At 71.8% G+C, this 56,484-nt stretch carries 57 protein-coding genes and 1 pseudogene (2 of these 58 only partly in view); 37 read left to right on the forward strand and 21 right to left on the reverse strand.

The genetic code is table 11. The features are described from left to right. From ACGFH8_RS07335 to ACGFH8_RS07375, 9 genes are all read left to right on the forward strand, one after another. On the forward strand, positions 1-180 hold the final stretch of the coding sequence (locus ACGFH8_RS07335) for an NAD-dependent epimerase/dehydratase family protein (protein WP_393364851.1). The gene continues 798 nt to the left of window position 1, outside the view; only the last 180 of its 978 coding nucleotides appear in the window; the start codon falls outside the window, past its left edge; it ends in the stop codon at positions 178-180. Positions 181-256: 76 nt separating this feature from the next. Further along, on the forward strand, positions 257-1,483 hold the full coding sequence (locus ACGFH8_RS07340; RefSeq protein WP_393364854.1) for an LCP family protein: 1,227 nt from the start codon (positions 257-259) through the stop codon (positions 1,481-1,483). A 185-nt stretch (positions 1,484-1,668) separates the two neighbouring features. Further along, positions 1,669-2,934, forward strand: coding sequence for an LCP family protein (locus ACGFH8_RS07345; RefSeq protein ID WP_393364857.1), 1,266 nt, complete (start codon positions 1,669-1,671; stop codon positions 2,932-2,934). Positions 2,935-3,117: 183 nt separating this feature from the next. Then, positions 3,118-4,080 (forward strand): LCP family protein, encoded by a 963-nt coding sequence (locus ACGFH8_RS07350; RefSeq protein ID WP_393367000.1) that lies wholly within the window; start codon positions 3,118-3,120, stop codon positions 4,078-4,080. 58 nt (positions 4,081-4,138) lie between these two features. Then, positions 4,139-4,474: a rhodanese-like domain-containing protein gene (locus tag ACGFH8_RS07355; RefSeq protein WP_393364860.1), complete on the forward strand. Its 336-nt coding sequence runs from the start codon at positions 4,139-4,141 to the stop codon at positions 4,472-4,474. Between the two features lie 10 nt (positions 4,475-4,484). Further along, positions 4,485-5,273, forward strand: coding sequence for a glycerophosphodiester phosphodiesterase (locus ACGFH8_RS07360; protein ID WP_393364863.1), 789 nt, complete (start codon positions 4,485-4,487; stop codon positions 5,271-5,273). 45 nt (positions 5,274-5,318) lie between these two features. After that, a complete protein-coding gene (locus ACGFH8_RS07365) occupies positions 5,319-6,773 on the forward strand; it encodes an ATP-binding protein (RefSeq protein ID WP_393364866.1) in 1,455 nt (484 codons plus the stop codon). Between the two features lie 66 nt (positions 6,774-6,839). After that, the gene (locus ACGFH8_RS07370; protein ID WP_393367001.1) at positions 6,840-7,268 is read left to right on the forward strand and encodes an ATP-binding protein; all 429 of its coding nucleotides are present in this window, start codon (positions 6,840-6,842) and stop codon (positions 7,266-7,268) included. 132 nt (positions 7,269-7,400) lie between these two features. Then, positions 7,401-8,288, forward strand: coding sequence for a DUF5926 family protein (locus tag ACGFH8_RS07375; protein ID WP_393364869.1), 888 nt, complete (start codon positions 7,401-7,403; stop codon positions 8,286-8,288). Positions 8,289-8,328: 40 nt separating this feature from the next. On the opposite strand, the gene ACGFH8_RS07380 is transcribed toward ACGFH8_RS07375, so the two are convergent. Beyond that, a complete protein-coding gene (locus tag ACGFH8_RS07380; protein ID WP_393364872.1) occupies positions 8,329-9,534 on the reverse strand; it encodes an arginine deiminase in 1,206 nt (401 codons plus the stop codon). A gap of 163 nt (positions 9,535-9,697) precedes the next feature. Between ACGFH8_RS07380 and ACGFH8_RS07385 the strand changes: the two genes are divergently transcribed. From ACGFH8_RS07385 to pheA, 5 genes are all read left to right on the forward strand, one after another. Further along, positions 9,698-10,435, forward strand: coding sequence for a hypothetical protein (locus ACGFH8_RS07385; RefSeq protein ID WP_393364875.1), 738 nt, complete (start codon positions 9,698-9,700; stop codon positions 10,433-10,435). Between the two features lie 168 nt (positions 10,436-10,603). Beyond that, the gene (locus tag ACGFH8_RS07390) at positions 10,604-11,062 is read left to right on the forward strand and encodes a hypothetical protein (RefSeq protein WP_393364878.1); all 459 of its coding nucleotides are present in this window, start codon (positions 10,604-10,606) and stop codon (positions 11,060-11,062) included. 66 nt (positions 11,063-11,128) lie between these two features. Continuing rightward, entirely contained in the window at positions 11,129-11,518 is a 390-nt protein-coding gene (locus tag ACGFH8_RS07395; RefSeq protein WP_393364881.1) for an ACT domain-containing protein, read from the forward strand. Positions 11,519-11,603: 85 nt separating this feature from the next. Beyond that, complete coding sequence (locus ACGFH8_RS07400; protein WP_393364883.1) at positions 11,604-12,230, forward strand: hypothetical protein; 627 nt, start codon at positions 11,604-11,606, stop codon at positions 12,228-12,230. Between the two features lie 10 nt (positions 12,231-12,240). Next, positions 12,241-13,197, forward strand: coding sequence for a prephenate dehydratase (gene pheA / locus ACGFH8_RS07405; RefSeq protein WP_393364886.1), 957 nt, complete (start codon positions 12,241-12,243; stop codon positions 13,195-13,197). Between the two features lie 45 nt (positions 13,198-13,242). Here pheA and ACGFH8_RS07410 read toward each other — a convergent pair whose 3' ends face one another. The 3 genes from ACGFH8_RS07410 to ACGFH8_RS07420 form a co-directional block, all read right to left on the reverse strand. Next, positions 13,243-13,965, reverse strand: coding sequence for an AIM24 family protein (locus tag ACGFH8_RS07410; RefSeq protein WP_357065944.1), 723 nt, complete (start codon positions 13,963-13,965; stop codon positions 13,243-13,245). A 104-nt stretch (positions 13,966-14,069) separates the two neighbouring features. After that, on the reverse strand, positions 14,070-14,417 hold the full coding sequence (locus tag ACGFH8_RS07415) for a metallopeptidase family protein (RefSeq protein WP_393367003.1): 348 nt from the start codon (positions 14,415-14,417) through the stop codon (positions 14,070-14,072). Between the two features lie 146 nt (positions 14,418-14,563). Then, complete coding sequence (locus tag ACGFH8_RS07420) at positions 14,564-14,995, reverse strand: OsmC family protein (RefSeq protein ID WP_110564777.1); 432 nt, start codon at positions 14,993-14,995, stop codon at positions 14,564-14,566. A gap of 130 nt (positions 14,996-15,125) precedes the next feature. Here ACGFH8_RS07420 and ACGFH8_RS07425 point away from each other — a divergent pair, with 130 nt between their 5' ends. The 3 genes from ACGFH8_RS07425 to ACGFH8_RS07435 all read left to right on the forward strand — a co-directional run bounded on the left by ACGFH8_RS07425 (position 15,126) and on the right by ACGFH8_RS07435 (position 17,749). After that, positions 15,126-15,869, forward strand: a complete 744-nt coding sequence (locus tag ACGFH8_RS07425) for a hypothetical protein (protein WP_393364889.1) — start codon at positions 15,126-15,128, stop codon at positions 15,867-15,869. A gap of 246 nt (positions 15,870-16,115) precedes the next feature. Then, on the forward strand, positions 16,116-16,937 hold the full coding sequence (locus ACGFH8_RS07430) for an HAD family hydrolase (protein ID WP_393364891.1): 822 nt from the start codon (positions 16,116-16,118) through the stop codon (positions 16,935-16,937). After that, complete coding sequence (locus tag ACGFH8_RS07435) at positions 16,937-17,749, forward strand: HAD family hydrolase (protein WP_393364894.1); 813 nt, start codon at positions 16,937-16,939, stop codon at positions 17,747-17,749. The genes ACGFH8_RS07430 and ACGFH8_RS07435 overlap by 1 nt, the downstream gene beginning before the upstream one ends. A 5-nt stretch (positions 17,750-17,754) precedes the next feature. On the opposite strand, the gene ACGFH8_RS07440 is transcribed toward ACGFH8_RS07435, so the two are convergent. Continuing rightward, positions 17,755-18,357 carry a bacterial proteasome activator family protein gene (locus ACGFH8_RS07440; RefSeq protein ID WP_393364897.1) on the reverse strand — a complete coding sequence of 201 codons (603 nt, stop codon included), beginning with the start codon at positions 18,355-18,357 and terminating at the stop codon, positions 17,755-17,757. Positions 18,358-18,440: 83 nt separating this feature from the next. Here ACGFH8_RS07440 and ACGFH8_RS07445 point away from each other — a divergent pair, with 83 nt between their 5' ends. Both ACGFH8_RS07445 and ACGFH8_RS07450 read left to right on the forward strand, forming a co-directional pair. Beyond that, positions 18,441-19,238, forward strand: coding sequence for an alpha/beta hydrolase family protein (locus ACGFH8_RS07445; RefSeq protein WP_393364900.1), 798 nt, complete (start codon positions 18,441-18,443; stop codon positions 19,236-19,238). A gap of 80 nt (positions 19,239-19,318) precedes the next feature. Next, positions 19,319-20,506 carry an ABC transporter substrate-binding protein gene (locus ACGFH8_RS07450; protein ID WP_393364903.1) on the forward strand — a complete coding sequence of 396 codons (1,188 nt, stop codon included), beginning with the start codon at positions 19,319-19,321 and terminating at the stop codon, positions 20,504-20,506. Between the two features lie 66 nt (positions 20,507-20,572). On the opposite strand, the gene ddaH is transcribed toward ACGFH8_RS07450, so the two are convergent. Next, entirely contained in the window at positions 20,573-21,406 is an 834-nt protein-coding gene (ddaH, locus tag ACGFH8_RS07455) for a dimethylargininase (protein ID WP_393364906.1), read from the reverse strand. 59 nt (positions 21,407-21,465) lie between these two features. Between ddaH and ACGFH8_RS07460 the strand changes: the two genes are divergently transcribed. Beyond that, positions 21,466-21,930, forward strand: coding sequence for an Lrp/AsnC family transcriptional regulator (locus ACGFH8_RS07460; protein WP_393364909.1), 465 nt, complete (start codon positions 21,466-21,468; stop codon positions 21,928-21,930). A gap of 72 nt (positions 21,931-22,002) precedes the next feature. Further along, entirely contained in the window at positions 22,003-22,959 is a 957-nt protein-coding gene (locus ACGFH8_RS07465; RefSeq protein WP_393364912.1) for a zinc-binding dehydrogenase, read from the forward strand. On the opposite strand, the gene ACGFH8_RS07470 is transcribed toward ACGFH8_RS07465, so the two are convergent. The 3 genes from ACGFH8_RS07470 to ACGFH8_RS07480 form a co-directional block, all read right to left on the reverse strand. After that, positions 22,956-24,062, reverse strand: a complete 1,107-nt coding sequence (locus tag ACGFH8_RS07470; RefSeq protein ID WP_393364915.1) for a hypothetical protein — start codon at positions 24,060-24,062, stop codon at positions 22,956-22,958. The two genes, ACGFH8_RS07465 and ACGFH8_RS07470, sit on opposite strands and share 4 nt — an antisense overlap. An 81-nt stretch (positions 24,063-24,143) precedes the next feature. Continuing rightward, a complete protein-coding gene (locus tag ACGFH8_RS07475) occupies positions 24,144-24,410 on the reverse strand; it encodes a DUF6457 domain-containing protein (protein ID WP_393364918.1) in 267 nt (88 codons plus the stop codon). Further along, the gene (locus ACGFH8_RS07480) at positions 24,407-25,006 is read right to left on the reverse strand and encodes a molybdenum cofactor guanylyltransferase (RefSeq protein WP_393364921.1); all 600 of its coding nucleotides are present in this window, start codon (positions 25,004-25,006) and stop codon (positions 24,407-24,409) included. The genes ACGFH8_RS07475 and ACGFH8_RS07480 overlap by 4 nt, the downstream gene beginning before the upstream one ends. 216 nt (positions 25,007-25,222) lie before the next feature. Between ACGFH8_RS07480 and fdhD the strand changes: the two genes are divergently transcribed. Further along, the gene (gene fdhD / locus ACGFH8_RS07485) at positions 25,223-26,089 is read left to right on the forward strand and encodes a formate dehydrogenase accessory sulfurtransferase FdhD (RefSeq protein WP_393364924.1); all 867 of its coding nucleotides are present in this window, start codon (positions 25,223-25,225) and stop codon (positions 26,087-26,089) included. A 3-nt stretch (positions 26,090-26,092) separates the two neighbouring features. On the opposite strand, the gene ACGFH8_RS07490 is transcribed toward fdhD, so the two are convergent. Both ACGFH8_RS07490 and ACGFH8_RS07495 read right to left on the reverse strand, forming a co-directional pair. Beyond that, positions 26,093-26,800: a GAP family protein gene (locus ACGFH8_RS07490; RefSeq protein WP_393364927.1), complete on the reverse strand. Its 708-nt coding sequence runs from the start codon at positions 26,798-26,800 to the stop codon at positions 26,093-26,095. A 171-nt stretch (positions 26,801-26,971) separates the two neighbouring features. Continuing rightward, complete coding sequence (locus ACGFH8_RS07495) at positions 26,972-28,018, reverse strand: DUF4192 domain-containing protein (RefSeq protein WP_393364930.1); 1,047 nt, start codon at positions 28,016-28,018, stop codon at positions 26,972-26,974. A 172-nt stretch (positions 28,019-28,190) separates the two neighbouring features. Here ACGFH8_RS07495 and ACGFH8_RS07500 point away from each other — a divergent pair, with 172 nt between their 5' ends. The 5 genes from ACGFH8_RS07500 to ACGFH8_RS07520 all read left to right on the forward strand — a co-directional run bounded on the left by ACGFH8_RS07500 (position 28,191) and on the right by ACGFH8_RS07520 (position 34,923). After that, entirely contained in the window at positions 28,191-29,105 is a 915-nt protein-coding gene (locus ACGFH8_RS07500) for a fructosamine kinase family protein (protein ID WP_393364933.1), read from the forward strand. After that, entirely contained in the window at positions 29,102-30,115 is a 1,014-nt protein-coding gene (gene moaA / locus ACGFH8_RS07505) for a GTP 3',8-cyclase MoaA (protein WP_393364936.1), read from the forward strand. Before ACGFH8_RS07500 ends, moaA begins: the two co-directional genes overlap by 4 nt. Before the next feature lie 3 nt (positions 30,116-30,118). Continuing rightward, positions 30,119-30,373: a MoaD/ThiS family protein gene (locus ACGFH8_RS07510; RefSeq protein WP_393364939.1), complete on the forward strand. Its 255-nt coding sequence runs from the start codon at positions 30,119-30,121 to the stop codon at positions 30,371-30,373. A gap of 10 nt (positions 30,374-30,383) precedes the next feature. After that, on the forward strand, positions 30,384-31,676 hold the full coding sequence (locus tag ACGFH8_RS07515) for a metallophosphoesterase (protein ID WP_393364942.1): 1,293 nt from the start codon (positions 30,384-30,386) through the stop codon (positions 31,674-31,676). Positions 31,677-31,737: 61 nt separating this feature from the next. Next, positions 31,738-34,923 (forward strand): UvrD-helicase domain-containing protein, encoded by a 3,186-nt coding sequence (locus ACGFH8_RS07520; protein ID WP_393364945.1) that lies wholly within the window; start codon positions 31,738-31,740, stop codon positions 34,921-34,923. A gap of 109 nt (positions 34,924-35,032) precedes the next feature. On the opposite strand, the gene ACGFH8_RS07525 is transcribed toward ACGFH8_RS07520, so the two are convergent. Beyond that, positions 35,033-35,665, reverse strand: a complete 633-nt coding sequence (locus tag ACGFH8_RS07525; protein ID WP_393364948.1) for a prepilin peptidase — start codon at positions 35,663-35,665, stop codon at positions 35,033-35,035. A 10-nt stretch (positions 35,666-35,675) separates the two neighbouring features. After that, positions 35,676-36,680, reverse strand: coding sequence for an EamA family transporter (locus ACGFH8_RS07530; protein ID WP_393364951.1), 1,005 nt, complete (start codon positions 36,678-36,680; stop codon positions 35,676-35,678). A gap of 464 nt (positions 36,681-37,144) precedes the next feature. Here ACGFH8_RS07530 and ACGFH8_RS07535 point away from each other — a divergent pair. The 3 genes and pseudogenes from ACGFH8_RS07535 to ACGFH8_RS07545 form a co-directional block, all read left to right on the forward strand. Beyond that, positions 37,145-37,639, forward strand: a pseudogene (locus ACGFH8_RS07535) (flagellar basal body protein FliL); the annotation flags it as partial. A gap of 475 nt (positions 37,640-38,114) precedes the next feature. After that, complete coding sequence (locus ACGFH8_RS07540) at positions 38,115-38,513, forward strand: hypothetical protein (RefSeq protein ID WP_393367005.1); 399 nt, start codon at positions 38,115-38,117, stop codon at positions 38,511-38,513. A gap of 155 nt (positions 38,514-38,668) precedes the next feature. Beyond that, the gene (locus ACGFH8_RS07545) at positions 38,669-39,910 is read left to right on the forward strand and encodes an AAA family ATPase (protein ID WP_393364954.1); all 1,242 of its coding nucleotides are present in this window, start codon (positions 38,669-38,671) and stop codon (positions 39,908-39,910) included. 21 nt (positions 39,911-39,931) lie between these two features. Here the strand turns inward: ACGFH8_RS07545 and ACGFH8_RS07550 are convergent, their stop codons facing one another. Further along, the gene (locus ACGFH8_RS07550; protein ID WP_393364956.1) at positions 39,932-40,480 is read right to left on the reverse strand and encodes a GNAT family N-acetyltransferase; all 549 of its coding nucleotides are present in this window, start codon (positions 40,478-40,480) and stop codon (positions 39,932-39,934) included. A gap of 135 nt (positions 40,481-40,615) precedes the next feature. Here ACGFH8_RS07550 and ACGFH8_RS07555 point away from each other — a divergent pair, with 135 nt between their 5' ends. Together ACGFH8_RS07555 and ACGFH8_RS07560 are read left to right on the forward strand one after the other, a co-directional pair. After that, positions 40,616-41,161: a DoxX family protein gene (locus ACGFH8_RS07555; RefSeq protein WP_393364959.1), complete on the forward strand. Its 546-nt coding sequence runs from the start codon at positions 40,616-40,618 to the stop codon at positions 41,159-41,161. Positions 41,162-41,376: 215 nt separating this feature from the next. Further along, complete coding sequence (locus ACGFH8_RS07560) at positions 41,377-42,843, forward strand: glycosyltransferase 87 family protein (RefSeq protein ID WP_393364962.1); 1,467 nt, start codon at positions 41,377-41,379, stop codon at positions 42,841-42,843. 4 nt (positions 42,844-42,847) lie between these two features. On the opposite strand, the gene ACGFH8_RS07565 is transcribed toward ACGFH8_RS07560, so the two are convergent. The 5 genes from ACGFH8_RS07565 to ACGFH8_RS07585 form a co-directional block, all read right to left on the reverse strand. After that, a complete protein-coding gene (locus ACGFH8_RS07565) occupies positions 42,848-43,276 on the reverse strand; it encodes a molybdenum cofactor biosynthesis protein MoaE (RefSeq protein ID WP_357411229.1) in 429 nt (142 codons plus the stop codon). After that, positions 43,273-44,529, reverse strand: a complete 1,257-nt coding sequence (locus tag ACGFH8_RS07570) for a molybdopterin molybdotransferase MoeA (RefSeq protein WP_393364965.1) — start codon at positions 44,527-44,529, stop codon at positions 43,273-43,275. Before ACGFH8_RS07570 ends, ACGFH8_RS07565 begins: the two co-directional genes overlap by 4 nt. Positions 44,530-44,604: 75 nt before the next feature. Then, positions 44,605-45,075, reverse strand: coding sequence for a molybdenum cofactor biosynthesis protein B (locus ACGFH8_RS07575; RefSeq protein ID WP_393364968.1), 471 nt, complete (start codon positions 45,073-45,075; stop codon positions 44,605-44,607). Further along, positions 45,072-45,563 (reverse strand): cyclic pyranopterin monophosphate synthase MoaC, encoded by a 492-nt coding sequence (moaC, locus tag ACGFH8_RS07580; RefSeq protein ID WP_393364971.1) that lies wholly within the window; start codon positions 45,561-45,563, stop codon positions 45,072-45,074. The genes ACGFH8_RS07575 and moaC overlap by 4 nt, the downstream gene beginning before the upstream one ends. A gap of 261 nt (positions 45,564-45,824) precedes the next feature. Continuing rightward, positions 45,825-48,734 (reverse strand): BTAD domain-containing putative transcriptional regulator, encoded by a 2,910-nt coding sequence (locus tag ACGFH8_RS07585; protein ID WP_393364973.1) that lies wholly within the window; start codon positions 48,732-48,734, stop codon positions 45,825-45,827. An 887-nt stretch (positions 48,735-49,621) separates the two neighbouring features. Here ACGFH8_RS07585 and ACGFH8_RS07590 point away from each other — a divergent pair. The 5 genes from ACGFH8_RS07590 (at position 49,622) to ACGFH8_RS07610 (ending at position 55,398) form a co-directional block, all read left to right on the forward strand. Beyond that, the gene (locus tag ACGFH8_RS07590) at positions 49,622-52,138 is read left to right on the forward strand and encodes a putative bifunctional diguanylate cyclase/phosphodiesterase (RefSeq protein WP_393364976.1); all 2,517 of its coding nucleotides are present in this window, start codon (positions 49,622-49,624) and stop codon (positions 52,136-52,138) included. A 67-nt stretch (positions 52,139-52,205) separates the two neighbouring features. Then, a complete protein-coding gene (locus tag ACGFH8_RS07595; protein WP_393364979.1) occupies positions 52,206-53,546 on the forward strand; it encodes a glycosyltransferase 87 family protein in 1,341 nt (446 codons plus the stop codon). Positions 53,547-53,587: 41 nt separating this feature from the next. Next, complete coding sequence (locus ACGFH8_RS07600; protein ID WP_393364982.1) at positions 53,588-54,220, forward strand: phosphoribosyltransferase; 633 nt, start codon at positions 53,588-53,590, stop codon at positions 54,218-54,220. 22 nt (positions 54,221-54,242) lie between these two features. Then, positions 54,243-54,617, forward strand: coding sequence for a zf-TFIIB domain-containing protein (locus ACGFH8_RS07605; protein ID WP_393364985.1), 375 nt, complete (start codon positions 54,243-54,245; stop codon positions 54,615-54,617). Between the two features lie 103 nt (positions 54,618-54,720). After that, positions 54,721-55,398 (forward strand): maleylpyruvate isomerase N-terminal domain-containing protein, encoded by a 678-nt coding sequence (locus ACGFH8_RS07610; protein ID WP_393364988.1) that lies wholly within the window; start codon positions 54,721-54,723, stop codon positions 55,396-55,398. A gap of 83 nt (positions 55,399-55,481) precedes the next feature. On the opposite strand, the gene ACGFH8_RS07615 is transcribed toward ACGFH8_RS07610, so the two are convergent. Together ACGFH8_RS07615 and dnaB are read right to left on the reverse strand one after the other, a co-directional pair. After that, positions 55,482-56,153, reverse strand: coding sequence for a hypothetical protein (locus tag ACGFH8_RS07615; RefSeq protein WP_393364991.1), 672 nt, complete (start codon positions 56,151-56,153; stop codon positions 55,482-55,484). 260 nt (positions 56,154-56,413) lie between these two features. Further along, a protein-coding gene (dnaB, locus tag ACGFH8_RS07620) for a replicative DNA helicase (protein ID WP_393364994.1) crosses the window boundary here: on the reverse strand, positions 56,414-56,484 show its end. The gene runs 2,686 nt beyond the window's last position; the window shows 71 of its 2,757 coding nt (coding positions 2,687-2,757); its start codon lies beyond the right edge, outside the window; it ends in the stop codon at positions 56,414-56,416.

Consider the following 56,484-nt stretch of genomic DNA (forward strand, 5'->3'; position numbering starts at 1 on the left):
ATCGTGTCACTCTCCGACAGCGCCTCGACGGTGACCTATGTCACCCGCAGCTCGGACGACCCGGAGATGCGCCGGCCCGATCTCACGCTCGCCCGCGAACTGCTCGGCTACGAGCCGACGGTGGCGCCCGAAGACGGCCTGCGACGCACGATCGCGTACTTCCGGGCGCGGCTAGGGTAACCAGTTCGTCGACGCCCGGTGGTCTCTGAGTGTCGGCTGAAGGCGGCGGTGGCTTGCGCTACGTACCCTGAGTGACATGTCTGCGACCTCGTCTGCCGGCGTCCCGCATCCGCACCTGCACCGCAGCGCCGGGCGCGCGTCGGTCCCCGGCCCCGACCGGGCCGCCTCCGGGCGCGCCCGTCCGACCGAGGCGCGCTTCTACCCGCCGTACGACGAGGAGCAGCCCAAGCCCGGCGGTCCGGCGGGGCCCCGGGGGCCCGGCGGGCCGGGTGGCCTCGGCGGGTCGGGGCGGCGTGGGCCGCGACCCCGGTGGGGTCGGATCGCCCTCGTGTCGGGGGTCGCGGTGCTGGTGCTGGCGCTGCTCGGCGGCGTGGGCGCCTGGTTGTACGCCCGCAACCTCAACGGCGACCTGGCCCGCACCGACCCGTTCGCGGAGATCACCGGTGGCCGGCCGGCCAAGACGGTGGACGGCGCGCTCAACATCCTGCTTGTCGGCAGCGACTCCCGGGACCCGGACGCGCCCGTCGACAGCAAGAGCCAGTGGCGCGCGGACACGGTCATCGTGATGCACATCCCGGCCGACCACCAGGAGGCGTACCTGGTCTCCATCCCGCGTGACCTCTACGTGCCGATCCCGGAGAGCGCCGGCGCGGCCTGCGACTCCGGGCAGCGCGCGAAGATCAACGCCGCGTTCGCGTTCGGCGGGCTGCCGCTGGCGGTCCGCACCGTGGAGTGCTTCACCGACGTACGGATCGACCACGTGATGGCGATCGACTTCGGCGGTTTCAAGGAGGTCACCGACGCCCTCGGCGGGGTGGACCTGAAGGTGGAGCGGACCATCACCTCGATCCACAAGCCGTACCGGACGTTCACCAAGGGCACCAACCACATGGACGGCGCGGAGGCGCTGGACTGGATCCGGCAGCGCAAGCAGTTCCCGGAGGGGGACTTCGCCCGGATGCGGCACCAGCAGGAGTTCCTCCGGGCGCTGATGGACAAGGCGGCGAGCAGCGGCACGCTGGCGAACCCGGGCAAACTCAACAACTTCCTCCAGTCGGTGACCGCGGCCGTAACCGTCGACCAGGATTTCTCGGTTACTGATATGGCGCTGCAGTTCCGCAACCTGCGCGGCCAGAACCTCACGTTTGTGACCAGCCCGAACTCGGGCAGCGACACCATCAACGGCGAGTCGGTGGTGGTGTCGGACCGGGAGAAGGCGCTCGCGATGTACCGGGCCATGACGGCGGACACCATGGCGGAGTGGGTCAAGGCCAACCCACCGAAGAACAGGGACGGCGGCTGACTCACCGGTCGGCCCGGTAGTCCGCCGGGCCGACCGTCAGCAGGCCGTTCGGGTCATCGAGACGCACCGATCGACCCGATTCGTGTCAGTCGGCGCCGGGATTGACCCGGGATGAACTCGCCAAGTCGATTTGATGTACGTACAGTGGTGCCGCCGCCCCCTCCTGATCACGAGCTGGAGCACGCATGCCGGTTCAGGCCAGTCGCCGCCCTCCTTCCCCCGGGTCCGCCGCCCCCAGCGGCCGCGTCTCCGCGGCCATACCGGCGCAGGCGCACCCCTCGCGTGGCGGGCCGGGCGGGCGCCCGCCCGGCGGCGACGGCGGCGGCGGCCGGGTGGGTGGCGGTGGGTCGGCGAAGAAGCGGACCAAGCGCAAGGACCCGCTGTGGGCCCGGTTGACTGTGGTGTTCGGGGCGGTGCTGATGCTCAGCAGCGGCGTGGGCATCGTCGGCGGCAAGGTGCTGATCGGCCAGGCGACAGGTGACATCGCGCAACGAAACCTGCTCGGTGACGCGAGCAAGTCCGACGCCGAGGGCGGGGCCAGTCTGGACGGCCCGATCGACATGCTGCTGCTCGGTGTGGACGCCCGGGAGCGCTGGGCCGCCGACAACGTCCGCTCGGACAGCATCATCATCCTGCACATCCCGGCCACGCACGACCAGGCGTACCTGATCTCCATTCCCCGGGACACCGAGGCGCGGATTCCGGCGTTCCCGAAGAGCCGTTACGCCGGTGGGACCGAGAAGATCAACGCCGCGTTCGAGGCCGGCGCCCGCAACGGCGGCGGCTGGGAGGGCGGCGCCCAGTTGATGGCCCAGACGATCAAGGGGCTCACCGGCATCAGCTTCGACGGTGCGGCGATCATCAACTTCGGCGGCTTCAAGAACGTCATCGACACCCTCGGCACGGTGCGGATCTGCGTGAGTCACGAGGTCAAGTCGCACCACATGTCGATGGTCGACGGCAAGCCGATGTGGAACGCCGACGCCAAGAAGACCGGCAAGTCGCGCACCGCTGTGGTGCACAAGAAGGGCTGCCAGCAGATGGAGGGCTGGGCGGCGCTCGACTACTCCCGGCAGCGCTACGGGTTGCCCGGTGGCGACTACGACCGGCAGCAGAACCAGCAGCAGCTCATCAAGGCGATGGCCAAGAAGGCGACCGACGGCGGGATGCTCACCAACCCGGCGAAGCTCCAGCAGCTGATCAAGGCGGCCGGCAAGGCGTTCGTGCTGGACACCGGCGGCGCGTCGATCGAGAACTTCATCTTCACCATGCGCGGGGTGACCGCGAACGAGCTGACCATGCTCAAGACCAACAACGGCACCTACAACGCCGCCGGCAACGGCACCGAGGCACTGAACGACGTGACGAAGGACATGTTCCAGGCGGTCAAGCAGGACAAGCTCGCCGAGTTCGTCTTCACCCACCCCGAGGTGATCTCCACCCGCAAGTGAGCGACGGTGGCCGGAAGTCCCGGAAAGCCGGCGAGCACCCCGTCACCGCCCGTAGCCTGACGTGAGCAGGTTTCGCGTATCGGCTGCGGGGAGGCGGTCACGTCCAGGTGGGGACGGAACGTGGCGGGCCGGGACAACGCGGCCCCGCCCACCCGAGCACGCCGCGCCCGAGGGTCGCGGATCATGCTCGGCATCGGCCTGGCCCTCGTCCTGTTGGCCGGGCTCGCCGTGGTCGGGCTCAAGACGCTGAGCAACAGGTACGACCGCACGGTGACCAAGGAACAGTTGCTCGACCCCGACGCCCGCACGGGCCGCACCGACCTGGACGGGCCGCTCAACTATCTCCTGGTCGGCTCCGACCGCCGCCCCGGCGGCAGCGGACCGGACCAACGCTCCGACACCATCCTCATCGTGCACGTGCCCGCCGGCCAGCGGGAGGCCTACCTGGTCTCCGTCCCGCGTGACCTGCTGGTCGCCATCCCGCCCGCGAACGGCTTCGGAGGCGGTCCAGACAAGATCAATGCGGCGTACGAGCACGGCGGCGGTGGACCGGCCGGGGCCCAACTGCTCTCCGCCACCCTCAACCGGCTCACCGGAATCCGGTTCGACGGTGCCGCGCTCATCGACTTCTCCGGCTTCCGGAAGGTCATCGACCTCCTCGGCGGCGTGCGGATGTGCGTGGACACCGAGGTCCGCTCCATCCACACCAACCGGGTCTTCCCCGTCGGCTGCCAACAGATGGACGGCGCGCAGGCCCTGGACTACGTCCGGCAGCGCTACGACCTGCCCGGGGGCGACTACGACAGGCAGCACCACCAGCAGCAACTGCTCCGGGCGATGCTGGACAGCGCCGGCAGGGCCGATCTGCGGAGCAACCCGGTCAAGTTGGATCAGGTGCTCCGGGCGGTGGGCGGCTCGTTGACCGTCGACACCAACGGCGTACCCCTGTCCGACCTTCTCCTCGCGCTCCGCGCGCTGCCGCCCGACGGGATGCGCGGCGTCCAGGTGCCGTCGTCCCCGCAGACCATCGACGAGGTCTCGTACGTGGTGCTGGACAACGGGGGCAATGGGCTGTTCGAGGCGGTTCGCGGCCGACAGATGCCGTCCTGGGCGCAGGCCAACCCGCGCTGGGTGACACGGTTGTGATGGTGCCGACGGCCAGGTCGGTGCCGAACCGGTCGACGAGGATCTAGTGTTGCTTCCTGTGTTCGGACCCCAGGTTCCCACCGTGCCCGTGACCGAGATCGCCGACGAGACCTACCTGCTGGATGTGCGGGAGGACGACGAATGGGCGGCCGGCCACGCGCCGAATGCCCACCACCTGCCGATGATGGAGCTGCCGGCTCGAATCGCGGAGGTGCCCACCGACCGGGAGGTGGCGGTCGTCTGCCGCTCCGGGGGGCGTTCCGCCCAGGTCGTCGCCTACCTGGTCAACAACGGCTGGGAGCAGGTGCGTAACGCCGACGGCGGCATGCGCCAGTGGGCTGCGGTCGGCCGCCCGGTGGTCGACGCGAACGGGCAGCCCGGCCAGGTCATCTGAGGCGGCCGGGATGGGTGGTCCACTTGTCTTCGCGCACCGCGGCGCCTCGTACGACCTTCCCGAGCACACCCTCGCCGCGTACCTGCGGGCTCTCGACGAGGGCGCCGACGGCCTGGAGTGCGACGTCCGGCTGACCCGCGACGGGCACCTGGTCTGCGTGCACGACCGACGGCTCGACCGCACCAGCAACGGTCGCGGTCTGGTCAGCGCGCGTACGCTCGCCGAACTGGACGCCCTGGACTTCGGCTCGTGGCATCCGGGCAGCGCGCCGAACGGCGACCTGCCGCCGGACGACTCACACACCCGGCTGCTGACCCTGGCCCGACTGCTGGACGCGGTGCTCGCCGCCGGGCGGCCGGTCCGGTTGCTCGTGGAGACGAAACACCCGTCCCGCTACGGCTCGACCGTCGAACGGCGACTTGTCAGCCTGCTGCGTCGGTACGGGCTGGCCGACCCGACACCTGACGATCCGGTGCAGGTCACCGTCATGTCGTTCTCCCCGCTGGCGGTCCGCCGGGTACACGAACTGGCCCCGAAGCTGCCCACGGTGCTGCTGCTGGAGGTGTTGCCGCGCTGGCCGAGGTTGGGTCGGCTGCCGTTCGGCACCCGTATCGCGGGGCCGGGCATCGGCCTGGTCCGGGCCCGCCCGCAACTGCTGCCCGCGCTTCGCACGGCCGGCAACCAGGTGTACGTCTGGACGGTGAACGAGCCGACCGACCTGGAGCTGGTGCTGGCGGCCGGGGCGGACGGGATCATCACCGACCGACCGGGGTACGCCCTCGCCCGGCTGGCCCGCTGACCAGGTAAGGGTGCCAAAACCCGGCCGGCGGGGCAGACTCGGCACATGCCGGAGCGTATCGATTTCCCCGCTCTCCTCACCGGTCAGACCGTCGTCATCGAGATGATCAACTCGGGGGAGGCGGGTCTTCCGGTCCTCACCCAACTGCTCCGGGTGGCCCAGCCGGCCCTCGGCACGACCGGGATGGCGTTCGTCGAGTTCGGTCCCACAGGTGGTCGGGTGATCGTCGCGACCGGCGCGGCGGAATGGGCCCTCGGCCGTCCCCTGGCGGTCGACGACCCGGACACGGTGTGCCTGCTCAACGGGCCACGGGTGCGCAACGTGCTGGTGGGCAGCCTGAACGGCAAGTTGGCTGGCGAGCTGGCCGGCAGTGACCTGCGCTGGATGGCGGTCTCGCGGGCCGAGATCGGCGGCCACACCGTCGGCAGCCTGCACGCGCTCTATCCCGGCGACGACGAGCCGGACGCCGAACGGCAGGGGGTGGTCGCCTACCTCGCGTCCTGCATCGCCCACATGTACGGCGACCAGAGCGGCCTGCCGGTGCACGGCGACGGCCCGGTGGTGGCGGCCCTCGCCGACGGGCTGGCCGTCGTCGACCGGGACGGGAACGTCCGACTCTGGAACCCGGCCGCCGCCGAGGTCACCGGCCGCCCGGTCGAGCAGGCGCTGAGCAGACCACTGCCGTTCCCGCTGCCGCCCTCCGGTCAGGTGCGGGACCACCGGATGCCGGACGGCCGCTGGCTGCGGATCACCTCCGGCGAGTTGCCCGGTCCGGGCACGCTGCGGGTGGTCACCTTCCGCGACATCACCGACCAGCAGCGCCGCGACCACGACCGGGAGCTGTTCGTCGCGGTGACCAGCCACGAACTCCGTACCCCGGTCACCGTGATCAAGGGATACGCGGACACCCTCACCGACCACTGGGACTCGCTGACCGACGTCGACCGGCGGCAGGCTGCCCGGGTGATCGGGCAACGCGCCAACGAGCTGGCCCGACTTGTCGACCGTCTCCTCAGCTCGGCGGCCGAGGCCGGGCCGGGCGACGATCCGCCCACCCCGTTCGACCTGGGCGAAGCGCTGCGCTCCGCGGTCCTGGACCTGCCGACGGAGCTGCGTCGCCGGTTGGTGCTCCGCCTCCCGGCCGACCTGCCCAAGGCGCTCGGCCACCGGCCCAGCCTGGCCACCGTGCTGACCGAGCTGACGACGAACGCCGGCAAGTACTCACCACCGGAGTCGCCGATCGAGATCGCCGCCTCGGTGGACGGTCAACTGGTGGCGTTCCGGGTCAGCGACCGGGGCATCGGCATCCGACCGGAGCATGTGGAGCGGGCATTCGACAGGTTCTGGCAGGGCGAGTCCGGCGACCGGCGCGGCTACCCGGGTGCGGGGCTCGGCCTCTATCTCGTCCGCCGGATCGTTGAACAACAGAATGGATGGGTATCCCTACGTCCAAGGACCGACGGCGGTACGGTCGCAGAGGTGCGGCTACCGCGCGGTTGACCGAGGTGGCGCGACGTGGAGGCGACGGTGGCAGCGGCAGCGGCAGCGAGGGATCAGGCGTGGTGCGTGGTGGTGCCCCATCACCCCGCCGGGGCACGGCTGGCCCGGCACCGGCTCGCCGGTGAACTGGCGGGCGTCGTACCCCCGATGGTCCTCGCGGACCTGATCGCGGTGCTCGCGGAGCTGGTGGGCAACGCGGTGCGGCACGCCGGGCCGCTGCCCGGCGGGGTGGTCCGGGTGGCCTGGCGGTTGCGGCCCTCGGCGCTGGGCCCCTCGATCCAGCTCGGCGTCACCGACGGCGGCGCGAGCACCACGCCGCAGCTCCGGACGGCCAGCGCGGACGCGGCGGACGGGCGAGGGCTGCACATCGTGGCCGGTCTGGCGACCCGCTGGGGTGTCGAGCGGGACGGCATGGGCCAGCGCGTCTGGGCGGAGTTCGACCCAACCCCGGCCCCAACCCCAACCCCCCGCCCCAACCTGGTGCCGGCCGGCTGACCCCGTTGATCATGAGGTTATTGCCACGACACGCCGTGGGCGGTGACAACAACTCCATGATCAAGAAGCGATGTCACGGGGTGGGTGGGTCCGGGCCACGGCGGGCTCGCTGGGGCTCTAGGCTTTGACGCCGTGAGTAAGCGTCGAAAGAGCCAGCGCACCGCCACCGACACCGCCCCCCGCCGCGACAAGGTTCGCGACGTCTTCGTGCCGCGTCCGTTCGACGGGCTGGTCGACGAGGCCGAATGGATCGCGCTGCGCGAGTTGGTGCCCGCCGCCTCCGCGCCGCTGCGGCTGGCACCCGCCCTGGTCGAGGAGTTCGGTGACCGGCCGGCGACGCTCGCCACGGTGCTGCCGATGGCCGCCCCGGCGATCACCAAGCCGGACGGTCGGGTGCTCATCGGTCTCCAACGCCACCAGCAGTCCGGCGACGTCTCGCGGGATCTGGCCGAGGCGCTGCTCAGCGCGCTGCGCACCGAGCCGGGTGGCGAGGTGACCGTGCCGCCGCTGCCCGGCCCGGGGCCCCGCCTGCAGGACGTTCTCGTGGACGGCCCGCTGGAGATCACCATGCACGAGGGGTTCGAGTTCTGGCTCGACCCCGGGGCCGCCGACGATCCGACCGTCCAGGCGTCGCTGGAGCGGGCGAACGCGGCCATCTACCCGACGGTGCGGCTGACCGCGGCGAAGGCCGCGTACTGGTGTCGGGTGCCGGAGAAGGCACACGTGCGGTGGGTGCTGCCGGACGACGAGGACGCCGCCCTGGACGCGCTGGCCCGCCTCGGCGCGGCCGGCGCGTTGACGCTCGGCGAGCAGACCAAGTTCGCCGGCATGTTCCGCGCGCACGGTCGCCTGGCGCCGGTCTGGGACCTGCCGGAGGCGACTCCGGCCGCCGACTGGGAGGAGCCGGTGGCGCAGTTCGCCAAGCGGTACGCCGAGGCGCTGGCCGCCACCGACCCGCTCGACGCCGCCGGCCGGCGCTCCCGCCAGGGGCTGGTCGGCCGGCAACTCACCCTGCGCTGAGCTGCGAGTGGGCGCCCTCTTGAGGAGAGGGCGCCCACTCTCACAACGGGTCGCGGGTGATCGGGCACGACATGCAGCGCGGCCCGCCACGACCGGAGCCCAACTCGGAGCCGGCGATCGGGATCACCTCGATGCCGGCGCGCTCCAGTTGGGCGTTGGTCTCGGTGTTGCGCTCGTAGCCGACGCACAGCCGGGGCGCCAGGGCGAGGGTGTTGTTGCCGTCGTCCCACTGCTCGCGTTCCGCGGTCACCGGGTCCAGCCCGGTGTCGATGACCCGCAGCAGGTCGAGGTCCATCGCGTCGGCGGCGGCCCGCAGGAACGGCGCGGGCCCGTCCACCCGCGGGTCCGCACCGTCCGCGCCGGCGATCACCGTGTACGCGGACAGCGTGCTCGCGATGTTGGGATACATCAGCACGGCGTCCACGTCGACCATCGTGCAGACCGTGTCGAGGTGCATGGTGGCGCGCTTCTGGGCGATCGGCACCACCAGGATGGTGTGCGCCAGGCCGGCGGCGAAGACCTGCCGGCCGAGTCGTTCCGCGCCGGCGGGTGTGGTCCGTTCACCCACCCCGACCGCCAGCACTCCGGGGGCGAGCAGCAGCACGTCCCCGCCCTCCAGGTGCTCCAGGTCGGGGCGGTAGACGAACTCGGTGCCGGCGAAGCGTGGGTGGTGGCGGTAGATGGCGTCGGTCAGGGTGGTCTCGCGGCTTCGGGCCGGCATGGCCAGGCTCGTGACACCGACCCGGTCGCCGATCCACAGCGACGAGTCGCGGGTGAACAGCAGGTTGGGCAACGGGTCGATGACGAAGTCGTGTCGGTCCATCAGCGTGTAGACGAGTCCGCCCGGCCGCTCCGAGCTGATCCGCAGCTCCTCGTGGGCCAGCCCGGCGGTGAGCACGTCGGCCAGGGCGGCCGGGTCGAGGTAGGAGAGGTGGTCGGCGACGCGGGCCCGCAGGGTGTCGCCGAGCCGCCGGGAGCGCAGCACCTCTTCGGTGAGCTCGGCACGGGCGTCCGCCACGGCAAGCGTCTCGGTCAGCAGAGTGGCCAGGTACAGCACCTCGACTCCACGGTCGCGCAGGGCGGCGGCGAACGCGTCGTGCTCCTCCTGGGCTCGTCCGACCCAGGGGATCGCGTCGAACAGGAGCGAGTCGTTGTTGCGAGGGGTGAGCCGGGCCAGTTCGGGGCCGGGCCGGTGCAGCAGTACGGTGCCGAGCCGGCCGACTTCACTGTCGACGTAGTGGGTCACTCCCGCAGCGTAGGGCAGGGTTTGGCGGCATCCGAGAAAAGAACTGTGGATGAATATGGCATTCATCCGTAGTCACTCCGGCGTTCCGGCTTGCCGAACACCGGTAGTGGCAACGTAGGGTAGTGAGGACATAACTTCGAGGGACCTTTTGCCGGAGGTCGCGATGACTGTCTTTCCCGCACGACGAGCCGTACCGTCCGCTCGGGCACTGCCGCCCGTGTCGGTGCCACACCCCCGCGTCGAGTCGCCGGGGGTTCTCGAACCGGCCCGTCCGACACCGCTCGAATGGGCTCGCCGCCGTCGTGCCGAGCGGGGTGCGCGCCGCCTGGAGGCGGCCGGGGCGCGGGCGCTGGGTCAACTCGACCACCTGGGCCCCGCCTGGCACGTCATCGAGTGGCCGCGCACGGACGTCACGGACGTCCTCGACCGCGGTCAGGACGAGCGCGCCGGGTTCCTCGCCATCGGGCCGAGCGGTCTCTTCGCCGTGACCATCGCCGACCACGGCCGGGCGAGGGTGCTCGTCGCCGGGGACGTCGTGCAGATCAACGGCAAGCGTCCGCCGTACGTGGCCGAGTCCCGCCGGGACGCCAAGCGGGCCAGCAAGGCCCTCTCCGACGCGGTGGGGCTGCCCGTCCCGGTGACGCCGGTGCTGACCTTCGTCGGCTCCGGCGTGATCAGCGTCTACGGCCTCCCGAAGGACTGTCTGATGGCCACCCACCGAGAGCTGGACCGGCTCCTCGTGGCCGGTGGCAGCCGGATCAGCCCGGCCACTGCCGAAAAGCTTTCCCGGGTCGCACAGCATCCCGGCACCTGGCTGAACGGCACGTACCGTCCACCAGCCGACTACCGGTGGTATGACGAGGGCCGAACGGCCGCTGACAAGCCGGCTCGGCGCCGGTAACGTCACCGGCGACGCCACGCGGCTCCGGCCCCCCTTCGACCTCACCGGTTTCCGCGCCGTCACCGACCGCCCCGGTTCACGCTGCGCGGTTCGGTGACCCGGTGCGCTCGGTGATTCCGTCGGCGACCCGCTAGCGTGGACAGTCGATCGGTGCACATAGGAGGCGCGGTGGCCCACGTCGAACTTTCGCTCTCAGAAGCGTTCGTGCCGGCGGCGCGGGCCTTGACAGAGCCGGAGTCCGGCAACGTCGGCCAATGGTCCTCGACGGTCTCCCGGGCCGACGAGCCGTGCCTGCTGATCGACGCCGACACCCTGGTGTTGGCGATCTCCACCGCCGGCTGCGAGCTGCTCTGCCTGGGCGAGCCGGACGGCCTGATCGGGCGACCGCTGCTCAACGGCGGGCTGCGTCTTCTCGACTTCACCGCCAACCGGGGCGAGCTGACCGAGGCCGAGATCGACAAGATCCCGCCCCTGCTGGCGCTCACCTCCGGTCGCCTCGCCCGCGGATTACTCCGGGTGCAGGGCGCCTCCGCGGACAGCTCCGACGCGACAGTCGACGCGATCTCCACCCCGGTGCTCACCGACGGTGCCGTGGCCGGCTCGCTCACCTTCTTCTCCGAGGTCTGACCAGCCGCGTAGCCGCGCACGGCGTTGCTGGCTCAGCCTTGCGCGAGGAGGCCGTAAGGTGCCCTCATGCTCGATATCGCCGTGCTGCCAGGGGAATACGCTGTGTGTCGGCTGGCTGCCGGCACCGCCCTGCCGTACGCGTTGTCGAGCGGGCTGGGCGGCACCGACGTGGTGACGGTGAGCTGGACCTCCGACGGGATCTCGGTGATCTGCCCGGCAGACCGGGTGCCGGCGCAGGCCGTGGTGGAGACCGTCTGGCGCTGTCTACGGGTCACCGCGCCGGTGGAGCTGGCAAGCACCGGCAGCCTGGCCGCGCTCGTCGACCCGCTCGCCGAGGCACGGGTCAGCGTGCTCACCTTCTCCACCTTCGACACCGACTATCTGCTGGTGCCGGCCGTCCGGCTGACCGAGGGCACGGCCGCGCTACAGCGCGCCGGGCACCGCGTCACCGGCTGACCTTCACCCGGTCGGCCGCTGACCCTACGATGGGCTCGGCCAACCCCGGCCGCGACGAATTCTCCGATGTCCCGAGGATCGGCCCGTGCCGTTCACCCCACCCCACCCCTCGTCTCCCCCACCACGGGCGGCGTCCCACATCCGACCGGCGCCTCGCGGCCGGGCGTCCGATCACGCCCCGGCGCGGCCCACGGTCCGGATCCGACCGGTAGCCCTCGCGGTGCTCGCCGTCGCGGTGCTCGCCGGCTGTGGCGCCCCGCCCGAGTTGTCGGAGCCCACCGCCGCACCGACCCGCACCGCAGCCCCGACGGCATCCGCCCCGAGCACCCCACCCACCCGCCCGCCGGCCAGCGCACCACCACTCGGCACGGTCACGCCCACTCCGGACGCCGGGCTGGTCGCGACGGCCTGCCGGAACGGCCCGACCGGTCAACGGGTGGTGCAACTGCTGCGGGGCCGGGCCGGGGTGCTGCCGGCAAACGTCCGGGTCCAGGTCCGCACCGGGCCGCTCTGCGCCGCCGAGTGGCAGTACACCGTCCTGACGGTGACCGGCCACGAGGAGCTCCAGGTGGTCACCCGGGGTCGGGCCGACGCACCGACCCTGGTCACCGCCGGCACCGACGTGTGCACCATCGAGGTACGCGCCACCGGCCCGGCCGGGATCCGGGCCCTCGCCTGCGACGCCGTTCCGACCGTCCGGCCGGGTGCGTAGGCTGATCGCCATGCCGGGAACACCGCCGACACACTTCGTCTACCTCGGGCCGGAGGGCACCTTCGCCGAGCAGGCCCTGCGCTCCCTCCCCGCCGCCGAACGCGGCACCCGTACGCCTGCCCGCAGCGTCGGGGAGGCGCTGGACAACGTCCGGACCGGCGACGCCGACGCGGCGCTGGTGCCCCTGGAAAACTCGATCGGCGGCGCGGTGGGCGTCACCCTTGACGAGATGGCCGAGGGCGAGCCGTTGGTGATCACCCGAGAGGTGATCCTGCCTGTTGATTTCGTGCTCGGTGCTCGGCCCGGCACTCCACTGACCTCGATCCGCACCGTGGCGGCCCATCCGCAGGCCTCCACCCAGTGCCGGGGCTGGCTGCGCGACAACCTGCCGGACGCCGTGGTGGTCGACGTGCTCTCCAACGGCGCGGCCGCCGCGGGCGCGGGTGCCGGCGCGTACGACGCGGCGATCTGCGCGCCGATCGGGGCGGGCCGGCACCGACTCGCCACACTCGCCGACAAGATCGCCGATCACCCCGACGCGGTGACCCGGTTCGTGTTGGTGTCCCGTCCCGGGCCACCCCCGCCGTCGACCGGCGACGACCTCACCTCGCTCGCGGTCTACATCGCGCACGACCGGGTCGGCGCGCTGCTGTCGGTGCTGATGGAGTTGGCCGTCCGGGGCGTCAACCTGACCCGGATCGAGTCCCGCCCCACCGGGGAGGCGCTGGGCCGGTACGTCTTCTTCCTGGACTGCACCGGGCACGTGGCCGACGTACGACTGGGCGAGGCGTTGCAGGGGCTGCGCCGGGTCTGCGCGGAGGTTCGCTTCCTGGGCTCGTACCCCCGGCACCGGTGGGCCGAGGCGGCGGCCGATCGGCCGGTGCCCGCGCCGGCGGGCCTCTCCGACGCCGACTACGTCGACGCGGCGGCCTGGCTGGCCCGACTGCGCACGGGCGAGCTGACCTGACCGGTGCGGGCGCCCCTCCACACGGGGGCGCCCACACCGAGGTCGTCAGCTCAGCAGACCGCCGAGCAGGCCGCCCTCCTGCTGCTGCTGGCCGCTGCCCAGGACCGGCGGCTCCTCGGACGGCTGCACCACCACGAAGCCCTGGCCGGCGAAGCTCATCGTGAACGACTCGCCGGTGCGTCGGCCCAGCAGCGTGCCGAGGCCCAACTGCTCGGCCCGGTGGTAGCCGGTCTGCAGGTTGGCCGACCAGCAGACCGCGGCCTGCGGGTCGACGTAGGTCGGGGCATCCACGTTGAGCACGACGGGGGTGCCCTTGGTGGTGATGGCGATCCGTCCGTAGCCGCTGAACACACAGTTGAACAGGCCGGACGACGAGGCCATCCCGGCGCCGCCGACCATCCTGATGTCGTACTGGAGGGTCGAGTCGAAGGCGAGCACGCTGGAGCCGTTGATGGAGAGGGCGTCGCCCGGCTCCAGGTCGATGATGTGCACGTCCTTGGCGAGTTCGGCGAGGAAGACGTCACCGTGACCGGAGACCTTCATCAGGGGGACACCCTCGCCGGTGAGCTTCTGCTTGAGAAACTTGCCGAGCCCGCCCGAGCCCAACGCCTGAAACTGCACATTTCCCTGGTAGGCGACCATCGACCCGACCCGGGCCATCGCCTCACCGTTGAGTTCGATCTTCAGCATCTTGGAGTTCTGCAGCCGCATGCCGGGCTGCGCGGACTCCTTCTCCAGATTTTCGGCGGAGAACAGCTCACTGCGCATGAAAGGGTGCCTCCTGACAGGGTTGCGGTCGCTGCACCGAAGGTAGGCGACCGGAGCAACCACGGGCCATCGGCCGAGCGGCGACCACGCGGCCGCCGGTGGGCTCAGCCCCAGCCCAACGCGTGCAGCCGTTCGTCGTCGATGCCGAAGTGGTGGGCGATCTCGTGCACGACCGTCACCGCGACCTCGTCGACGACATCGTCGTCGTTGTCGCAGATCCGCAGGATCGGGCGCCGGTAGATGAAGATGCGGTCCGGCAACACGCCGGAGTAGTCCCAGCCGCGACTGGTGAGGGCGTGGCCTTCGTAGAGGCCGAGCAGGTCGGCCTCGCCCTGCGGCGGATCGTCCTCGACGAGGATGACCACGTTGCTCATCAGGCCGAGCAGTTCCTCGGGCACCTCGTCGAGGGCGTCGGCAACCAGCTCCTCGAAGCGCTCACGGGTCATCTCCACCGGCACGCCACCCATTCTGCCCGATGCCGGACCCGGCGGGCCCCTCGTGACGTGCCGCTGGCCCGCCCCGCAGGCTCACGGAGAGAGCGACCGCCCAGGGGTGGGCGGCTGCTCTGTCCGTGAACGAGCGGTTGTGGGTCGACCGCTCAGGACGCCAGGCGCGCGCTGAGGGTGATCTCGGCGCCCGGCGAGAGCAGGCGGGAGATCGGGCAGTTGGCCTTGGCGGCCTCGGCGAGCTTCTGGAACTCCGCGTCGTCGATCCCCGGGACCTGGCCGACGGTCTCCAGGTCGATGCGGGTCACGGTCATGCCGGCGTCGGTCTTGTCCAGGTGAACCTTGGCGGTGGTCTCGACCGAGGTGGCCGTCGAGCCGGCGTCGGCGAGCGCCTTCGAGAACGCCATCGAGAAGCAGCCCGCGTGCGCGGCGGCGATCAGCTCCTCGGGGTTGGTGCCCTCGCCCTCCTCGAAGCGCGACTTGAAGGAGTAGTTGCCCGACAGGCCACCCTTACCGGTGCGGACCGTGCCGGCACCCTCGGTGAGATTGCCCTGCCATTGTGCTGAAGCGGTACGGATAGGCATGAGGAGAACGCTAGCGGAAAGGTGACCGTCGAGCGACCGACCGGCACGGACGCCTGCCGTGCGATCCCTGTCACCACGGCCTGGCTGTGCCATGATGCGACCAGGTCCGTGACCGGCGGAAGGATGGCCGATGTCCGACGAGCTTCCGATCCCGCGACAGGGCGACCGGTCCGAAGGGCCGGCCGTGATCGAGTGGGGTGCTGTCGACCCGGCTCCACGCCGCCGTTTCGGCTGGTCCCTGGCCGGTCTCGCCGGGGACCCTCGGCTGCCTCTGCTGCTCGCCGGACTGGGCGCGGTGGCAGGTGTCGCCTCGCTCGTCGGCGAGTGGCTGGTGATGAGCCTGCCGAACGGCGGGCCCGAGGGTGAGGCCACGATCGAGGTGCCGGCCGGGGTGTCCGAGGTCGGTGGCTTCGGGGTCGGCTACCTGGTCGGGCTCCTCGGTCTCGTCTGCACCGTGGCGCTGGCCCTGCGGGGCACGGCAGCCGTTCGACCGAACGCCCGGCTCGCCGGTCTCACCCTCGCCGGCGCCCTGCTGGCGCTGCTGGTCGCCGCCACGGCCACCCTCGACGACCCCGGTCAGCGCAACTTCTTCTACTCGCCCCAGGACGGCTTCCGGGCCGAGTACGGCCGCGGCGTGGTGATGGCGTTCGCCGCCTGTGTGCTGTTCGCGGCTGCCCTGCGGCTGGCGCCCACCGCACCACCGGGCGCGTTCGCCGGGCCACCGGACGGTGACCCGTCCGACGACGCGCCAACATCGCGACCCTGGCGCCGCCGCCTCCGCAACCCCGACCCACTCGACGACGGCCCACCCGCCCCAGCCGACCTGACGGTCACCCCCGCCGCCCCCTTCGCCCGCCCCGACACCCAGCCCTGACCCGCGCACCCGCGCACCCGCTCGCTGCGCCGATCTTGCACTTTCTGTCCCGACATCAGGTGCATCCCACGCATAACGGCGACGGAAAGTGCAAGATCGCGGGAGGGGGGTTTGTTCGCGTCCGATTCGTCTGGAAGCCATGGATGCGACCCGTTCCGCGAGGTACGGTTGCTGCCCGCCGTGACGCCAGGGTCCCCTCACCAGAAGGGGACAGCAGGCGCGACGGCGGTGGGCGAAGGAGGAACCATGACCCGCCCGGGACTGCCCAAGCTGATCGCCACCGACCTCGACGGGACGCTGGTCCGCAGCGATGACACCGTCTCCGCGTACACCCATGGGGTGCTCGACCGGGTGCGGGCCGCCGGAATTCCGGTGGTCGGCGCGACCGGTCGCGGCCCTCGGCTGACCGAGTTGACCCGCAACGACATCCGGGCCGCCGACTTCCTGGTGCTGGCCGGTGGTGGCCGGGTGGTCGACCAGAGCGACCCGGCCGGCCCCGTGGTGCTCCGCGACGAGCGGCTGCCCGCCGAGGTGCTGGCCCGGCTGCTCGCCGACCTGGAGGCCGAGGTCGGCCCACTGACCGTGATGGTCGAGGCGTCCGACGAGCACGACGCCCCGCTCTGGGGTGACTACCACGAGAGCTGGCCCTACCAGGACCGGTTCGAGGCACGCAGCCGCGCGGAGTGCCTCTCCTGCGACGTGATCAAGGCGTTCGCCCGGACCGCCGACCACCACGTGGACGAACTGCTCGCGGTGGCCCGCCGGATCATCTCGCCGCAGGTCGCCACGCTCACCCAGGCCGGGCTCGGCTTCATCGAGATCTGCCCGCCGGGCGTGGACAAGGCCACCGGGCTGATGGTGGTGGCGCAGAGCCTCGGGGTGGACCCGGCCGATGTCCTGGTCTTCGGTGACATGCCCAACGACCTGCCGATGTTCGAGTGGGCCGGCTGGTCCCGGGTGGCGGTGGCCAACGCGCACCCCGCCCTGCGTGCCGCCGCCGACGAGGTGACCCTGCGCAACGACGACGACGGTGTGGCGGTGTATCTGGACCGGCTACTGTCCCGGTGATGGGAGAGACGCCTCGCCTGATCGCCACCGACATCGACGGCACGCTGATCCGCGACGACCACACAGTCAGCGCACGTACCGCCGACGTGCTCGCGCGGATCTCCGCGCGAGGCACGCCGGTCGTCCTGGTCACCGGCCGTCCGGTCCGCTGGCTCAAGATGGTGTACGACCAACTGGCCGAGCCGTTGCCGGCCGTCTGCGCCAACGGCGCGGTGGTCTACGACCCGTTCTCCGACGAGGTGCTGCGGGCCGATCCGCTCGCGCCGCACCACCTGGCCGAGGTGGCCCGGAGGCTACGGGCCGAGGTGCCCGACATCAGCTTCGCGGTGGAGATCCTGGACAGCCGGGAGATGCGGCACGAGGCGCACTACCCGCTGCGGTGGGACGTCGACCCCGTGGGCATCCGACCGATCGAGACGCCCGAGGAGTTGCTCTCGGTGCCGGCGGTGAAGCTGCTCGCTCGGGCCGGCGAGCAGGACCCGGACACCTTCGTCGAGTTGATCGCCGCGGCGGTGGCGGGGCTGGCGGAGGCCACGCACTCGTCGTCCTCCGGTCTGGTGGAGATCTCCGCGGCCGGGGTGACCAAGGCGGCCGGGCTGGCCTGGTACTGCGACCGGCTCGGGGTACGCGCCGCGGACGTGCTGGCCTTCGGTGACATGCCGAACGACGTGCCGATGTTGAGTTGGGCCGGCCGGGGCGTGGCGGTGGCCAACGCGCACCGCGCCGTCCTCGCGGTCGCCGACGAGGTGACGACGGCGAACACCGAGGACGGCGTGGCGGCGTACCTGGAGAAGGTTTTCGGGGTGGACTGAGCCGGTTACAGGTACTGGCCGGTGTTGTGGCCCTCGCCGCCGCCCGGCTGGCCGATGCCCGACACCCCGGGGACGATTCCGCCGGGGCCGCTGGGCAGCGCCTGCCGGCCGCCGCGCATCTGCTCCAGTTGGACCCGGGCGGCCATCTGCTGGGCCACCAGGGCCGCCTGGATGCCGTGGAACAGGCCCTCCAGCCAACCGACGAGCTGGGCGTGCGCGATCCGCAACTCGCCCTCGCTGGGGGCCTTGTCCTCGGCGAAGGGCAGCGAGATGCGCTCCAACTCGTCGCGCAGCTCGGGGGCGAGGCCCTCCTTGAGCTCGACGATCGACCGCTCGTGGATCTCCCGCATCCGGTTGCGGCTCGCGTCGTCGAGAGGTGCGGCTTTCACCTCCTCCAGCAACTGCTTGATCATGCTGCCGATCCGCATCACCTTGGCCGGCTGTTCGACCAGGCGGGTCGGGTCCTCACCCTGGCCCTCGTCGGTCTGCATCGTCCCGATCGGCCGGCCGTCCGGACCGACCACCACAACAGTGCCGGGGTGGCCGGAGTCGTCGGTGCCCGGCTCGTCGTCGTGTCCAGCTGAGCGCGCTTCGGTCATGGGGTCCATCTTTACCCAGCGGACGGCACCCGTGGCACCCGGGACCGGCTACCGGGCCCGATACACCCGCGCGGGCGCGCTACCGTCGCCCCATGCCTGCCGACCCGCGTGCCGTGTTGACCCGGCCCGCAGCGGAGCCCGACCTCACCCTGGCGTACGGCGACCACCCGGACCAGGTGGCCGACCTGCGGTGCCCGGCGGGAGCTGGCCCGGCGCGGCCGCTCGTCGTCGTCCTGCACGGCGGTTTCTGGCGGGTCGAGTACGACCGGCGGCACACCGACCCGATGGCTGCCGCACTCGCCGCCGGTGGCTACCCGGTGGCCCAGCTCGAATACCGGCGGACCGGGCAGCCGGGAGGTGGTTGGCCGGGCACGTTCACCGACGTGCTGAACGGGGTGACCGAGCTGCCCGCGCTGGCCGCCGAGGCCCTGCCCGGCCGGGTGACCGGGGCCGCGCCGATCCTGGTCGGGCACTCCGCAGGCGGCCACCTGGCGCTCTACGTGGCGGCGACCGCCGCGGCGACGGTGGGTGGGGTGCTGGCCCTGGCCCCGGTGGCCGACCTGGGTGAGGCGTACCGGCGGGACCTGGACTCGGGTGCGGTCGCCGCGTTGCTCGGTGGCGGCCCGGCCGAGGTGCCCGACCGGTACGCGGTGGCGGATCCACGATTGTTGGTACCCACGCGGACACGGACGGTAGTTTTGCACGGCTCGGAGGATCAGCAGGTTCCGGTGGAGATGAGCCGGGAGTTCGTCGCGGAAGCGACCGCCGCAGGATCCGATATCTCCCTTCTTGAACTGCCCGAATGCGAGCATTTCGGGCTCATCGATCCGGAGTCCACGGCGTGGCCTCAGGTCCTTGCCTCGTTGCGGTCCCTGCACGTTGATCACTAGCCATTGACGCAGCGTCGCGGACCAGGTAGAACGCCGGAGGGGCGGTGTTCAGCCCTGCAACGCTCCTTGGAAGGAACTCGGTGTCACAGATGAATCGCAGGCGCGCGCTCCAACTGTTGGCCGCGCTCGGTACCACCGGGTTCGTCGCGGGGTGCGCCTCCGACACCGACGCCCAGCCGACCGTCAACCGCGGCCCGGTCAAGATCGGGCTGATCACGCCGAAGGCCGGCGGTCTCAAGAGCATCGGTGACGACATCACCAACGGCTTCCAGCTCTTCCTCGACCTGCACGACAAGCGGCTGGGCGGCCACCCGGTGGAGCTGCTGACCGCCGACGAGGGCGACACCCCGAAGACCGGCAAGGCCGCCGTCGACGGGCTGCTCAAGCAGGGCGTGCTGGCGCTCACCGGGGTGGTCAACTCGGCGGTGATGGTCGGCATCCGGGACACCGTCGAGCAGGCCAAGGTCCCGCTGATCGGCTCCAACGCCTCGCCGAGCAGCCTGCAGAGCGTCTTCTACATCTGGCGGACGTCGTACGTGCTGGACGAGGCCGGTCGGGCGCTGGGCCGCTACCTGCGCGACCAACTGCCGTCCAACGGTCGCGTCGCGATCATCATGCCGGAGAACGTCGGCAGCCCGGACGTGGTGCGTGGCTTCCGGCAGGAGTTCGGCGCGACCGACCCGCGGATCAGCGACCCGGTCACCTACACCAGCGCCAACCCCAACCCCGGCAAGACCACCTTCGCCTCCGACATCAGCAGGGCGTTGGCCAAGGAGCCCACCGCGGTCTTCTGCTTCTTCGCCGGCGCGGCCGCTGTCGAGTTCATCAAGCAGTTGCGGGAGAAGTTCAGCGGGCCGGTCTACGCGCCCGGTTTCCTCACCGAGGGCAACGTGCTGGAGAACCTCAAGGAGAACGCGCTGGGCATCCAGACCGCGCTCAACTACTCGGCCGACCTGAACAACACGTCGAACCGGGTCTTCGCCTCGGCCTACCGCAAGAAGTACCAGGTCACGCCCACCACGTACGCGATGGCGTCGTACGACGCGGCGCAGGTGCTCGACCAGGCGATCCAGCTGACCGGCGGCTCGCCCAGCCCACAGCAGGTCAACCTGGCGCTCGGCAAGATCGGCCAGATCGACAGCCCGCGCGGCATCTGGCAGTTCAACCAGCCACGCACGCCCCAGCAGAAGTGGTATCTGCGCGAGGTGCAGCGTGACGGTCAGGTCATGTCGAACGTGCTGATCAACGAGCTGGCCACGCTCGGCTGACGCCCACCCGCGGCACGATTCGGGGCCGGTCTCCCACTGGGAGGCCGGCCCCGACGCACGTGCGGATCAGTGCCGCAGCTCGGCGATGCAGCACTTCACACTGCCGCCGCCCTTCTTCAGCTCGGCCAGCTCGACCGGGACCGGGGTGTAACCGGCGGCCTTGAGCTTGCCGGCCAGCCGGGTGGCCTCGCTGTTGAGCACCACGTTCGCGCCGTCGCTGACCAGGTTCAGCCCGAAGGCCAACGCGTCGGCGTCGTCGGCGATCACCGCGTCCGGGAAGAGGTGGGTGAGCACCCGCTGGCTCGCCGCGGAGAACGCGCCCGGGAAGTAGATGACGTTCGAGTCGTCGAGGGCCGCCAGCGCCACGTCCAGGTGGTAGAAGCGGGGGTCGACCAGCCGCAGCGACACCACCGGGCGGCCCAGCGCCTCCTGCGCCTCGGCGTGCGCCGGAAGCTCGGTGCGGAAGCCGTGCCCGGCGAGGATGAGGCCGCCGTGCGCCTCCGGCACGTACGCGAAGTCACCCTCGCCCTCGTTGGTCTCGCTCGGCGACACGAACCGCCAACCCTGTGACTCGTAGAAGGCGTGGTGGACCGCGGCCTCGGCGGCCCGCTGCTCGTGCTTGAACCGGGCGCCGTACACGCTGCCGTCCACGACGAAGGCGCCGTTGGCGGCGTAGACCATGTCCGGCAGGCCCTGCTCGGGCGTGAGCACGTGCACCTCGTGGCCGAGGCCGACAAGCGTCTCGCGCAGCCGGTCCCACTGTTTGACGGCCAGGTCCCGGTCCACCGGGGTGGCCACGTCCATCCACGGGTTGATCGCGTACTCGACCGCGAAGTGCTCGGGCGAGCACATGAGATATGTCCGCTTTCGCGAGACTCGCTGCTGGTTCACGGTCACCAACAGTAGGTACCGTGGAACTTTGGTAACAGCCACAACCGTTGCTTCCCAGAGGCGGAACGTTGCAGATAGACGCGGTAGACCAGCGGATCATTGCGTTGCTCGTCGCCGACGCCCGTGCGTCGTACGCCGACATCGGCACCCGGGTGTCACTCTCCGCCCCGGCCGTCAAGCGTCGCGTCGACCGGCTGCGCGCCACGGGCGTGATCAGGGGATTCACGGCCGTCGTTGATCCCGCCGCTGTCGGCTGGACCACCGAGGCGTTCGTCGAGCTGTTCTGCGCCGGCCGGACCACCCCCGCCCAGATCGGCGTGGCCGCCCGGCGGCACCCGGAGGTGGTCGGGGCGTACACCGTCTCCGGGGAGGCGGACGCGCTCGTGCACCTGCGGGCCGCCGACATCGCCCACCTGGAGGCAGCGCTGGAACGGTTGCGGGCGGAGTCCTTCGTGACCTCCACCCGCAGCACCATCGTGCTGTCCCGCCTGGTCGAGTCCCCCGGCGTCGGCCCGTCCTCCCGCACCGCTTGACCTCAACCCTGGTTGAGGAGATGAAGTGGTCGGAGCGTGGGCACGCCGCCCACCGCAGCCGAGGGAGACGTGATGCGTGCGGTCTGGTTACGTGAGTTCGGCGGGCCCGAGGTGCTGGTGCCCGGCACCGCGACCGACCCGACACCCGGCCCCGGTCAGGTGCTGATCGACGTCGCGCACGCGAACATCACATTCGTCGAGACGCAGCAGCGCGCCGGCCGCCCCGGGCCGTTCCAGGTCACTCCGCCCCTGATCCCCGGCAACGGCGTGGGCGGGGTGATCGCCGCCCTCGGCCCGGACGTCGACCCGGCACTGCTCGGGCGGCGGGTGGTCAGCGCGACCGGCGGCTCCGGCGGATACGCCGAACGCGCGGCGGTCGACGCCACCGCGCCGATCGAGGTGCCCGCCGAGCTGGCCCTGGACGAGGCGGTGGCACTGCTGGCCGACGGGCGTACCGCCACCATGCTTGTCGAGGCGGTCGGCATCCGCCCCGGTGACCGGGTGCTGGTGGAAGCGGCCGCGGGCGGCGTGGGCAGCCTGTTGGTGCGGCTCGCGGCCCAGGCCGGTGCACGGGTGATCGGCGTCGCCGGTGGGCCGCGCAAGGTGGACCTGCTACCCGGCCTGGGTGCCGACCTGGCCGTCGACTACCTCCAGCCAGACTGGGCCGACCGCGTTCGGGCCCCACTGGGCGGCGTCGACGTGGTGTTCGACGGGGTCGGCGGCGCGGTGGCCCGAGCGGCCTTCGACCTGCTGGACCCGGGCGGTCGCATGGTCAGCTTCGGCCTGGCGAGCGGGGAGTGGTCCCCGGTGTCGGCGGAGGCCGCCACGGCACGGCAGGTCACCCTGGTACGGCCGGACACGTCACCCGCACAACTACTGGCGTACACCCGGCAGGCCCTGGCCGGCGGCGCGGCCGGCCGCCTACGCCCGCTCATCGGCCAGCGATTCCCGCTGGAACGCGCCGCCGACGCGCACGCCGCCATCGAGGCGCGCGCAACGGTCGGCAAGACTCTGCTGGACGTCGCCTAGAGATACATGCCGGTGCGGTGCTCCGAGTCGTCGCGCCGAACCGGCTTGTCGCCCTCGCCGAAGAACCGCTTGCCGCCGAACTCGCCGTGCAGCCGGTCGTCCAACTCGTCGGCGAGACCGGTCATCACCTGCACCGCAAGCATCAGGTGGGTGGCCTGGAAGTTGCGACCGAAGACCGGGATGGACGCCCAGACCGTGTCGTCGGCGCAGTAGAGGCGGCCGATCGGCATCCGGTTGGTCAACTCGGAGAGCTTGACGTAGAGCCGCTCGGTCGGCTCCACCTCGGTAAGCACCGGGGAGAACACGTCCACAAGCGGCGGATTGTCGCGTACCCGTACGAAGACCATCGCCGAGCCGGCCCGGATGTTGATGTCGCCGTCCGAGTCGACCTGCAACCGGTCGGTGTCCGACTTCAGCATCGTGGAGACCACGGTCCGGACCCGATCAGCCAGGTCGAGCACGTCGTCCCGCTCGGCCTGCGCGGAGGCCGCCTCGGCCAGCGCCTCCTCCAGGTCGCCCTCGACGTCGGCGTCCGGGCCGAACTCGCTGCGCGCCGTGCCCAACGGGTCCACGGCCAGCGGCTCACCCTCGGCGTCCTGCACCAGGTAGACGAGGAACGCCGGGTGCGGGGCGCCGTAGACGTCCCGCAGCGTCCGGGAGAGCAACGCCGCGACCCGTGTCGACTCGCTCGTCTCGCCGTCCAGCCCGAAGAAGCCAACGGAACCGGCGACCACCCCGGGCGGCGACCAGCCGAGCGCGACCATGTCCGCCACCGCGCTGCGGTCCAGCCGGTAGCCCGCCGGCAGCGTGGCGTTTCCGACCGCCCGCGCGGACAGCCCGCCGCCGTCGCGCACATCCACGCTCACCGAGTAGACGGCGTCCCCGGTGCCGGAGGCGGTCGGGTCCAGGGTCACCTCCAGGTGCGCGCCGACGGGAAGCTCCCGCAGCCGCACGGCGAGCGCGCGGGCGAACTCCTGCCAGGCCTCGGTCACCTTCGCCCGCAGGTCGGTCGTGCTGGGTTCGTCGAGCAGGATCGATTCCGCCGGCTCAGTCGTAGCGCCGGGCAGGTCACCGAGCGGCGCCGAGGGGTGGTCAGCCGTCATGATCGCCTCCGTCCGTCCCGATCACCCTACCCACGCCGCCCTCGGGCCTCGTCAGCCCGGACCGGGATCGGACAGGGGCAGTCAGGGGGCCGTCGGGTCCGCCGGGTCCGCGCCCAGCTCGACGGGCCAGGCACCGGCCAGGGCGCTGAGCCGGGCCGCGGCGTCCGCCGGGTCGGCACCCCGGCCGACCGCCAGCCCCAGCAGGTACGCGGTGACCGGCGCGCCCGGCCGCAGCACCTGGTGGGCGACGTCGCGGGCCACATCAAGCACCGCCTGCACGGGCACCCCGGTCGGGTCCAGATCCAGCTCGGCGCACGCGGCCGTCACCCAGTCGTCCATCACCGTCATCGCGCCCACTCCTCCGCCCGGCGTACGTCCTCGTCAGTGTCGCAGTCGAACCAGGGCGGCGGGCCGTCGCCGGACCAGGGCACCTCACGCACGACGAGCCCGGCCAGCAGCGCCCGGACCGGGGCTCCGGACAGGCTGCCGCCCCGCTCGCCGGTCAGGCGGTCCAGCCCGGCCCGCAGCGCCGCGACCCGCCAGACACCGCAGAGCGACTGTCGCCGCCCGTCCCCGTCGACGAAGCACGCCCCGTCGGCGTTTTCGCCGGCGAGGTGGGCCAGCAGGTCGCCGATCGCGGAGCGGGTGAGCAGCGGCAGGTCGGCGGCGAGCAACGCGACCAGGACGATGTCGGTCTCCAACAACGCCAGGCCGGCAGCGGCGGCGGCGACCGGGCCTCCGCCCGGCGGATCCTCCCGGACGACCCGCACACCCGCCGGCACGGAGTCGGCCGCACCGACAAGCACGCGCGGCCTCGCGTCGCCGACAGCGGCCAGCACCCGGTCACGCATCGGCCGCCCGCCAACGGAAAGCGCGGGCTTGTCCACCCCGCCCATCCGTCGAGCGGCCCCACCCGCGAGCACCACAGCGGCGTACGTCCCCACCCGACCACCGTAACCGTGCCCCCGCCCCCGGCCCCCGGCCCGCCCCCGACCCGCCCCCGCCCCCGGCCCCCGGCCCCCGACCCCTCGCCTCGGTGATCATGAGGTTGTCGTTCGACACGCCGACGACACGCGCGGACAACTCCATGATCAACGCGCAGGGATGCGGCGCGCCGGGTATCAGCGCGCGGGGGTTGGGGTGGGGTGGAGGATGGCGGGATGGGACGGGCTACTGATCGGCGGGGCGTACTTCGGATCGACCTGGACGCGGCGACAGTCGGGCGCGGGTCCATCCGTCGACCGGACACGCTCGCGGTGGAGGAACCGCTGGAGATCCGGGTCGGCGCGGCCGGCCCGGGCCGGCGAAAGCCCCTGGCCGTCACTATGCGTACCCCCGGTGACGACCTCGACCTGGCCATCGGGTTCCTGCTGACCGAGGGGCTGATCCGGTCGACCGACGACGTGTTGACCGCGCAGCTCTGCGCTGGCGCGGAGACACCCAACACGTACAACGTGGTGGACGTGACGCTCGCCCCCGGCGTGCCGGAACCGACGACCGACCCGTCCCGCAACTTCTACACGACAAGTTCCTGCGGCGTCTGCGGCAAGGCCAGCATCGACGCGGTCCGCACCCGGTCCCTGTTCCCGGTCGCCGACGATCCGCTCAGCGTGCCCGCCGCGCTCCTCGCCGACCTGCCCGACCGACTGCGCGCCGCCCAGCGTGGCTTCGACCGGACCGGTGGGCTGCACGCGGCGGGCCTCTTCACCCCCGGCGGAGAGCTGGTGGTGCTGCGGGAGGACGTGGGCCGGCACAACGCGGTGGACAAGGTGATCGGCTGGGCGGTGCGCGAACGTCGGCTGCCACTGGCCGGGCACCTGCTGCTGGTCTCCGGCCGGGCCAGCTTCGAGCTGACCCAGAAGGCGTGGATGGCGGGGCTACCGCTGCTGGCCGCGGTGTCCGCACCGAGCACGCTCGCCGCCGAGCTGGCGGACGAGGCGGGGATGACACTCGTCGGTTTCCTGCGGGGCCGGACCATGAACGTCTACACCGGGCCGCACCGGATCACACTGGAACAGTCGGCCTGACGCTCAGCGACCGACCAGGTCGAACAGGGCCAGCCGCGCGGCGGCGTCGCGGGCGATCAGGAAGCCGGCGATGCCGAGGATCCAGCCCAACGCACCGCCCGCCTTCGCGACGATCCAGGCGTTGAGGCGGGCCAACACCGGCTCGACAAACGCCGGGCGGGCCACCCTCGCAGCCAGCAACACCACCGCCGGCAGCACCATGACCAGGCAATATCCGGCAAGCAGCGCCACCACGGCCACTGCGCCCACACCCGAGGTCGCCAACAGACCAACCGCGCCGAGGTACGGCAGCATCGTCGCCACCTCGGCGAGCGCGGCCAGCAACGCCAGCCCGACCAGCCAGCGAGCCGAGGAGTCGCCGGCGGTGGCCCGGTCCCGCCACCGCAACACACCACCGGTGCGGGGCCGCCGTTTGCCGTCGTAACGGAAGCTGAGCGCCAGCATCGCGACACCCAGCACGAGTTGCGCCCAGAGGACCGCCCGGTTGTCCAGAGCACCGCCCAGCGCATCACCCAACCTGCTGCCACCCCACACCAGCAGCAGCCCCACCGCGAGATAGAACGCCGCGATGGTGGCGAGGTAGCCCAGGATCCGCCGCGCGTTGACCGGCCCGGGGGCGAGCAGCAGCCAGACCGGGATGAAGAGGGTGCCGATGCTGGTGCTGTCCACCAACGCCAGCCCGGCCAACGAGAGCAGCAGTTCGGGGGTCACTCGATCATTGTCGGCTGGCGTACGCCCCGCCGAGTCGGCCGCGATCAGGAGAAACGCGTACATCGTTCGACGGAGTCGCACGTGCGGGACCGCCCCGGTCGGGTTTGCTGATATCGGGGTGTCCCGGCAGCGAGGACACCCCGCCTTCCAGGAAGCCGAGTCGGTCGCTCGTCAGCGGCGGCCACGTCGCCTCCGCTTGCGCGGACGGATGACCCCTGGCATCCCGGCCGACGGCCACCCGTCCAGCTCGGACGGGGGCACACCGCGCCGGAGCATGTCGTCCAGCAGCACGGCGAGCGCGTAGTCAGGGTGCAGGCTCAGCGTGCGCTCCAGCGCGACCGCCGCCAACGCCCCCTGCCCCGCACGCCAGGCCGCGAACGCCAGCAGCGCGCCCGGCGCGGCGGCAAACTTCGGCTCGGCCCGGCGCAGCACGTCGGTCCACATGGCGATGTCCCGATCCCGACCGTCGGTGCGTTCCCAGGCGTGATCGCGGATCGGCAGGTGGAGCATCAGCACGCTCAACCAGGCCACCTCGTCGTCGTCGAGCCGCTCCCCGCGGCGCTGCCGACGCTGGGCCTCGCGGACCGCCACGACCCCGGCGGAGCACATCGTCCGGTTGCCCAGCAGGTCGCTCGAGGGCGCCTGCTCAAGCAACTCGGCCAGGCGCGACTCGGCGCGGGCGGTGGCCGCTCGCACCGCGTCCCGGGCCGACCCGTCCACGGGTGCCACCTGCGCCACGAGGGCCGCCCGGTCGGGGAGCGCGACCTGGCCCGCGAAGACCGCCGAGGCGGTCACCGGGTTGGCGGACGGGTCGTAGCGCCGGCCCTCGGGTGGGCAGCAGTCGGGCTCGGTGCAGAGGTAGGACCACCACCGGCCCTCGGTCACCCGCAGCGCGTCGAGCACCTCCAGCCCGGCGGCGAGCAGTGCGGCACGTACCGCGTCCACGGCCGGCGTCACCCGATCGGGTGGCCCGTAGCCGACCACGGTGGCCGCCTCCGCGCCCTGCCGGCGGATCACCCCGGCCAGGTGCCGGGCCCGCTCCACGGGATCAGCCGACGGATCGGGCAGGTCCGCCCGGGCGGCGAAGATGATCTGCCGCCCGAGCAACGCCACCGCGACCACGCTGTCGGCGGGATGGAAGCCGAGCAGGTACGGCACAGCGGCGATCAGGTCGGCGGGCGAGCGGACGGCGAGCTGGGGGCGTTCGGTCGAGGCCATGTCGGAAGCCTGCGGCGGGTCCGCCCGGCCCAACAGGCCCTGTGGACGACACGCGGTTTATCCACAGTTACTTACCGTGTTTTCGCTGCTCAACCATTTCTCCGAGTGCCGAAAGAGACCCGATGTCATCGGCCGGCACCGTGGCGTCACAGGGAGCGGTTACCGTGCGCTGATGGACCTGGCGTACCTGCGCGCACATCCGGCACACCTGCCGACCTTCCGGACCCACCAGCGGATCCGGGAGACGCCGGTCGCCGGTGGGCACATCTGCGCCGCCGCCCGGCTCACCCTCGACGACGGCCACTCCGTCTTCGCCAAATCCTGGCCCGAGGACGCCGACCGACCCGCGCCGGAGGGTTTCTTCGCCGCCGAGGCGGCCGGGCTGCGCTGGCTGCGGGAGGCCGGGGCGATCGCCGTACCCGAGGTGATCGTGGCGTTGCCGGACCTGCTGGCGCTCGACTGGGTGGAGCCCGGCGAGCCGACGCCGGAGGCCGCGGAACGCTTCGGCCGGGAGTTGGCCGACCTGCACCGGGCGGGCTCACCCGCCTTCGGTGCGACCTGGCCAGGGTTCATCGGGTCGCTCCCCCAGGACAACACCCCCACCGACGGGCCCTGGTCGACGTGGTTCGCCGAGCGACGTCTCGTCCCCTACCTGCGACGCTCGGTCGACGGTGGCGCGCTGACCAGCGCCGACGCCACGGTCGTCGAGCAGGTGATCGGTCGGCTCGACGGGCTCGGCGGCGACGAGCCACCGGCGCGCATCCACGGCGACCTGTGGCCGGGCAACGTGCTCTGGGGCGCCGCGGACCGGGCCTGGCTGATCGACCCGGCGGCGCACGGCGGGCACCGGGAAACGGATCTGGCCCAGCTCGCCCTCTTCGGCGGGATCCCCCACCTGGACCGGATGCTGGCCGCCTACCGGGAGAGGTGGCCGCTGCCGGACGGCTGGCGCGACCGGGTGCCACTGCACCAACTGCATCTGCTGCTCGTGCACACCGCGCTCTTCGGCGGCGGCTACCGAGACGCGGTCCTCCAGGCTGCCCGCGCCGTCCCGGCCCGGGTCGAACGCGCTACGGTCGACAGGTGAGCGCCACCCCGGGGACCGATGGCGTCCTCGTCGACAGGTACGACCGCGTCGCCCGGGACCTGCGCGTGTCCCTCACCGACAAGTGCAACCTGCGCTGCACCTACTGCATGCCGGCGGAAGGGCTGCCCTGGTTGGCGGGCCCCGAGCTGTTGACCGACGCGGAGATCGTCCGGCTGGTCCGGGTGGCCGTCGAGCGGCTCGGTGTGACCGAGGTGCGGTTCACCGGCGGTGAGCCGCTGATCCGGCCCGGCCTGGTGGGCATCGTGACCGCCGTGGCCGCGTTGCGGCCCCGACCCCGGGTCTCGCTGACCACAAACGGCATCGGGCTCGACCGGCTGGCCCCGGCGCTGCGCACGGCCGGCCTGGACCGGGTGAACGTCTCACTTGACACTCTGGACGCGGACCGGTTCACCCGACTCACCCGCCGTCCCCGCCTCGACGCGGTGCTGGCCGGGCTCGCCGGGGCGGCCGCCGCCGGGCTCAATCCCGTGAAGATCAATTCTGTGCTGATGCGCGGTGTCAACGAGGACGAGGCGCCCGCCCTGCTCCGCTTCGCCGTCGATCACGACTACCAGTTGCGGATCATCGAGCAGATGCCGTTGGACGCCCAGCACGGCTGGAACCGCGACACCATGGTCACCGCCGAGGAGATCCTGACCTCCCTGCGTACCGTCTTCGATCTCAGCCCCGACCCGGCCGAGCGCGGGGCGGCGCCGGCGGAGACCTGGCTCGTCGACGGAGGCCCCGCCCGGGTTGGCGTGATCGCCAGCGTCACCCGGCCGTTCTGCGGAGACTGCGACCGCACCCGGCTCACCGCGGACGGCCAGGTCCGCGCCTGCCTCTTCGCCACCGAGGAGTCCGACCTGCGCGCGGCGCTGCGCGCCGGCGCGGACGACGACGAGTTGGCCCGACGCTGGCGCACCGCGATGTGGGGCAAACGCGCCGGGCACGGCATCGACGACCCGACCTTCCTCCAGCCGACCCGGCCGATGTCCGCGATCGGGGGTTGAGGCGTGGCCCCGACACCGCTGACCGTCCGCTACTTCGCGGGTGCCCGCGCCGCTGCCGGGCACGCCGAGGAGGTCCTACCCGCCGGCCGGTCGCTCGACGACCTCAGCGCCGAGTTGGTACGGCGACACGGCGACCGCCTCGCCGCCGTGCTGCGAGTGGCGAGTTTCCTGGTAAATGGCGTCACCTGTCATGATCGTGAAGCACCCCTGCCGGCCGGGGCCACGATCGATGTTCTGCCCCCGTTCGCGGGCGGCTGAGGAGGCGCACATGTTGGCGGTTCTGGGGTTCGTGGGCGTCCTGGCGCTGACCACCGGTCTCATCCACCTCTACCTGTGGAAACGGCTCGTTCGGGACACCACGACGCCGGGCCGCTGGCGGCGGGCCGGCGGGATCGCCGCCCTGGTGCTGGCGCTGCTCGTGCCGGCCACCCTCGCCGGGACGCAGGCCGGGCTCTACTGGCTCGCCTGGCCGGGCTACCTGTGGCTCGCCGTGATGTTCTACCTGCTCGTCGTGCTTGCCGTCCTCGAAGTGCCGATGCTCGTCACCCGGCTGGTGCTGCGCCGCCGGCTCGCCACCGCCGAGCCGACCACCGCCGCCCCCGAGCCGGTGCTCGTCACCACCGCCGAGCCGACCACCGCGCCCGAGCCGGTGCTCGTCGGCGCCGCCGGGCCGTCCGAGCCGCCGGCCACCGACGCCGTCACGGCCCCCGACCACGACCCGGCCCGCCGGCTGCTGCTGGCCCGTGGGGCGGCCATCTTCGCCGGCCTCACCGCCATCGGCATCACCGGGTACGGCGTACGCACCGCCCTCGGCCCGCCACGACTCGACCGGGTGCAGATTCCTCTCGCCAAGCTTCCCCGCAGCATGGACGGCCTGCGCATCGCGACCGTCTCCGACATCCACCTCGGCCCGCTGCGCGGCCGGGCACACACCGAGCGGATCGTCGCCGCGATCAACCGGCTCGACGCCGACCTGGTCGCGGTGGTCGGGGACCTGGTCGACGGCTCGGTCGCCGAGCTCGGTCCGGCCGCCGCCCCGCTGCGCGACCTGCGCTCCCGGTACGGCAGCTTCTTCGTCACGGGCAACCACGAGTACTACTCCGGTGTGGAGGAGTGGGTCCAGGAGGTCGACCGGCTCGGCCTGCGGGTGCTCCAGAACCAGCGGCAGGAGATCCAGGCCCGGGGCGGCGTACTCGACCTGGCCGGCGTGAACGACCTGGACGCCGATCCCGCCGGCACCGGCCTCGCCGCCGGGCCCGACTTCGCCGCCGCCCTCGGCGACCGCGATCCGAGCCGTCCCGTGGTGCTGCTCGCCCACCAGCCGCTGGCAGCCGTCGAGGCCGCCCAGTACGACGTCGACCTGCAACTGTCCGGGCACACCCACGGCGGGCAGATAGTGCCGTTCAACCTGGTCGTCCGGCTGGCGCAGCCGGTGGTCAGCGGCCTCGGCGAGGTCGACGGCACGAAGGTCTACGTGACGAACGGCGCCGGCTTCTGGGGGCCGCCGGTCCGGGTCGGCGCGGAGCCGCAGATCAGTCTCGTGGAGTTGCGCTCGGCATAGCGGACGTCACGTCCGCGCGTGGCGGCCGTCGGCCGGCGCGGCGGGCGTGACAGGATGCGGCGTGCCCCCGTTCAGTGCCGTACCCTCCGGTGGCCTCTCGCCATTCGTCGCGGACCTGCACATCCACTCGAAATACTCGCGCGCGTGCAGCCGCGACCTCACGCTGCCGAACCTCGGCTGGTGGGCGCGTCGTAAGGGCATCGGTCTGCTCGGGACCGGCGACTTCACCCACCCCGCCTGGTACGACCACCTGCGGGAGACCCTGCGCCCGGCGGAGCCGGGGCTGTACCGGCTCGACGCCGAGGCGGAGCGGGACATCGCCCGGCGGCTGCCGCCCCGGCTCGCCGGCGCGGCGGAGGCGGACCCGGTCCGGTTCATGCTGAGCGTGGAGATCTCCACGATCTACAAGCGGGACGACCGGACCCGCAAGGTGCATCACCTGATCTACCTGCCGGATCTGGACGCGGTGGCCCGGTTCAACACCGCCCTCGGCCGGATCGGCAACCTCGGCTCGGACGGCCGGCCGATCCTCGGACTGGACTCCCGCGACCTGCTGGAGATCACCCTGGAGGCCAGCCCGGACGGCTACCTGGTGCCGGCGCACATCTGGACACCGTGGTTCTCCGCGCTGGGCTCGAAGTCCGGCTTCGACGCGATCGCGGACTGCTACGCCGATCTGGCCGACCACATCTTCGCCGTGGAGACCGGCCTCTCCTCCGACCCGGCGATGAACTGGCGGGTCGGCAGCCTGGACGGCTACCAGTTGGTCTCCAACTCGGACGCGCACTCGCCGCCCGCTCTGGGCCGGGAGGCGACGGTGCTGACCGCCGAGCGGGACTACTTCGCCGTCCGGGAGGCGCTGCGGACCGGTGACGGTCTGGCCGGCACCATCGAGTTCTTCCCGGAGGAGGGCAAGTACCACGCGGACGGGCACCGGCTCTGCGGGGTCAACTGGTCCCCGGAGCGCACGCGGGCGGCCGGCGGGCGCTGCCCCGAGTGCGGCAAGCCCCTCACCGTGGGTGTCCTCAGCCGGATCGAGGAGCTGGCCGACCGGCCGGCGGGACACCGGCCGGCACAGGCTCGGGACGTCACCCACCTGGTCCCGCTGGCCGAGATCCTCGGTGAGATCAACAAGGTGGGCGCCCGGTCGAAGAAGGTCGAGGGGCGGCTCAACGAGCTGCTCGCCGCGCTCGGCCCGGAGCTGGAAATCCTGACCACGACGCCGCTCAGCGACATCGCGCAGGCCGGCGGCGAGCTGCTCGCCGAGGGCATCGGGCGGCTGCGACGAGGCGACGTGCGCCGGGTGCCGGGCTACGACGGCGAGTACGGGGTGATCACGCTCTTCGACCCGGCGGAGCTGGGCGGCGCCGACGCGGCCCAGGAGACCCTGTTCGACGTACCGGTGCCGGCGCAGCGCCGACCCACGGAGCCGGCGGCGAAGGCCATGGCCAAGCGTCCGGCGGCGAAGGCGGAGCCGAAGCGGAAGCCGATCCCCGCTCCCGCGCCGCCGATCGCGTCGCCGCCGTCCCCGCACGAGCCGTTCGAGCCGATGCTCTCCGGCATGGAGGAGGTCGGCACCGGCCTGCTGGACCGGCTGGACGCGATGCAGCGGGTGGCCGCCTCCGCGCCGGGCGGGCCGCTGCTGATCGTGGCCGGGCCGGGCACCGGCAAGACCAGGACCCTCACGCACCGGATCGCGTACCTCTGCGCGGAGCTGAACGTCTTCCCCGAGCACTGCCTCGCGATCACGTTCACCCGCCGGGCCGCCGAGGAGCTGCGACACCGCCTCGACGGCCTGCTCGGCCCGGTCGCCGAGGACGTCACAGTGGGCACGTTCCACGCCTTGGGCCTGACCATCCTGCGGGAGAACGCCGACGCGGCGGGCCTGCCGGCCGACTTCCGCATCGCCGACGACACCGAACGGGCGGCGGCCCGGGCCGCGGCCGGCGACGACGGTGCCGCCTACGTGTCGCTGCTGCGCAAGCAGGACCTGGTCGACCTGGACGAGCTGGTCACCCTGCCGGTGGAGCTGCTGCGCGCCGACCGGAAGCTGGTCGAGGGATACCGGGACCGCTGGCGGTGGATCTTCGTCGACGAGTACCAGGACGTCGACGAGGTGCAGTACGAGCTGCTGCGGCTGCTCAGCCCCGCGGACGGCAACCTCTGTGCGATCGGCGACCCGGACCAGGCGATCTATTCGTTCCGGGGTGCCGACGTCGGCTACTTCCTGCGTTTCTCCGAGGACTTCACCGACGCCCGGTTGGTCCGGCTCAACCGCAACTACCGCTCGTCGGCGCCGATCCTGGCCGCCGCCGTGCAGGCCATCGCGCCGTCCTCGCTGGTCCGTGGCCGGCGGCTGGATCCGGCCCGACTCGACCCGGAGGCCCCGCTGGTGGGGCGCTACCCGGCGGCGTCGGTGGCCGAGGAGGCCGACTTCGTGGTGCGGACGGTCGACGACCTGGTGGGCGGACTGTCCCACCGGTCGCTGGACTCGGGCCGGATCGACGGCCGGTCCACCTCGCTGTCGTTCTCCGACATCGCCGTGCTGTACCGCACCGACGCGCAGGCCGCGCCGATCGTCGACGCTCTGGCCCGCGCCAACATTCCGGTGCAGAAGCGCTCACACGACCGGCTGCGGGACCGGCCCGGGGTGGCGGCCATCGCCCGCGAGCTGCGGCACGCCGACGGGTTGGCCGGCTCGCTGGCCGCCCGGGTGCGGTTGGCCGGCCAGGTGGTCGCCGAGCGGTTCGCGGTGCCCACCCTGGATGGCACCGGCACGGTACGCCCCGAGGCCGTCCGCTCCGCCGTGGACCTGCTCACCCCGTTGGCCCGGCGCTGCGGCGACGACCTGGAGGCGTTCCTGTCGCAGCTGGCCACCGGCGCGGAGGTGGACGCGCTCGACCCCCGTGCGGAGGCGGTCACGCTGCTCACCCTGCACGCGGCGAAGGGCCTGGAGTTCCCGGTGGTCTTCCTGGTCGGCGTGGAGGACGGGTTGCTGCCGCTGCGCTGGCCGGGCGCGACGCCCGACGAGGACGCGGTCGCCGAGGAGCGCCGGCTCTTCTTCGTGGGCCTGACCCGGGCCCAGGACCGGCTGTACGTCAGTCACGCCGCCCGCCGCACCCGGCACGGCGCGGAACGCGACTGCGCCCCCTCGCCGTTCCTCGGCAGCATCGACCCGGGCCTGTTCGAACGCTTCGGCGAAGCCGAGCCCCGCCGCCCCAGGGACCGCCAACTCCGCCTGATCTGATCGGCCACCCACTCGCCGCACGATCTTGCGTTCTCGGTCGCCGTCAGGCGTGGGATGCACCTTGTGTCGGCGCAGAAAGTGCAAGATCGACGAGGAGTGGGGGCGCGCGTCAGGCTTGCAGTAGGGCTAGCCAGGCACCGACGAGCAGGGCTGGGCCGAGTGGCAGCAGGGTGTCGCGGCGTACCCGCCCGGTGGCGAGCAGGCCGAGCACCAGACCGCCGTGCAGCAGATGTGGCAGGACCAGCCCGACGACCAGGGCGTCCCGGCCCGTCCATCCGAGCGGCAGGCCGAGAACGGTCGCGAGCTTCACGTCCCCGAACCCCAGCCGGGAGCCCGGCAGCAGGGCCAGCAGCACGTGCGCCACACCGGCGACAGCCGCGCCGGCCAGCGCGCCGAGCAGCCGCGCCGCCTCACCGGACAGCATCGCCACGGCGGTCAGACCACCGAGGGCCAGCACCCCGGCGGCGAGCACCAGTGGGTCGGGTAGCCGCAGACAGGCCAGGTCGACCCGCGCCAGCACCAGCCCCACCGCCGCCACCGCGAGGAAGACCGGCAGGGCGGAGTCGTCGCCCCGGGCGACCGCGAGCCCGGCGAACACCACCGCCGCGACCACCGCCCACACCGCACGCCGCGGCACCCTCGAAACGGCTGGCGGGGCCGCGTAACGCCAGGTCAGCCTGGGTACGGCGAAGCCGACAAGCGCGCCGAGCAGCGCGACCGGCACCAGCGCGACGGCCGACATGGGCGGGACGTTACCTCCGGTCGCGCGCTGGCGCGGCCCCCGATCGGGCTGCCGTGCCGTTGCGGCGCGGCCGTTCGGTGCTCACCACCAGAGCGACTCCGGCGACGATCACCGCACCGCCGAGCAGCACCTGCGTGGTGATCGGCTCGGCCACCAGCAGCGCGCCGAGCGCGACCGCGACCGCCGGGTTGACGTAGGCGTACGTCGACACCAGCGAGATGGGCGCGTTGTGCAGCAGCCAGACGTACGCGGTGAAGGCCACGAGCGAGCCGGCCACCATGAGGTAGCCCAGCGCCAGCCAGGATCGGGTGCTGACCTCCGCCGGGTGAAAGTCGCCCAGCTCGCCCCGACCGGCGGCGACGACGGCAAGCACCAGCGCGCCGGCCAGCATCTCGTACACAGTGGCCACGAACGGGTCGGCGGGCATCCGGATCCGGCCGGACAGGAACGACCCGACCGACCAGGCGACGGCCCCCACGACCACGACCGACGCCCCGAGCAGGGGCACCGCGTCCGTGCTGCCGGCGGGCAGCACCAGCAGGATCAGGCCGACGAAGCCCAGGGTGACCCCGGCGAACGTCCAGACGGGCGGCCGGTCCCCCGTGCCGGTGCGCAACAACACCACCAGCAGTGGCACGGTCGCCACCAGCAGCGCGGCGATCCCGGACGGCACCGCCTCTCCGGGCGGCCCGGATTCGGCGAGCACCACCAGGCCGTTGCCACCGGCGAGCAGGAGCACCCCGACCAGCGCCGCCGAGCCGAGTTGCCGCAGATCCACCCGCAGTGCGCCGGGGCCGCGGCGCAGCCGCAGCACCACCGCCAGGACCAGGCCCGCGACGGCGAACCGCAGTGCGGCCGACAGCAACGCCGGCAGCGTCTCCACGGCGATCCGGATGGCCAGATAGGTGGAGCCCCAGAGCAGGTAGACCACGATCAACGCGGTCCAGATCAGGGTCGGCGCGGCGCTTGCGGGGCGGCCGACGACGGCTGCCGCGCTCGGTGGAGGTGAGCTCATCAGTGGACCACGCTACGGTGACGTCGGAGTCGGCGTCGCGTACCGGTGGCCGGACTCACCACTTCGGGCAGGAGGGCGGCATGACCAACTACGGACCACCCGGAGGCGGCAACCCGGGACCGTGGCGCGGGCAGCGACCCGACGAGACGCCCGGCCGGCCGGTGCAGCAGCCCTACCCGCCGGCACCCGGGCCCTATCCACCGCCGGGCCCGTCGTACCCGCCACCGGGCCAGTCGTACCCGCAGCCCGGCCAGTCGTACCCGCCGCCGGGCCAGTCGTACCCGCCGCCCGGCCAGTCGTATCCGCAGGCGCCCCAGGAGCGACCCGGGCCGTATGGCGGCCCACCGAACGCCCCCTACGGGGGCGGTGCGGGAACGCCCTACGGCGGTGCCCCCGCAGCGCCCTACGGCGGCGCGTACCAGCCGACCGGGGCGAACACGGGCTACGACCAGCAGCCGTACCGGCCCGACGAGAACCCGTACGGCCCGGACCCCACACCGGCACCGGGCCGGCGCGGTCGGGGGCCGCTGATCGCGGTGCTGGCCGTGGTGCTGTTGCTGGCGGCCGCCGGCGGTGTGTTCTGGTTCCTTCGCGGGCAGGACGACCCCGCCCCGGTGGCCGCACCCACCACCTCGACCGCCGCCGTGGAGCCCAGTGCGGACGCCGACGGGGCCGAGCCGCCGCCGAGCGACCCGGCCCCGGAGTCGTCGGCCGATCCCCGGTTCGCCAAGGTTGGTCAGTGCGTCCGCAATGACGCCGCGGCGGACGGCAAGCCCAAGCTGCTGATCAGCGAATGCGCCGCGAAGTCGTACGAGGTGTTGAGCCGGATCGACGGCGCCACCAGCGGGGAGCGCGACGCCGAGACGAAGTGCGACAAGGTCCCGGGTTACACCAACTGGTACTTCTTCGACAGCGAGCTGGACACCCTCGACTTCGTCCTCTGCCTGAAGCAACGCTGAGACCACCCACCCTTGGGATGACATGACGACCTACGGACCAGCGGGCTCCGATCAGCCGGACGACCCGTACCATCGCCCGCCCGCCGAGGATCCGACCAGGCAGCAGTGGGGTCAGCCGCCACCCGACGCGGAACCGCCAACCGTGCCGATGTGGGCACCGCCGCCGGCCCACCCGGAGCCGCCGGCCCAACCCGAGCCGCCAACCGCACCGATGTGGGCGCAACCGCCGGCCTCCGGCCCGGGTTACCCGCCGCCCCCGGACCCGGGTCACCCACCGGCCTCGGGCCCCGGTTACCCGTCGGCCCCGGACCCGGGTTACCCGCCGACCTCCGGCCCGGGTTACCCGCCGCCCGGGCCGTTTCCGCCGGCCGGACCGGTGCCGGGTCCACCGCCTGCGCCGTGGGGGCAGCCGCCTGGCGGCTACGGCATGCCGCCCGTCGCGCCGGTGAAGAGGACCGGCCGCAAGGTCGCCCTCATCATCGTGCTTGTGGTGGTGCTCCTGCTCTGCCCGTGCCTGGGCCTGGCCGGTTGGGCGGTCTGGAGGGTCGTCGACGCCGGCAACGACGTCCGTACGCCGTCGACGAGCGCCCCGGTCGTTCCGCCGGTCCTGCCCAGCGGCGCGCCGAGTTCGGCCGCGCCGACGCGGGACACCGGGTTCGCCACGGGCGACTGCCTGGTGAACGAGGGCACCGAGGACGCCGCGGAGCTGCGCAAGGTGCCGTGCGGCCCGAACACCTACCGGGTGTTGCTGCGGATCCCGGCGACCACCGACTCGGCCCGGTGTGACGCGCTGCCACCCCCGATAAGCGCGACCTACGTGCACGACAACGACGTGGACCTGTTCGACTACGTGCTCTGCTTGCGGAAGCAGTAGCTCCAATTGCCAAAACTAGGGCTGTCTAGCGTCCACGCTAGACAGCCCTAGTTTTGTGTCGACGATCCTCGACCCCGTCGACGGCCCCGACACGCCGGTAGCCCCATCTATCCATGTCTAGCCTCGCAGCTAGAGGGCCCGATATTCTGCGATGTGTGGATCCGGTCCGCAACCCGTACGCGCCGGGCGCCGGCCAGCGTCCGCCCGAACTCGCCGGGCGGGGGCGGGAGCTGGACGTCTTCGACATCGTGCTCGAACGCATCGCACGGGGACGACCCGAACGCAGCCTGATGCTCACCGGGCTGCGTGGCGTCGGCAAGACGGTCCTGCTCAACACTCTCCGGTCGCAGGCGATCAACCATCTCTGGGGCAGCGGCAAGATCGAGGCACGCCCAGACCAGTCGTTGCGCCGCCCGGTCGCCGCCGCGCTGCACATGGCGGTCCGGGAGCTGGCGCCCCGACACCGCGCACCCGACCGGATCGACGCGTTCCTCGGCGTCCTCAAGGCGTTCGCCCAACGGTCCACCCCGACCGGCCGGGCCGGTGCCGCCCCGAAGCTGCGCGACAGGTGGCAACCCGGCATCGACGTGCCGGCCGCCAGTGGCCGGGCCGACTCCGGCGACATCGAGATCGACCTGGTCGAGTTGCTCACCGACGCCGCGGCGGTGGCCAGTGACGTCGGCACCGGCATCGCCATCTTCATCGACGAGATGCAGGACCTCGGTCCGGAGGACGTGTCGGCGCTCTGCGCGGCCTGCCACGAGCTGTCCCAACTCGGCGCGCCGCTGATCGTCGTCGGCGCCGGCCTCCCGCACCTGCCAGCGGTGCTCAGCGCGGCCAAGTCGTACTCCGAGCGGCTCTTCCGCTACCAACGCATCGACCGGCTCGACCGGATCGCCGCCGACCAGGCGCTCTGCGCGCCTGCCGAGCGCGAGGACGTCGAGTACGAGCAGAAGGCACTCGACCTGCTCTACGAGAAGTCCGGCGGTTATCCCTACTTCGTCCAGGCGTACGGCAAGGCGACCTGGGACCACGCGCCGCGCTCGCCGATCACCGCCGCGGACGTGCGCGTCGCCGCACCCGAGGCGGAGGCCGAGCTGGCGGTCGGGTTCTTCGGCTCCCGGTTCGAGCGGGCCACCCCCGCCGAACGTGAGTACATGCGGGCGATGGCCATGATGTCCGCGGTCGAGGACGAGTCCGGGGCGGTGATCCGCGACGACATGGACGCCGCGGTGCCCACCGCCGAGATCGCCCGAGCCCTCGGCCGCAAGCCCGCCAGCCTCTCCCCGGCGCGGGACGCGCTGATCAAGAAGGGGCTGATCTACTCCGGCGAGCGGGGCACGGTCGCCTTCACGGTGCCGCACTTCGGCAGATACCTGCGCACCCAGCCGGCCTGACCGCCGACGGTGTCGAAGCGGTCAGACCTTCGACCAGGGCGCCGGAAAGAGCACCTCACCGCGTGGCGGGGGGCCTTCCTCGCTTGTCGACGGCGGCAGCACCAACGCCTGCCAGGGCTCACCGAGACCGGCCCACGGGCTGGTCAGGCCCAGTTCCGTCGCCGGGCTGAAGCCGAACCGGCGATAGAAGGCCGGGTCACCGAGGACCACGACCAGCCGCTCACCCAGCTCGGTGGACGCGTCAAGTGCAGCCTGCACGACAGCCGTGCCGTGCCCGACGCGCTGCCGGTGCGGCGCGACAGCCACCGGACCGAGCGCCAGGGCGGGCACGTCCGAGCCTCGCTCCGGCCGCACCCGCACCCGGGTGAGCAGCGCGTATCCGACCACCTCGCCGCCGTACTCGGCGACCATGGCCAGCCGCGGCAGCCAGGCGGCGGTGCCGCGCAACTCGTCGACCAGGCTCACCTCCGGCGGCGTCGCCACGTCGGGGCGGGCGAAGGCGGTGGCCAGCACGCGGCGCACCGGACCGGCGTCGGCCGGGTCCTCGGGGCGTAGCCGCAGCGTGGTCACCCGCGCGACGTTACCCGCCGGGGTCGGTCCATCCGTGACTGTCGCTCGAATCGGCGTGGCGCACGCGTGTATGAACACCGATCCGATCCGACGGTTGCCGGGGTAGCAAACGCCGCGAGGGGGTATGACTGATCCATGACGCCCGTACGTTCCCTCGCCCGCGCCATGTTGAGCGGCATCTTCGTGGTCAGCGGGTATCGCAACCTCCGCAACCCGGCGCGGCTGGCGCAGGCCGCCGCACCGGTCACCGACAGGGTCGCGCCGCTGTTGAAGAAGGCGCACCCGAGCTTCCCCACCGAGACCGAGACGTTGATCCGACTCAACGCGGCGGTGCAGGTCAGTGCCGGGTTGATGCTGGCTACCGGGCGGTTCAGTCGACCCGCCGCGCTGGTCCTCGCCGGCACGCTGGTGCCGGTGACCATCGCCGGGCATCCCTTCTGGAACAACGACGACCCGATCGCCAAGAACAACAACCAGATCCACGCCCTGAAGAACCTCGGTCTCCTCGGCGGTCTGCTGTTGGCCGCTGCCGACACCGGCGGCAAGCCGGGTCTGCGCTGGCGGACGGGCCATCGCATCGGCCACTCTCGACGTTCCATGCAGCGCGCCGTCCGTACCGCCCGACGAGAAGCCCGGATCGCCGTCCGATCCGCGTCCACCGCACGTCGACTGCCCGGCTGAACTGCGTCGATGCCTCTCCGCGTCACCCCCACCCCCCGCTAAGGCCGCGAATTACCTGAACCACCCGGTAGGCGTTAACGCGGTGGAAATGTCAAAAACATGTGTGGGATCGGACACGGTCGCATAACGCGGGAGGCACTGACGTGAGGCGCCGTTCTAGGCTCCGTGCAGGACCTGGACGGGTAGGACGACCTTGGTACGGGGGTGGCCACGCCATGCCGACGGCTGTCGGTAGTCGGGCGGACCGCCTCGCCCCAATCCAACGCGTGTCACGCGGGATCGACCGCGTGACACGTCGGATCGATCGCAAGAACGTCGTACGGGGCGCCATCGTGGTCGCCGTCGCCTACGCCGCATGGCTCGCCATCGGCACTTTCGGGCGGCCGTACAACTTCTTCGACATGAAGATCTACCACGGTGCCGTGGTGTGGTGGGCGAGCGGTCACGAGCTCTACGAGTTCATCGCGCCCGGAACCACCCTCGGTTTCACCTACCCGCCGTTCGGCGGGCTGGTCATGCTGCCGATGGCGCAGCTTCCGATCGACGCCGCCGGCATGGTCAACGCCGTCGCCAGCATCGCCGCGTTGGCGCTGGTGCTTGCCGGGCTGCTCCGCCCCATCGTGGACCGGCTGGGGTGGCCACTGTGGTTCACCGTGGCCGTGGCGGTGCCTCTCGCGGTCGCCATCGAGCCAGGTCGGGAGACGCTCGGCTACGGCCAGGTCAACATCCTGCTGTTCGCGTTGATCATGGCTGACCTGATCGGCCTTCGCTGGCGCTCCCGCCGGGGCACCCACTACGCCGCGACGGACGGCCCCCTGCTGCGCTTCCTCTACGGCGGGGCCTGGGCCGGTGCCGGCATCGGCCTGGCCACCGCGGTCAAGCTCACCCCGGCGCTCTTCATCGCCTACCTGCTGATCACCCGTCAGTGGCGGGTGGCGGCCACCGCGATCGGCACCGCGATCGGCGTGACGGTGGCGACCTTCGGGATCGTCGGTGACGAGTCGCGGACGTACTTCGGCAGCGTGCTCTGGCAGACCGAACGCGTCGGCGCGGCGGACATGACGCCGAACCAGTCACTCGCCGGCCTGCTCGCCCGCCTGTACGACTCGATCGAGACCCCCGGGCTGCTCTGGCTCGCCTTCTCGGTGTTGATCCTGGCGCTGGGCCTGTCCCGGGCGGCCAGCTCCCGCGCCGACGGTGACGAGTTGACCGCGTTCACACTCGTCGGCCTCACCGCCAACGTGATCAGCCCGATCTCCTGGACGCACCACCTGGTCTGGGTGATCCCGGCGATCATCGTGCTTGCCGACGCCGCCGTACGCCGCCGGGAGGCGAGCCGGACGATGCCACCGCGCGCCGGCCAGGGGACCGTGTTCGGCGGGGTGCCCGGGGTCAACGGGCTCCGCCCGCCGATCTGGTATCCAACGCTGACCGGGCTCCGGCACGGCGGTGCCGCGATCGGGCTCTACCTGCTCTTCCTGATCTCCCCGATCTGGCCGTACGAGCACCAGCTACCGGAGATGTCGCACTACCAGGACGGTCTCTTCGGGGCGCTCATGGAAAACTCGCTCGCGCTCGCGCTCATCGTGCTTGTCGCCGCACTGCCCTGGCGTCCGGGTGCCGAGCCGGCGTTCTACGGTGACCGACTCGCCCGGACAGTGGCGCTCAACGGCCGCCGCTGAGCGGTCAGGGGCAGTTGACCCATTCCTCGGTGCCGTCGGTGAAGACCTGCCGCTTCCAGATCGGCAGGCGCGCCTTGGCCTCGTCGACGAGCCGGGCGCAGGCCGCGAAGGCTGCCGCCCGGTGCGCGGTGCTCACCGCGGCGACGAGCGCCACGTCACCGATCGCCAGGGGGCCGACCCGGTGGGAGACCGCCACCGCGTAGACGTCGGGCTCCGCGGCGATCTCGGCGGCCACCTCGCGCAGCACCTGCGCGGCACTCGGGTGTCCTTCGTATTCCAGGCTGGTGACCTGCCGGCCGTGATCGTGGTCGCGGACCACGCCCTGGAAGGAGACCACGGCGCCGGCCCGGCGGTCGGCGACGGCCGCCTCGTGCGTGGCGAGGTCGAGCGGCTGGTCGGTGATCTCACCGAAGGTGATGGTCGGTGCGGTCATGACGAACGCTCCCCGGGCAGCAGCGGCAACGGCACGATCGGCACCCGGTCGCCCGGCTCGCCCCTGGTGCTGGGCCGGATGACGGCGAACCCGTCCGCGCCGGCCAGGCCGCGCAGCATCGCCGAGCCGACGTGTCGCACCGGGGACGCGGTCCCGGCGGCCCGGTCCAGGCGGACCAGGGCGAGGTGGGTGTGGTCACCGCGACCGGGCACCGCCTCGGCCAACGTGGCGTGCGGCAGCACCGGCATCGAGCGGCCCTGTAGGCCGGCGAGCAGCGGCGCGACAAGCGACACGAGCGCGACGATCGCGGACTGCGGGTTGCCGGGCAGCCCGGCCACGAACCGGACCCGCCCGTCCTGTCCGGCCAGCCGGGCCAGCAGCATCGGGAAACCCGGGCGAACCGCCACCGTGTTGACCACGTAGTCGGCGCCGAGCGCTTCCAGGGTCGGGTGCAGGTGGTCGACCGGGCCGTTCATCGTGCCACCTGTGGTGCAGACCAGGTCGGCGGTGGCCAGCGCCGCCCGCAGGGCCGCCACGTGGGCGGGGAGTGTGTCGGCCACCGGGCCGACCACGTCCGATGGGCGGACCTGACAGCCGTAGCGCCGCAGCCACGCCGGCACGGCAGGGCCCAGCGCGTCGCGGACCCGACCGGCGGCGGGCGGGCCGGCGGTCAGCAACTCGTCGCCGAAGACCAGCAGCGCGGCGCGCGGCGCCCGCCGGACCCGCAGCGTGTCGTGCCCACAGGAGGCGGCCAGGCCGATCACCGCCGGGTCGACAGGCGTGCCGACGGGCAACAGCTCCTCACCGGCGTACGCCTCCTCGCCGGGCTCGCGCCACTCCGGCGTCGCCCGGGGGGTGCCGCTGACCAGACCGTCGACGATCGTCGACTCCTCGACGCGCAGCACGGCGGTGGCGCCCTCGGGCACCATGGCCCCGGTCGCGATCTCCACGGTCGTGCCGTCAGCAGTGAGCGGCGCGGGGGTGCTGCCGGCCAACACCCGGCCGACGATGCGCCACGGGCCGGGGCCGCACACCGCCCAGCCGTCCACGCTGGAGGTGGGGAAGGCGGGCAGGTCGGTGCGGGTGGTCAACGGCTCGGCCAGGGTCGACCCGTCGATGTCGGCGAGTGGTCGGGCGACGGCGGGCAGCGCGGCGGCCAGACCGACCGCGTAGACCCGCGACCGCGCCTCCTCCCACCCGGCTGGTGGAGGGGCGGCGACCCGATCCGCGGTGGGTGCGGTTTCCGTGCTCACCGACCGAGCCTATCGGCACGGGCCGACACCCGTCGGGGCCTGGCGTGGACTCCGTCGGCGTTCCCCTCGCGGACTTCAGTGGTCCCCACCGCGAAGCTGGTCGACGGTGTGCCCGAGGATCGGCCCGAGCACCGCCAACCCGTCCCGGGCGCCACCTGTCGAGCCGGGCAGGTTGACCACAAGCATCCGGCCGGTGACCCCGGCCAGGCCACGGGACAGCACCGAGGTGGGCACCCGGTCGCGGCTGTGCGCGCGGATCGCCTCGGCGATGCCGGGGATCTCGTAATCCAGCAGACCCCGGGTGACGTCAGGGGTGCGATCCGTCGGGGTCACCCCGGTGCCACCGCTGGTCAGCACCACGTCGACACCGTCGGCGCGGGCAGCCCGCAGGGCGACGCCGACCGGCTCACCGTCGGGCACCACCACCGGCTCGTCGACCTGGCACCCCAACTCGCGCAGGCCGGCCACGAGCAGCGGACCGCTGGTATCGGCGTAGACACCGGCCGCGGCCCGGTTGGACGCGACGATCACTCGGGCCCGGATCACGGCCGGTCCTCCGGCCGGACCCACTCGCCGGTCTTGCCGCCCTCCTTGCGCAGCACCCGGACCGCCTCCACCGAGGCCGCCGGGTCCACCGCCTTGACCATGTCGATCAGGGCGAGACCGGCGACGGCGACCGCGGTCAGTGCCTCCATCTCCACGCCCGTCCGGTCCGCCGTGCGGGCGGTGGCCGTGATCTCCACGGTGTCGACCGTCAGTCGGAGGTCGACGGTGACGCCGTGCAGGGCGATCGGGTGGCAGAGCGGAATCAGGTCGGGGGTGCGCTTGGCGCCCATGATCCCGGCCAACCGACCGACCGCCAACGCGTCGCCCTTGGGCAGCCCGTCGCGGTGCAGCAGGTCGATGACCTCGGGTGTGGTCCGCAAAAGGCCGGCCGCGACGGCCCGGCGGCCCGTCACCGCCTTGTCGGAGACGTCGACCATGCGGGCCGCGCCAGCGCGGTCGACGTGGCTGAGCTGCGCGGGTTCGGTCACGGCCGTGAGCCTATCGGTGCGGTACGACGGCGCTTGGAAGGAGCGGCGCCGCCACTGCCCGCCAGGACGGGTGCTGCGGCCCGGCGACGCAACGCCGCTCCTTCCTCGCCGACCCGCTGCCAAGGCCTCGGGGGAGAACTGGCAGCGGGTGCGTGTCGACGACCCGGTTCTGCCCAGGAGCAGAACCTCCCCCGTTCGTCGTTACGGCGGGAAAGTTACCGGGCCTGCCGATAAGAAATCGATAAAGGCCGTTCGGGCAGTTCAGCGATCTGCGGCCGGGGTTGCGGCTGCCACCTCGGCGAGGCGGCGTTCGGTCTCGAAGCGCTCCGGCACGCCCATCCGCCGGAAGATCGCCAACGCCCGCTCCCAGTGCCGTCGGGCCTCGGCCGGGTCGACGCGGGCGAAGTGTTCGGCAAGCCCGCTCAGGGCTCGACCCTGCTCGTGCGGGTAGGCGATGCGAGTGGCCAGGCGCAACGCCTGCTGGTGCGTCTCGAACGCCTCGCCACGGCGCCCCTGCGCCAACAGGGTGCGCCCAAGCTCGTTCAGCGCGGCCGCCTCGACGTGGAGCTCCCCCGAACCGATCGACAGCTTCCGGGCCAGCTCGTGTTCCCGCTCGGCCTCCACCAGACGGCCCAGAACCCGATAGGCGATACCGAGGTCGTTACGCACCTCGGCCTCGGTATACCGGTGGCCGGTGCGATCGCGGAGGGCCAACGAGGCCAGGAGGATGCGGATCGCCGGCTGAAGGTCACCCATTCGGAGGCGTACGGCGCCGATGCGACTGAGCGCGCTGAGCGCGTGGAACTCGTCGGAGTTCGTCCGGGCCCAGGTCAGGTACAGGCGGTGTATCCGCAACGCCTCCTCGTAGCGTCCCAGGGCCATCAGCGCTATGCCGAGATTCGGCAGCACCGTCGGCACCCGGACATTGCCGTACCCCTTGTAGTCACGCAGGCACTCCTGACCGACAGTCACCGCTTCGGTCAGGTTGCCGCTCCACAGGTAGACGGCGGCGAGATTGGCGCGGTATCGAGCAGCGTTCAGCACGTCCCGCGACTCTCCGGCGAGGGCGACAGCGCGGGTCAGATGGTTCAGCCCCGCCCGGTTGTCGCCGATCCGGACGTAGCCGGAGGCGAGGTAGTTGTTTATCAGTGCCGTCGCACTGACGTCCCCGGATGCTTCCGCCGCGGTCAGCGCGTACCGGTGGGTCGTGATGATGTCCTCGAAGTATCCGCGGATGTAACAGAATCGCCAGAGCGCACGGGCCAGCCGCCAGGAGTGCTCGGGGAAGCCCTCGTCGAGCGCCGCCCGCACCATCGTCACCAGGTCCGTCCGTTCCGTCTCCAACCAGTCGGCGGTGGGTGCCCCGATCGCGTCGATCAGCTCGGGTCGCCCGAACGGGAGATGTGTGACGTGGGCTCCCAGGTCGTCGAATTCCAGCGTCTTGGCGACCCGTAACGCCACCGCCAGAGTGAAGTCGAACAGGTGCGCCAGCGCGGCCTTCCGCTCGCTCGCGGAGTCGGTCCGCGAACACAGGTCGATGGCGTACTCCCGGATGAGGTCGTGCAGTCGATAGCGCGTCGAGTCCAGGTCCTCCACCAGGTTCCGGTCGACGAGGTCGTCGAGCGCCGTACGAGCTTCCGCGACGGTCAGGCCGGTCAGCGCGGCGGCTACCGGCACGCTGAAGCGGCTACCGGGATACAGACTCAGGAATCGGAAGACCCGCTTGGCCGTGCTCGGCAGAGGTTGGTAGGAGGCGGCGAAGGCCCCGGTGACGCTGCTCTCCTCCTGCGCGAGCTGGTGCAGCACCGGCGCGTCGCCGGCCATCTGCTCGGCAAGGTCCGCCACCCGCCAGCCGCGCCGGTGCGCCAGTCGGGCACCGGCCAGCCGAATCGCCAGAGGGAGGTACCCACACCGACGTACCACCTCGGCGGCCGCCTCCGGCTCGGCTTCGACCCTGTCCTGACCGACGCTCAGACGCAGGAGATCCACGCTCTCCCGCGGGTTCAGCAGCGGTAGCGTCTGCGAGGGCCCGACGTCCGGGTGGGACAGCCGCCGCCGCGAGGTCACCAGCACGACGGTGGTCGGCTCGGCCGGCAGCAGGGGCATGATCTGCTCGCTGCTCGCCGCGTTGTCGAGCACCACCACCGACCTCCGGCGGGCCAGTTCCTGCCGCCACAACTCCACCCTGTCGTCGAACTCCACCGGGACGCGCTCGGCCGGCACGCCGAGCTGTCGGAGCAGTGTGACAAGTGCGCTCGCCGGCTCCACCCGGTTCTTCTCGCCGTGCCCACCGAGGTCGACGAACAGCGCGGCGTCCGGGTATCGGTCGGACAGCCGGCGGGCCAGGTGCACCGCGAGGGTGGTCTTGCCGCTGCCCGCCATGCCGTCGACGATGTGCACGGCTGGCACCCGCTCCTCCACCCGCCGGGTCTCCGCCAGCAGCCGCGACACGACGGTCTCCCTGCCGACGAAGTCGGCGACCGCCCGGGGCAGGTGGTCCACCGGTTCGATCCGGCCCGGTTGTCCGGCAGCCGCAGCATCCGCCACGACCACGTCCAGACGCTGGCCGCTCTCCCGCCGGGGGGCAACGGCGCGCCCCGGGCCGGAGCGCGACACCGCCGCGACGATCGAGCGGCGCAACTCTTCGAGGTCGTGCCCGGGACCGACGCCCAACTCCGTGGCCAACCGGGTTCGGATCTCGTCGTACGCCGCCAGCGCCCCCGCGTTGTCCCCGCGCTCGTGGAAGGCCCGCATGAGGAGGTGGTAGGCCGGCTCCCGGAGAGGGTGGCGGGCCACCACGTCGCGCAGCAGTGGAATCGCCAGGTCGTTTCGCCCTGACCGCAGCTGGACGTCGGCCAGAAGTTCGACGGTCACCAGCCGTTCCTCCTCCACAGCGACGGTTCGGGAGGTGAGGACGGGACCGAGCGGTACGCCGGCGAGCATCGGACCGCGCCACCGAGCCAGAGCGCGCTCCAGCAGCTCGCGGGCGGGGTCCAGGTGACCGGCCGTCAGCGCTTCCCGACCCGAGTTACGTTCCCGCTCGAAGCAAAAGACGTCGATCCGTTCCGGGTCCACAACGAGTCGATAGCCGTTGCGTTGGCGTTCGATGGCACCGTGACCGGCCGCGAAGGACTCGAAAGTCCGGCGCAGATTGGCCGCATAGGTCCGCACATTAGCCACAGCCGATCGCGGTGGGCAATCGCCCCATAACTCATCGACGAGGTCTTCCAATGCCACCAGCCGGCCGGGCTGCACTGCGAGCATCGCGAAGATTGCCTGCTGTTTGGGTGTACCGAGGCGCAGCATGCGGGTAGACAGTTGCACCGAAAGGCCGCCCAGAACCTGAATCTCCACCGGTCCCCTGTTCCAGCCATCCCAGGTACTCAGTCGATCACGCAACGAAGTCTACGACCCCCATCGGTGACATGCTGCTCACGGGGCGAAGGCGGATGGCTGTTGGTGACCCCAGGATTACCGCGAGGAGGGCCGCTCGATTGCCCGCACGCAGCCGCACGATGTCGGCCGCAAGTTGCATCGGCACGGGCTCAGGGACACCAATTCCGCGTCGTCACCGTCGATCCAGGCGAAGACTGACACCTTTACTCCGCCTACCCGACACACGGGCGCGTCAACTCTGCCCATGCCGCCTTGACGCCTGTCCACGCTCCGGATGCGGCAACTTGTAGGGATCTGCGGAGCCAGCGAATAACGCGACCATTACCTCGTCCGATACCGTCTGCAGTTGCTAGCTGTCCCACGAATCCAGCAGGAGCGAGTTCGACCGCACTCCGTTCAGCAGCGATGGACAGAACGTTACAAACACTCGCCAACTTGGCTAATGTTGCGCATACCGACATTTATTTCTTCTAACCTGCCGATCCTTCTCTTAAGCTGCGTTTCCAAGGAAGACCTCCCCTTTGGGTAGGTCTTCGAATGGCTCAGCGAGAAGGGGGCACGCGATGCGCGGCAGCGAGTGGGAGTGACCCCTCGACCGGGGACGTGCACGAGCCTCGAACGGTAGGCTACGAGCACGGCAGAGACAGTCCTTCGGGAGCGGCATGACCCTTCCTCAGCAACGACAGATTGAGACCGATCGGCGGCTACGGCTGCTCGTCGGTCTCGTCGTCGTTGTGGCAACCATCATCACCGCCACGTCACTACCGGTCGCCGCACGCTCGGCGGTGACCGCCACGCCGGCGGACATCGCGGTCCTCGTCGTACTCACCGTCACGATCGCCCTGGGAGCCCGGGTCAAAGCACGGGTGCGGATCCGGTCCACCACCCACTCGATCAGTTGGACCGAGGCCGCGATCATCATCGGACTCGCCATCGCCCCGGCCCAGTCGGTGGTCCTCTGCACCGCGGTGGGCATCACCTTCGCCTCGCTCCGGCTGTCGCCGATCAAGATGGCCTTCAGCGTGGGCAAGAACGTCATCGTGGCCTGGGGCGCCGGCATCACACTGGCGATGACGACCTGGACCTGGCCACCGGCGAGCACCGTCGCCCTGATCGTGCCGGTAGCCGCCTCGTACCTGGTAGCGGCACTGCTGGACGACCTCCTGGCCATCCCGGTCATCGCGCTGGCATCCAACACCAAGATCTCAAAGCAGTTCCGGACCAACCTCGACCTCCGACTCGCCGGCTTCGCCGTACGGTTCGTCGTGGCGGTCTGCACGCTGCTGATCCTCGACGCCAACTTCAAACTCCTGCTAGTCATCCCACCCCTGGTGCTCAGCCTGCACCTGGCCTACGCCACGAGAATCCGTTCCAGGACCGAACAGCAGGCGTGGCAACGCCTCGCCCGCACCACCGACGCGCTCAACGTGGTCGACCTGGACGCCGTCCTCACCACCGCCGTCACCCAGGCCGCCGAACTGTTCTCCGCCGACGAGGTCGAAATCGAACTGCGCGACGGCGACCGCGCCGTCCGCGGCGGCACCGGCGGCATCACCTTCGACGGCCTCACCGGCACGCCCACCGACGTGCACGGCACCGTCGTCCCCACCCGGCTCGAAGGGCACGACCGCACCGTCGACGTCGGCGTGCTGCGACTACGCTTCCGCGGCCCGGTACAGCTCTCCGAACGGGAGCAGTACACCCTGCGCACCTTCGCGTCCGCGCTCTGCACGGCCGTACGCAACGCCCAGGCGTACGCCGAACTGGCCCGGGTCGCCAACGAACACGCGTACGCCGCCGCCCACGACGCGTTGACCGGACTGGCCAACCGCCGGCACCTCCTCGACGAGGGCACCGAGCAGTTGAGCGCCCGGCACGCCGACGGGGTGACCGCACTTGTGCTGATCGACCTCAACCACTTCAAGGAAGTCAACGACACCCTCGGTCACGCCGCCGGCGACCAGGTGCTGGTGCAGGTCGCCGACCGGTTACGAGACGCGGCGCAGGCCAGCGACCTGGTGGCCCGCCTCGGCGGCGACGAGTTCGCCGTACTCCTGCGCGGGCTGCCGGCCCCGGCGGTGGCCGCGCACCGGGCCGAGATCCTGCTCGCCGCCCTGCACGAACCGTTCGAGCTGGACGGCATGCGGATCAGCGTCGAAGCCAGCGGCGGCATCTCCGTCGCACCGTCCAGCGGCGGCATGGCCGAACTGCTGCGCCGTGCCGACGTGGCCATGTACCAGGCCAAGCGTGCCGGGCAGAAGACCTCCACCTACGCCGCGACCCGAGACACCGCCGACCTGGGCCGCCTCACCCTCGGCGGCGACCTGCCCCGCGCCGTCGCCGACCACGAGTTCATCGTCAACTTCCAACCCATCGTCGACCTGGGCACCGGCGAGGTCACAAGTGCCGAAGCGTTGGCCCGCTGGCGACACCCCACCCACGGCATGATCGACCCGCTGCGTTTCCTGGAGGCGGTGGAGCGGTCCGGTCTGCTGCCGGCCTTCGCCGAGGCGATCCTCGACCAGGCGTTGATCGCGGCCGGCACCTGGCGTGACGCCGGCTTCGACGTACCGGTCGCGGTGAACGTGTCCCCACGCAGCCTGCTCGACGCGCGGTTCCCCGGCTCGGTGCTGGCCCGCCTGCGCGCCCACGACCTCCCAGCGGACCGGCTGGTGCTGGAGCTGACCGAGACGCTCACGCTCAGCCAACTCGACGTGGTCGACCGAGTGCTCAGCCGGCTGCGGGACGAGGGCGTCCGGTTGGCGTTGGACGACTTCGGCACCGGCTACTCCTCGCTGTCGCTCCTCTCCCGCATCCCGGTGCACGAATTGAAGATCGACCGAAGCTTCGTGACGACGATGGAGAGCTCGGCGGAGGCCGCCGCTGTCATCCGCTCCACCCTCGACCTGGGTCGCAGTCTCGACCTGGTCGTGGTGGCCGAGGGGGTGGAGAGCGAGCCGCAACGGCGCGCCCTCTGGGAGTTGGGCTGCGTCGCCGGCCAGGGTCACCTGTTCGCGCGACCGGTGCCCGCCGGCATCCTGCTCGCGGCGATGCAGCGCGGCTCCGGCGGGCGTCCCGGCGCCCTCGTCGCGCCACTGCACGACGCCGGCGCGGTGATCCGGTTGAGCCAGAACCGCCGCCAGACCGGCCGCGCCCGCCTCCCACACCTGCCCGCCTGACCGGGCACCGGCCGCCCCCGCCCCGCGGCCCGGTGCTGGTACGCCCCGGTCTGCCAGACTGGCGCGCGTGATCGCCGACGCCCCGACCGCCCGCCGCCGTCCCCGGCACTGGCGGACGCTCGACACCGCCGCCGGCGGACTCGCCGTCGACCTCGGCCTCTACGCCGTCTCGACCATCTTCGCCGCGATCACCGCGGTCACGTCGACCCTGCTGCCGCACCGGGCCTGGGGCGCGGTCGCCGCCGTCGGATACCTGCTCGCGACGCTGGCGGTGCTCACCCAACTCCTGCTGCGCCGACACCGCCCGACCGCGCGGCTGGCCGGTCTCGGAGCCCGCTGGACGATCACCGGCCTCACCTGGGCCGGCACCGCGCTGCTGCCCCTGCTCTGGCAGAGCATCGAGCGGGCCAACGGACGCACCGACCGGGCACAGGAGGAGGTGCTGGTCGTGGAGCACGCCGGCACCCGCCTCCTGGAGCACGGCACGCCATACCTCGGCCCCGACGCGATAGCTGCCCTGCCTCCCGGCGAACAACTGCTGGGCTACACCCCGTACCAGCCCGGAATGGCCATGTTCGGCCTGCCCAGAGCACTTGCCGACACCTGGTGGACCGACTCCCGGGCCTGGTTCGCGGTCGGCACGGTGCTGGCGCTCACCCTGGCCGTGGCCGCCCTGCGCACCACACCGACCACCGCCCTCCCCGCCCCGGATGCCCACCGGCGAGACGCCGCGCTGCTGCGCGGCGTGCAGGCCGCCACCGTACTGCCCATCTGCGCCCTCACCCTCGCCACCGGCGGCGACGACCTCCCCGTACTCGCGCTCTGCCTGCTGGCCCTCGCGCTCGCCGCCGCCGACCGCCCCGGCCGAGCCGGCCTCGCGGTCGGGCTGGCCGGCGCGCTGAAGCTCTTCGCCTGGCCGGTGGCGCTGGTCCTGATCGTGTGGGGCCTGACCCGACGCGCCGGCACCCGGGTCGCCGCCGGCGCGATCGGCCTGCCCATCGCCGCCCTGCTACCGGCGATGCTCGTCGACCGCGACGCGCTCACCGAGAACGTGCTGCGCTTCCCCCTCGGCCACGGCCTGGTCACCAGCCCCGCGCAGTCCCCGTTCCCCGGCTACCTGATCGCGACCGCGCTACCCGCCGGCCGGCTCGTCGCCGCCGCGCTGCTGGTCGCCGCCGGCGTGGCCATCGCCGTCCGGCTCGCCCGCCGCCCGCCCCGCACCGCCGTCGCCACGGCACTGATCTGCGGGTACGGGCTACTCGCCGCCATCGCCCTGATGCCCTCGACCCGCTTCGGCTATCTGCTCTACCCGGTGGCCCTGCTCACCTGGGCACCCGCCCTGCACCGCCCGGTCGACACGCCGACCACCCCCCTTCCCGACAGATCCGCTCGGACCACATCGGCGTAACTGCTGGGCACAACCGCGCGCCAGGGCGTAGACCTGAAGGCATGACGACGTACCGCGACCGGGCCGACGCCGGCCGGGTGCTCTCCGAGCGGCTCACCGCACTCGTCGGCGACCCGGACGTGGTCGTCCTCGGCCTGGTCCGCGGCGGCGTGCCGGTCGCCCGGGTCGTCGCCGAACGACTCGGCGCACCACTCGACGTGCTTGTCGTCCGCAAGCTCGGCATGCCGTGGGCTCGGGAGGTCGCCTTCGGCGCGCTCGGGCCGGGCGGGGTCCAGGTACTCAACGGCGTGTTGGCCAGCCGACTCAGCAGCGACGACATCGCCGAGGTCAGCCAACGGGAGCAGGCCGAACTGGCCCGGCGGGAACAGCTCTACCGAGGTGGTCGCGCCCAGGTGGACCTCACCGGGCGGACCGCGCTGATCATCGACGACGGCCTGGCCACCGGTGCGACAGCCCGCGTCGCCGTGGAGGTCGTCCGCCAACTCGGGGCACACCGGGTCGTGGTCGCTGTCCCGGTCGGCGCACAGGAGGCGTACGAACTGCTCGCCGCCGAGGCGGACCAGGTCATCTGCGCCCAACGCCCACCTGACTTCGGCGCGGTGAGCGTCTACTACGACGACTTCCACGAGGTCTCCGACGACGAGGTCACCGAAGCGCTCACAGCAACCGCTTAGGTCGACCAGGTACCGTCGGGAGATGAATAGTCTCACCTGCCCCAAGTGTCACGGAGAAATGCGCCAGTACGAGCGCAGCAACGTCGTGATCGACCAGTGCGGCGAGTGCCGCGGCATCTTCCTGGACCGCGGCGAGTTGGAGAAGCTGTTCGAGGCGGAGGCCAACTGGAGCCGCCAACAAACCGGTGGTGCGCCGCCGCAACCCACCCACCAGCCGGCCGGCTATCCGCCCCCGCCGCCCCCGCCCGGATACGGTGCCGTCCCGCCGCCGCCCCCGCCCGTCCACGGCTACCCGCCGCAGCCGGCCTACGGTCACCAGCAGCAACAGCACCACGGCTACCACGGGCACTACCGGCAGAAGAAGCGCAAGGGCTTCCTCGACGACATGTTCGGCTGAGCCGGGACCGACAACCGGCCCGGGTCGATCACGCGTCGACCCGGGCGCAGCGCCCACCGGCAGACGGTTGGCGGGCGGGGCGGTCCGTGCCAGGCTGCATCGCATGACCACGACCCGACCGGCCGAGGCGCTGGCTCAGGCGTACGCCGGAATCACCGCGGTGGTCGGCGACCTGGACGACGCCGGCCTGCAACGAGCCACCCGCTGCCGAGGCTGGCTGGTCGCGGACCTGCTCCTGCACGTGCTCGGCGACGCCCAACGCGCACTTGTCGCACTGGCCAGCCCCGTCGACGGGCCGGCCGACGTCGACGACGTCAGCTACTGGCGCGACTTCCCGTCCGGCGACGACGAGAGCGACAGACACGCCTGGTGGGTCCGCCGATCCGCCGCCGCGTTCGACCGTCCGACCGGGATCGTTCGGCTCTGGCGGGACACCGCCCCGGCCGCGGTCCGCGCCGCCGGGTCAGCCAACCCCGAGGGGTACGTGACCACGCAGGGGCACGTGCTGCGCGTACCCGATTTCCTCGCCACCCTGACCACCGAGGCTGTCGTCCACCACCTGGACCTGATCCCGGAGCTGCCCGAGGCGCCGCCGCCCGGCCCGCTGGCCGCGCGTGTCGCGGTGACCACGATGGAGGGCCTACTCAGCGACGACACGGTGCGCCCCGCCGGCTGGGACGACCAGGACTTCCTGCTGAAGGCCACCGGGCGCGTCCCGCTCACCGATCGGGACCGGGTGGAGCTGGGCGAGTCGGCGGGCTGGTTCCCGCTGCTCGGGTGATCTGCCTCGACTCCGAGCGGCTTTCGCGTGTACTCCGAAGGTGGCCGATCTTGTCGCCTTGCCCGTGGTGCTGCGGAAAGACCTCAGTCGGGCAGGCGGCGGCTCAAAATTTTCTCTGCGGTTTCCGCCTTGCGCGCCAAGGCAACCGGCGCCCCCGCATAGAGCAGGCCGATGATTCTCTCGGCAGGCCCGCATGTTGTTCCGATCGTGTAGATCGATTTATGCGGCCGCACGGAAAGGCCATGGATTCCATGACTCCTGAGAAATACAGCGAAAGCGTCCAGCAGGCGCTGACTTCCCACTAATCTGAATTGCGCGAATTCCGACAGTCGAGGACCTGGCCGTCGATAACTGCCGATCGAGCCATCGCCATCGACGACGCCACGCCAGAAATCGCGCGACTCGTCCAGTCGTTCGCCGAGCGTGCCTTCGTATCTCCCCAGAACGATCATGCGCTCTGCTAAGCGGGTCGAACGCACCGAGAACTGGCACGACCCCTGCGTGGGGTTAGGTTTTGAGATGCTGCTGCTCGAACCCAGGAACGCGCGGAGCAAGACAAGGTGGTCGCGGTCGCGCTGGGCGAGCCCAACGGAGATCTGCGGGAGATGGCCTGCGCGGTACGTCACGCACCCGTCCGCGAAGAGGAATCCGAGCCAGTAACAGGCCTCCGGCGTCAACAGGTCGAACGCCTCGTGCCGAAGCGTGTGAACGACCCGCCGGATTGCTACGCCGCGCCGGACCAATAAGCCCCGCATTCCCGGCTCCGTGAGCCCAAAATTCTTCGCTACCTCTGCCAGGGAGCGGCCCTCGGTATACTGCCTAACCGCCTCGACGCGTTCCGAATCGGTCAACTTGGCAACTGACCGTGCCGGCACGCCCCTCCGGCGCAATAGACCCCGGATTGCCTGCCTGCTGACCCCGTACGAGTAAGCGATGCGAGTGAGGCTCTCGCCCGTTTCCGCACGCTGCACGGCATCCTCGATTTGCGAGGGCGTCAGGCGAAAACTTGTGCCTCTCATCCGATGGCCATGTCCACGAACCGCGACAGGTGTAACTGGGCCGCGACGGTCACGGTGTCGGTTGGTC

The sequence above is a fragment of the Micromonospora sp. NPDC049175 genome, from assembly GCF_043197345.1.
GTDB lineage: Bacteria > Actinomycetota > Actinomycetes > Mycobacteriales > Micromonosporaceae > Micromonospora.

Excerpts from the sequence above, each read along its gene's own strand:
- ACGFH8_RS07340 (WP_393364854.1), top strand. The coding sequence starts at position 257 with ATGTCTGCGACCTCGTCTGCCGGCGTCCCGCATCCGCACCTGCACCGC.
- ACGFH8_RS07345 (WP_393364857.1), top strand. The coding sequence starts at position 1,669 with ATGCCGGTTCAGGCCAGTCGCCGCCCTCCTTCCCCCGGGTCCGCCGCC.
- ACGFH8_RS07350 (WP_393367000.1), top strand. The coding sequence starts at position 3,118 with ATGCTCGGCATCGGCCTGGCCCTCGTCCTGTTGGCCGGGCTCGCCGTG.
- ACGFH8_RS07360 (WP_393364863.1), top strand. The coding sequence starts at position 4,485 with ATGGGTGGTCCACTTGTCTTCGCGCACCGCGGCGCCTCGTACGACCTT.
- ACGFH8_RS07365 (WP_393364866.1), top strand. The coding sequence starts at position 5,319 with ATGCCGGAGCGTATCGATTTCCCCGCTCTCCTCACCGGTCAGACCGTC.
- ACGFH8_RS07385 (WP_393364875.1), top strand. The coding sequence starts at position 9,698 with ATGACTGTCTTTCCCGCACGACGAGCCGTACCGTCCGCTCGGGCACTG.
- ACGFH8_RS07395 (WP_393364881.1), top strand. The coding sequence starts at position 11,129 with ATGCTCGATATCGCCGTGCTGCCAGGGGAATACGCTGTGTGTCGGCTG.
- pheA (WP_393364886.1), top strand. The coding sequence starts at position 12,241 with ATGCCGGGAACACCGCCGACACACTTCGTCTACCTCGGGCCGGAGGGC.
- ACGFH8_RS07410 (WP_357065944.1), bottom strand. The coding sequence starts at position 13,965 with ATGCGCAGTGAGCTGTTCTCCGCCGAAAATCTGGAGAAGGAGTCCGCG.
- ACGFH8_RS07420 (WP_110564777.1), bottom strand. The coding sequence starts at position 14,995 with ATGCCTATCCGTACCGCTTCAGCACAATGGCAGGGCAATCTCACCGAG.
- ACGFH8_RS07425 (WP_393364889.1), top strand. The coding sequence starts at position 15,126 with ATGTCCGACGAGCTTCCGATCCCGCGACAGGGCGACCGGTCCGAAGGG.
- ACGFH8_RS07430 (WP_393364891.1), top strand. The coding sequence starts at position 16,116 with ATGACCCGCCCGGGACTGCCCAAGCTGATCGCCACCGACCTCGACGGG.
- ACGFH8_RS07435 (WP_393364894.1), top strand. The coding sequence starts at position 16,937 with ATGGGAGAGACGCCTCGCCTGATCGCCACCGACATCGACGGCACGCTG.
- ACGFH8_RS07440 (WP_393364897.1), bottom strand. The coding sequence starts at position 18,357 with ATGGACCCCATGACCGAAGCGCGCTCAGCTGGACACGACGACGAGCCG.
- ACGFH8_RS07445 (WP_393364900.1), top strand. The coding sequence starts at position 18,441 with ATGCCTGCCGACCCGCGTGCCGTGTTGACCCGGCCCGCAGCGGAGCCC.
- ACGFH8_RS07465 (WP_393364912.1), top strand. The coding sequence starts at position 22,003 with ATGCGTGCGGTCTGGTTACGTGAGTTCGGCGGGCCCGAGGTGCTGGTG.
- ACGFH8_RS07470 (WP_393364915.1), bottom strand. The coding sequence starts at position 24,062 with ATGACGGCTGACCACCCCTCGGCGCCGCTCGGTGACCTGCCCGGCGCT.
- ACGFH8_RS07475 (WP_393364918.1), bottom strand. The coding sequence starts at position 24,410 with ATGACGGTGATGGACGACTGGGTGACGGCCGCGTGCGCCGAGCTGGAT.
- fdhD (WP_393364924.1), top strand. The coding sequence starts at position 25,223 with ATGGGACGGGCTACTGATCGGCGGGGCGTACTTCGGATCGACCTGGAC.
- ACGFH8_RS07495 (WP_393364930.1), bottom strand. The coding sequence starts at position 28,018 with ATGGCCTCGACCGAACGCCCCCAGCTCGCCGTCCGCTCGCCCGCCGAC.
- ACGFH8_RS07500 (WP_393364933.1), top strand. The coding sequence starts at position 28,191 with ATGGACCTGGCGTACCTGCGCGCACATCCGGCACACCTGCCGACCTTC.
- ACGFH8_RS07515 (WP_393364942.1), top strand. The coding sequence starts at position 30,384 with ATGTTGGCGGTTCTGGGGTTCGTGGGCGTCCTGGCGCTGACCACCGGT.
- ACGFH8_RS07525 (WP_393364948.1), bottom strand. The coding sequence starts at position 35,665 with ATGTCGGCCGTCGCGCTGGTGCCGGTCGCGCTGCTCGGCGCGCTTGTC.
- ACGFH8_RS07530 (WP_393364951.1), bottom strand. The coding sequence starts at position 36,680 with ATGAGCTCACCTCCACCGAGCGCGGCAGCCGTCGTCGGCCGCCCCGCA.
- ACGFH8_RS07555 (WP_393364959.1), top strand. The coding sequence starts at position 40,616 with ATGACGCCCGTACGTTCCCTCGCCCGCGCCATGTTGAGCGGCATCTTC.
- ACGFH8_RS07560 (WP_393364962.1), top strand. The coding sequence starts at position 41,377 with ATGCCGACGGCTGTCGGTAGTCGGGCGGACCGCCTCGCCCCAATCCAA.
- ACGFH8_RS07565 (WP_357411229.1), bottom strand. The coding sequence starts at position 43,276 with ATGACCGCACCGACCATCACCTTCGGTGAGATCACCGACCAGCCGCTC.
- ACGFH8_RS07590 (WP_393364976.1), top strand. The coding sequence starts at position 49,622 with ATGACCCTTCCTCAGCAACGACAGATTGAGACCGATCGGCGGCTACGG.
- ACGFH8_RS07600 (WP_393364982.1), top strand. The coding sequence starts at position 53,588 with ATGACGACGTACCGCGACCGGGCCGACGCCGGCCGGGTGCTCTCCGAG.
- ACGFH8_RS07605 (WP_393364985.1), top strand. The coding sequence starts at position 54,243 with ATGAATAGTCTCACCTGCCCCAAGTGTCACGGAGAAATGCGCCAGTAC.
- ACGFH8_RS07610 (WP_393364988.1), top strand. The coding sequence starts at position 54,721 with ATGACCACGACCCGACCGGCCGAGGCGCTGGCTCAGGCGTACGCCGGA.
- ACGFH8_RS07615 (WP_393364991.1), bottom strand. The coding sequence starts at position 56,153 with ATGCGGGGCTTATTGGTCCGGCGCGGCGTAGCAATCCGGCGGGTCGTT.